Source organism: Paenirhodobacter populi (assembly GCF_004022215.1).
Lineage (GTDB): Bacteria > Pseudomonadota > Alphaproteobacteria > Rhodobacterales > Rhodobacteraceae > Rhodobacter > Rhodobacter populi.
This window is the reverse complement of the sequence record NZ_SAUZ01000008.1, coordinates 1-55,728: the sequence shown is the minus strand read 5'-3', so window position 1 is coordinate 55,728 and position 55,728 is coordinate 1. Positions and strand designations below refer to the sequence as shown.

The 55,728-nt window shown below is 67.4% G+C and carries 53 protein-coding genes and 1 tRNA gene (1 of these 54 only partly in view); 35 read left to right on the top strand and 19 right to left on the bottom strand.

Features of this window, described 5'->3' with window-relative positions; all coding sequences use genetic code 11:
• Positions 1–1,131 carry the 5' portion of a M20/M25/M40 family metallo-hydrolase gene (locus D2T30_RS08145; RefSeq protein WP_128208466.1) on the bottom strand. It extends 246 nt beyond the left edge of the window, so only the first 1,131 of its 1,377 coding nucleotides appear in the window; the start codon lies at positions 1,129–1,131; its stop codon lies off the left edge, out of view.
• Between the two features lie 215 nt (positions 1,132–1,346).
• Here D2T30_RS08145 and hemA point away from each other — a divergent pair, with 215 nt between their 5' ends.
• From hemA to ispG, 3 genes are all read left to right on the top strand, one after another.
• On the top strand, positions 1,347–2,576 hold the full coding sequence (gene hemA / locus D2T30_RS08140; RefSeq protein WP_128208465.1) for a 5-aminolevulinate synthase: 1,230 nt from the start codon (positions 1,347–1,349) through the stop codon (positions 2,574–2,576).
• A 111-nt stretch (positions 2,577–2,687) separates the two neighbouring features.
• On the top strand, positions 2,688–3,947 hold the full coding sequence (locus tag D2T30_RS08135) for a helix-turn-helix domain-containing protein (RefSeq protein ID WP_128208464.1): 1,260 nt from the start codon (positions 2,688–2,690) through the stop codon (positions 3,945–3,947).
• Positions 3,948–4,026: 79 nt separating this feature from the next.
• Positions 4,027–5,148: a flavodoxin-dependent (E)-4-hydroxy-3-methylbut-2-enyl-diphosphate synthase gene (gene ispG, locus D2T30_RS08130; protein WP_128208463.1), complete on the top strand. Its 1,122-nt coding sequence runs from the start codon at positions 4,027–4,029 to the stop codon at positions 5,146–5,148.
• 70 nt (positions 5,149–5,218) lie between these two features.
• Here ispG and D2T30_RS08125 read toward each other — a convergent pair.
• Positions 5,219–5,295 (bottom strand) — tRNA-Arg (locus tag D2T30_RS08125).
• Positions 5,296–5,510: 215 nt separating this feature from the next.
• Between D2T30_RS08125 and D2T30_RS08120 the strand changes: the two genes are divergently transcribed.
• Positions 5,511–5,969 (top strand): Lrp/AsnC family transcriptional regulator, encoded by a 459-nt coding sequence (locus tag D2T30_RS08120; protein ID WP_128181417.1) that lies wholly within the window; start codon positions 5,511–5,513, stop codon positions 5,967–5,969.
• A 114-nt stretch (positions 5,970–6,083) separates the two neighbouring features.
• Here D2T30_RS08120 and D2T30_RS08115 read toward each other — a convergent pair whose 3' ends face one another.
• Positions 6,084–7,532 (bottom strand): TrkH family potassium uptake protein, encoded by a 1,449-nt coding sequence (locus D2T30_RS08115; protein ID WP_128208462.1) that lies wholly within the window; start codon positions 7,530–7,532, stop codon positions 6,084–6,086.
• 121 nt (positions 7,533–7,653) lie between these two features.
• Positions 7,654–7,860, bottom strand: coding sequence for a 30S ribosomal protein S21 (rpsU, locus tag D2T30_RS08110; protein ID WP_128181413.1), 207 nt, complete (start codon positions 7,858–7,860; stop codon positions 7,654–7,656).
• A gap of 117 nt (positions 7,861–7,977) precedes the next feature.
• Here rpsU and D2T30_RS08105 point away from each other — a divergent pair, with 117 nt between their 5' ends.
• Genes D2T30_RS08105 through D2T30_RS08095 form a run of 3 tightly spaced genes read left to right on the top strand, consistent with a single transcriptional unit; the run spans position 7,978 to position 9,906 of the window.
• A complete protein-coding gene (locus D2T30_RS08105; RefSeq protein WP_128208461.1) occupies positions 7,978–8,661 on the top strand; it encodes a COQ9 family protein in 684 nt (227 codons plus the stop codon).
• A 17-nt stretch (positions 8,662–8,678) separates the two neighbouring features.
• On the top strand, positions 8,679–9,665 hold the full coding sequence (locus D2T30_RS08100) for an NAD(P)H-quinone oxidoreductase (protein WP_128208460.1): 987 nt from the start codon (positions 8,679–8,681) through the stop codon (positions 9,663–9,665).
• 52 nt (positions 9,666–9,717) lie between these two features.
• A complete protein-coding gene (locus tag D2T30_RS08095; protein ID WP_128181407.1) occupies positions 9,718–9,906 on the top strand; it encodes a DUF3008 family protein in 189 nt (62 codons plus the stop codon).
• 201 nt (positions 9,907–10,107) lie between these two features.
• Here the strand turns inward: D2T30_RS08095 and D2T30_RS08090 are convergent, their stop codons facing one another.
• Positions 10,108–10,761, bottom strand: coding sequence for a ribonuclease T2 family protein (locus D2T30_RS08090; protein WP_128208459.1), 654 nt, complete (start codon positions 10,759–10,761; stop codon positions 10,108–10,110).
• A 134-nt stretch (positions 10,762–10,895) separates the two neighbouring features.
• On the opposite strand from D2T30_RS08090, the gene D2T30_RS08085 reads away from it, so the two are divergent.
• Positions 10,896–11,657 (top strand): DUF1013 domain-containing protein, encoded by a 762-nt coding sequence (locus D2T30_RS08085; RefSeq protein ID WP_128208458.1) that lies wholly within the window; start codon positions 10,896–10,898, stop codon positions 11,655–11,657.
• Positions 11,658–11,882: 225 nt separating this feature from the next.
• Here D2T30_RS08085 and D2T30_RS08080 read toward each other — a convergent pair whose 3' ends face one another.
• The 5 genes from D2T30_RS08080 to tldD form a co-directional block, all read right to left on the bottom strand.
• Positions 11,883–12,872 carry a P1 family peptidase gene (locus tag D2T30_RS08080; protein ID WP_128208457.1) on the bottom strand — a complete coding sequence of 330 codons (990 nt, stop codon included), beginning with the start codon at positions 12,870–12,872 and terminating at the stop codon, positions 11,883–11,885.
• Positions 12,869–14,515 (bottom strand): dipeptide ABC transporter ATP-binding protein, encoded by a 1,647-nt coding sequence (locus D2T30_RS08075; protein ID WP_128208456.1) that lies wholly within the window; start codon positions 14,513–14,515, stop codon positions 12,869–12,871. The genes D2T30_RS08080 and D2T30_RS08075 overlap by 4 nt, the downstream gene beginning before the upstream one ends.
• A complete protein-coding gene (locus tag D2T30_RS08070; protein WP_128181397.1) occupies positions 14,512–15,327 on the bottom strand; it encodes an ABC transporter permease in 816 nt (271 codons plus the stop codon). Before D2T30_RS08070 ends, D2T30_RS08075 begins: the two co-directional genes overlap by 4 nt.
• Entirely contained in the window at positions 15,324–16,268 is a 945-nt protein-coding gene (locus D2T30_RS08065) for an ABC transporter permease (RefSeq protein ID WP_128208455.1), read from the bottom strand. The genes D2T30_RS08070 and D2T30_RS08065 overlap by 4 nt, the downstream gene beginning before the upstream one ends.
• A 492-nt stretch (positions 16,269–16,760) precedes the next feature.
• Entirely contained in the window at positions 16,761–18,182 is a 1,422-nt protein-coding gene (tldD, locus tag D2T30_RS08060) for a metalloprotease TldD (protein ID WP_128208454.1), read from the bottom strand.
• Between the two features lie 323 nt (positions 18,183–18,505).
• On the opposite strand from tldD, the gene cyoE reads away from it, so the two are divergent.
• The 5 genes from cyoE (at position 18,506) to D2T30_RS08035 (ending at position 24,491) form a co-directional block, all read left to right on the top strand.
• Positions 18,506–19,435 carry a heme o synthase gene (gene cyoE / locus D2T30_RS08055; protein WP_128208453.1) on the top strand — a complete coding sequence of 310 codons (930 nt, stop codon included), beginning with the start codon at positions 18,506–18,508 and terminating at the stop codon, positions 19,433–19,435.
• Between the two features lie 320 nt (positions 19,436–19,755).
• On the top strand, positions 19,756–21,153 hold the full coding sequence (thrC, locus tag D2T30_RS08050; protein ID WP_128208452.1) for a threonine synthase: 1,398 nt from the start codon (positions 19,756–19,758) through the stop codon (positions 21,151–21,153).
• Positions 21,150–22,409, top strand: a complete 1,260-nt coding sequence (locus D2T30_RS08045; protein ID WP_128181387.1) for a M16 family metallopeptidase — start codon at positions 21,150–21,152, stop codon at positions 22,407–22,409. Before thrC ends, D2T30_RS08045 begins: the two co-directional genes overlap by 4 nt.
• A gap of 2 nt (positions 22,410–22,411) precedes the next feature.
• Complete coding sequence (locus D2T30_RS08040; protein ID WP_128181762.1) at positions 22,412–22,996, top strand: GNAT family N-acetyltransferase; 585 nt, start codon at positions 22,412–22,414, stop codon at positions 22,994–22,996.
• 61 nt (positions 22,997–23,057) lie between these two features.
• Positions 23,058–24,491, top strand: coding sequence for an FAD-binding oxidoreductase (locus tag D2T30_RS08035; protein ID WP_380729876.1), 1,434 nt, complete (start codon positions 23,058–23,060; stop codon positions 24,489–24,491).
• On the opposite strand, the gene D2T30_RS08030 is transcribed toward D2T30_RS08035, so the two are convergent.
• From D2T30_RS08030 to D2T30_RS08020, 3 genes are all read right to left on the bottom strand, one after another.
• On the bottom strand, positions 24,455–24,985 hold the full coding sequence (locus tag D2T30_RS08030; protein ID WP_128208451.1) for an adenine phosphoribosyltransferase: 531 nt from the start codon (positions 24,983–24,985) through the stop codon (positions 24,455–24,457). The genes D2T30_RS08035 and D2T30_RS08030 overlap by 37 nt on opposite strands.
• Before the next feature lie 3 nt (positions 24,986–24,988).
• Entirely contained in the window at positions 24,989–25,855 is an 867-nt protein-coding gene (locus tag D2T30_RS08025) for an S-methyl-5'-thioadenosine phosphorylase (RefSeq protein WP_128208450.1), read from the bottom strand.
• Between the two features lie 128 nt (positions 25,856–25,983).
• Positions 25,984–26,577 carry a flavin reductase family protein gene (locus tag D2T30_RS08020; protein ID WP_128208449.1) on the bottom strand — a complete coding sequence of 198 codons (594 nt, stop codon included), beginning with the start codon at positions 26,575–26,577 and terminating at the stop codon, positions 25,984–25,986.
• 83 nt (positions 26,578–26,660) lie between these two features.
• Here D2T30_RS08020 and D2T30_RS08015 point away from each other — a divergent pair, with 83 nt between their 5' ends.
• The 3 genes from D2T30_RS08015 to D2T30_RS08005 all read left to right on the top strand — a co-directional run bounded on the left by D2T30_RS08015 (position 26,661) and on the right by D2T30_RS08005 (position 28,800).
• Positions 26,661–27,176: a GNAT family N-acetyltransferase gene (locus D2T30_RS08015; RefSeq protein WP_128181377.1), complete on the top strand. Its 516-nt coding sequence runs from the start codon at positions 26,661–26,663 to the stop codon at positions 27,174–27,176.
• 74 nt (positions 27,177–27,250) lie between these two features.
• Positions 27,251–28,009, top strand: coding sequence for an EcsC family protein (locus tag D2T30_RS08010; protein WP_128208448.1), 759 nt, complete (start codon positions 27,251–27,253; stop codon positions 28,007–28,009).
• Between the two features lie 230 nt (positions 28,010–28,239).
• Entirely contained in the window at positions 28,240–28,800 is a 561-nt protein-coding gene (locus D2T30_RS08005) for a manganese efflux pump MntP (RefSeq protein WP_128208447.1), read from the top strand.
• Between the two features lie 251 nt (positions 28,801–29,051).
• On the opposite strand, the gene ptsP is transcribed toward D2T30_RS08005, so the two are convergent.
• The 5 genes from ptsP to D2T30_RS07980 form a co-directional block, all read right to left on the bottom strand.
• Positions 29,052–31,289, bottom strand: a complete 2,238-nt coding sequence (gene ptsP, locus D2T30_RS08000; RefSeq protein WP_128181371.1) for a phosphoenolpyruvate--protein phosphotransferase — start codon at positions 31,287–31,289, stop codon at positions 29,052–29,054.
• Positions 31,290–31,339: 50 nt separating this feature from the next.
• The gene (locus D2T30_RS07995; protein WP_128181369.1) at positions 31,340–32,602 is read right to left on the bottom strand and encodes an aspartate kinase; all 1,263 of its coding nucleotides are present in this window, start codon (positions 32,600–32,602) and stop codon (positions 31,340–31,342) included.
• A gap of 88 nt (positions 32,603–32,690) precedes the next feature.
• Complete coding sequence (locus tag D2T30_RS07990; RefSeq protein WP_128181367.1) at positions 32,691–33,092, bottom strand: DUF1178 family protein; 402 nt, start codon at positions 33,090–33,092, stop codon at positions 32,691–32,693.
• Between the two features lie 88 nt (positions 33,093–33,180).
• The gene (locus tag D2T30_RS07985; protein WP_128181365.1) at positions 33,181–33,627 is read right to left on the bottom strand and encodes an NUDIX hydrolase; all 447 of its coding nucleotides are present in this window, start codon (positions 33,625–33,627) and stop codon (positions 33,181–33,183) included.
• 135 nt (positions 33,628–33,762) lie between these two features.
• Positions 33,763–34,998 carry a 3-deoxy-D-manno-octulosonic acid transferase gene (locus D2T30_RS07980; RefSeq protein WP_164884251.1) on the bottom strand — a complete coding sequence of 412 codons (1,236 nt, stop codon included), beginning with the start codon at positions 34,996–34,998 and terminating at the stop codon, positions 33,763–33,765.
• A 158-nt stretch (positions 34,999–35,156) separates the two neighbouring features.
• On the opposite strand from D2T30_RS07980, the gene D2T30_RS07975 reads away from it, so the two are divergent.
• The 7 genes from D2T30_RS07975 (at position 35,157) to D2T30_RS07945 (ending at position 41,359) form a co-directional block, all read left to right on the top strand.
• Positions 35,157–35,477, top strand: a complete 321-nt coding sequence (locus D2T30_RS07975; RefSeq protein ID WP_128208445.1) for a hypothetical protein — start codon at positions 35,157–35,159, stop codon at positions 35,475–35,477.
• Positions 35,478–35,897: 420 nt separating this feature from the next.
• Positions 35,898–36,215 carry a hypothetical protein gene (locus D2T30_RS07970; protein WP_128208444.1) on the top strand — a complete coding sequence of 106 codons (318 nt, stop codon included), beginning with the start codon at positions 35,898–35,900 and terminating at the stop codon, positions 36,213–36,215.
• Between the two features lie 84 nt (positions 36,216–36,299).
• Complete coding sequence (gene guaD / locus D2T30_RS07965; RefSeq protein WP_128208443.1) at positions 36,300–37,637, top strand: guanine deaminase; 1,338 nt, start codon at positions 36,300–36,302, stop codon at positions 37,635–37,637.
• A gap of 202 nt (positions 37,638–37,839) precedes the next feature.
• Positions 37,840–38,460: a 30S ribosomal protein S4 gene (gene rpsD / locus D2T30_RS07960; RefSeq protein WP_128181355.1), complete on the top strand. Its 621-nt coding sequence runs from the start codon at positions 37,840–37,842 to the stop codon at positions 38,458–38,460.
• A gap of 126 nt (positions 38,461–38,586) precedes the next feature.
• Complete coding sequence (gene hisC, locus D2T30_RS07955; RefSeq protein ID WP_128208442.1) at positions 38,587–39,678, top strand: histidinol-phosphate transaminase; 1,092 nt, start codon at positions 38,587–38,589, stop codon at positions 39,676–39,678.
• Complete coding sequence (locus D2T30_RS07950; RefSeq protein ID WP_128208441.1) at positions 39,675–40,610, top strand: prephenate/arogenate dehydrogenase family protein; 936 nt, start codon at positions 39,675–39,677, stop codon at positions 40,608–40,610. Before hisC ends, D2T30_RS07950 begins: the two co-directional genes overlap by 4 nt.
• Entirely contained in the window at positions 40,610–41,359 is a 750-nt protein-coding gene (locus D2T30_RS07945; RefSeq protein ID WP_241651222.1) for an extensin-like domain-containing protein, read from the top strand. The genes D2T30_RS07950 and D2T30_RS07945 overlap by 1 nt, the downstream gene beginning before the upstream one ends.
• Positions 41,360–41,362: 3 nt before the next feature.
• On the opposite strand, the gene D2T30_RS07940 is transcribed toward D2T30_RS07945, so the two are convergent.
• The gene (locus D2T30_RS07940; protein ID WP_164884250.1) at positions 41,363–42,337 is read right to left on the bottom strand and encodes a DUF2125 domain-containing protein; all 975 of its coding nucleotides are present in this window, start codon (positions 42,335–42,337) and stop codon (positions 41,363–41,365) included.
• A gap of 64 nt (positions 42,338–42,401) precedes the next feature.
• On the opposite strand from D2T30_RS07940, the gene D2T30_RS07935 reads away from it, so the two are divergent.
• The 12 genes from D2T30_RS07935 (at position 42,402) to D2T30_RS07880 (ending at position 55,630) form a co-directional block, all read left to right on the top strand.
• Positions 42,402–42,935: a gamma-glutamylcyclotransferase gene (locus D2T30_RS07935; protein ID WP_128208439.1), complete on the top strand. Its 534-nt coding sequence runs from the start codon at positions 42,402–42,404 to the stop codon at positions 42,933–42,935.
• A gap of 72 nt (positions 42,936–43,007) precedes the next feature.
• Positions 43,008–44,192 (top strand): biopolymer transporter ExbB, encoded by a 1,185-nt coding sequence (locus tag D2T30_RS07930; RefSeq protein ID WP_128181345.1) that lies wholly within the window; start codon positions 43,008–43,010, stop codon positions 44,190–44,192.
• Between the two features lie 3 nt (positions 44,193–44,195).
• The gene (locus D2T30_RS07925) at positions 44,196–45,566 is read left to right on the top strand and encodes a peptidoglycan -binding protein (RefSeq protein WP_128208438.1); all 1,371 of its coding nucleotides are present in this window, start codon (positions 44,196–44,198) and stop codon (positions 45,564–45,566) included.
• Between the two features lie 338 nt (positions 45,567–45,904).
• Positions 45,905–46,675 (top strand): RadC family protein, encoded by a 771-nt coding sequence (radC, locus tag D2T30_RS07920; protein ID WP_128208437.1) that lies wholly within the window; start codon positions 45,905–45,907, stop codon positions 46,673–46,675.
• A 53-nt stretch (positions 46,676–46,728) separates the two neighbouring features.
• The gene (locus D2T30_RS07915; protein ID WP_128208436.1) at positions 46,729–47,586 is read left to right on the top strand and encodes an asparaginase domain-containing protein; all 858 of its coding nucleotides are present in this window, start codon (positions 46,729–46,731) and stop codon (positions 47,584–47,586) included.
• Between the two features lie 34 nt (positions 47,587–47,620).
• The gene (gene serB, locus D2T30_RS07910) at positions 47,621–48,493 is read left to right on the top strand and encodes a phosphoserine phosphatase SerB (protein ID WP_128208435.1); all 873 of its coding nucleotides are present in this window, start codon (positions 47,621–47,623) and stop codon (positions 48,491–48,493) included.
• A 38-nt stretch (positions 48,494–48,531) separates the two neighbouring features.
• Complete coding sequence (locus D2T30_RS07905) at positions 48,532–49,215, top strand: hypothetical protein (RefSeq protein ID WP_128208434.1); 684 nt, start codon at positions 48,532–48,534, stop codon at positions 49,213–49,215.
• Positions 49,216–49,414: 199 nt separating this feature from the next.
• Positions 49,415–50,053 carry a DUF6478 family protein gene (locus D2T30_RS07900; RefSeq protein ID WP_128208433.1) on the top strand — a complete coding sequence of 213 codons (639 nt, stop codon included), beginning with the start codon at positions 49,415–49,417 and terminating at the stop codon, positions 50,051–50,053.
• Between the two features lie 226 nt (positions 50,054–50,279).
• On the top strand, positions 50,280–51,332 hold the full coding sequence (locus D2T30_RS07895; RefSeq protein ID WP_128208432.1) for a methionine ABC transporter ATP-binding protein: 1,053 nt from the start codon (positions 50,280–50,282) through the stop codon (positions 51,330–51,332).
• Positions 51,322–51,996 carry a methionine ABC transporter permease gene (locus D2T30_RS07890; protein ID WP_128208431.1) on the top strand — a complete coding sequence of 225 codons (675 nt, stop codon included), beginning with the start codon at positions 51,322–51,324 and terminating at the stop codon, positions 51,994–51,996. Before D2T30_RS07895 ends, D2T30_RS07890 begins: the two co-directional genes overlap by 11 nt.
• 37 nt (positions 51,997–52,033) lie before the next feature.
• The gene (locus D2T30_RS07885; protein ID WP_128208430.1) at positions 52,034–52,807 is read left to right on the top strand and encodes a MetQ/NlpA family ABC transporter substrate-binding protein; all 774 of its coding nucleotides are present in this window, start codon (positions 52,034–52,036) and stop codon (positions 52,805–52,807) included.
• 393 nt (positions 52,808–53,200) lie between these two features.
• Complete coding sequence (locus D2T30_RS07880) at positions 53,201–55,630, top strand: ATP-dependent helicase (RefSeq protein WP_128208429.1); 2,430 nt, start codon at positions 53,201–53,203, stop codon at positions 55,628–55,630.
• Positions 55,631–55,728 lie beyond the last annotated feature (98 nt).

The following is a 55,728-nucleotide window of genomic DNA, read 5'->3' as shown; positions in this document are numbered from 1 at the left end:
GCGCGAGGTGTTCATCACCGCCGCCGGCGCGCCGTCGAGGTCGCTGTCCCAGGTGACGGTCGCATCGACGGGCAGGCGCGCCTCGACATGGGCGCGCAGCTTGCGGCGCACGGCGGCCGGATCCATGTCGCCGACCAGACGGCAGGTGATCTTCACATGCGCATCCGCCGGGATGACGGTCTTCGACCCCGCGCCCTGATAGCCGCCCCAGAGCCCGTTGATCTCCAGCGTCGGCCGCGCCCATTGCTGTTCCAGCGCCGAATAGCCCTTTTCGCCATGGGCGATGGTCATGCCGGCATGTTCCAGATAGGCCTTTTCGTCGAAACCGCAGTTTTCCCACTGCCGCTTCAGATCCTCGGGCACCTCATGCACGCCTTCATAGAACCCCTCGACCGCGACGCGGCCGGTTTCGTCATGGAACGAGGCGATGATTTTCGAAAGTTCGCGCAGCGGGTTCAGCGCCGGGCCGCCGTAATGGCCGGAATGCAGGTCGATGCGCGGCCCGTGCAGGGTGAATTCCTCTTTCAGCATGCCGCGCAACTGCCCGGCGATCGAGGGCACGCCCGGCGACACCATCGACGTGTCGCAGATCAGCGCGAGGTCGCAGCTCAGCTCGTCCTTGTGCGCCTTCATGAACGGGATCAGCGAGGGCGAGCCCGATTCCTCCTCGCCCTCGAAGAAGATCGTCAGATTGCCGGGCAGGGTGCCGTTGACCTCCTTGTAGGCGCGGCAGGCCTCGATGAAGGTCATCAGCTGGCCCTTGTCGTCCGATGAACCGCGGCCGCGGATCACCGGGCCGTTCGCGGTCTCCTCGATGGCCGGGTCGAAAGGCGCGCGGGTCCACAGGTTCAGCGGATCGACCGGCTGCACGTCATAATGTCCGTAGAACAGCAGATGCGGGCCGGGGCCTTCGTGCCGGGCGACGACGAACGGGTGGCCGGGCGCGGGCCGCTTTTCGGCCTTGAAGCCGAGCGTGTTCAGTTCCGCCACCAGCCAGTCGGCGGCTTCGTCGCAATGCGCCTTGTAGGCCGGATCGGTCGAGACCGACTGGATGCGCAACAGCTCCATCAGGCGGTCGATCGCCTGCGGCAGGCCGTCGTCGATGCGGGTGAGAATGGCGTCAAGGGTCATGGATGCCTCCTGTTTCCGGCAGACCCTACCACCCGGGGCGGCGCTGTCCAGACGTCCGGATTGCACAGTGAACAGGGCGGATATCCCGAAATGCGCCATCCTGCGTCGATTTTTCTCTCCCATCCTGTGGAATTGACCTTTATCAAGGCCCCCGCGCGACCGATCTATAGGGAAGATCCGTTGGCGCACCCCGCTATTGGCAAGGGACATGGGAAATGAACTACGATAACGCACTCGATCACGCGCTGGCACAGTTGCATGACGAGGGCCGGTATCGGACCTTCATCGACATCACGCGCGAGAAGGGCGCCTTCCCGAGGGCGGTCTGGACCCGGCCCGACGGGTCGCGGAAGGATATCACCGTCTGGTGCGGCAACGACTATCTGGGCATGGGACAGAACCCCCAAGTTCTGGCGGCGATGCATGCGGCGATGGACGCTGTCGGCGCCGGGTCGGGCGGGACGCGCAACATTTCCGGCACGACGGGCTATCACAAGGCGCTCGAGGCCGAACTGGCCGACCTGCACCACAAAGAGGCGGCGCTGGTCTTCGGCTCCGCCTATGTGGCGAATGACACCACGCTCAGCACCTTGCGGCGGCTGTTCCCGGGGCTGATCATCTATTCGGACGAACTCAACCACGCCTCGATGATCGAGGGGATCCGGCGCGGCGTGGGCGAAAAGCGGATCTTCCGCCACAACGACACCGCCCATCTGCGCGCGCTGCTGGCGGCCGACGATCCGGCGGCGCCGAAGCTGATCGCCTTCGAGTCCGTCTATTCGATGGACGGCGATTTCGGCAAGGTGACCGAGATCTGCGATCTCGCGGCGGAATTCAACGCGCTGACCTATCTGGACGAGGTCCATGCCGTCGGCATGTATGGCCCGCGCGGCGGCGGCTATGCCGAACAGATCGGCGAGACGGCGCGGATCGACCTGTTCAACGGCACGCTCGGCAAGGCCTTCGGGGTTTATGGGGGCTATATCGCGGCCTCGGCCCGGATGATCGACGCGCTGCGGTCCTATGCGCCGGGGTTCATCTTCACCACCTCGCTGCCGCCCGCCGTGGCGGCGGGGGCGGCGGCCTCGATCGCCTTTCTCAAGACCGCCGAGGGGCAGAAGCTGCGCGACGCGCAACAGCTTCATGCGCGCATCCTGAAGATGCGGCTGCGGGGGCTGGGCATGCCCTTCATCGACCACGGCAGCCATATCGTCCCGGTCATCATCGGCGACCCCGTGCACACCAAGATGCTGTCCGACATGCTGCTGGACGAATTCGGCATTTACGTGCAGCCGATCAACTTCCCGACCGTGCCGCGCGGGACGGAACGGCTGCGCTTCACCCCTTCGCCGGTGCATGACGCGCGGGAGATCGACCATCTCGTGCGGGCCCTTGATGCATTGTGGTCGCGCTGCGCGCTAAATCGCGCCGAAGCCAGCGCCTGAGTCACGTTCTCCGGATGCGCGGCTCAACGGGTTGTGATAGGAAATTGTCAACGGTTTCGGGAATAACCTTCCGATTCGTGAACCTCTGATACGTGAAGGCAGGGCAGGCATATGATCGGGCGGAGGAGCGTTCCTTCGACGCAGGAAGCGGAGAGGCCGAAAGGCTTCGACGACTTTGAGCTGAAGCTTGGCGACATCATGCGCGGCGAGCGGGCGACGCTTGCCAAGTCGCTGCTGGATGTTCAGCGCGAATTGCGCATCAAGGCGTCCTATATCGCCGCGATCGAAAGCGCGGATCTGTCGACCTTCGACACGCCCTCCTTCGTGGCGGGCTATGTGCGGTCCTATGCCCGTTATCTGGGGCTGGACCCGGATTGGGCCTTTGAACGCTTCTGCGAGGAGACGGGCTTTCAGCCGGTGCATGGCATGGCGCCCGCGGCTTCGGGGGTGAAGACGATGTCGGGCGTCAAGACCGCCCGGCATTCCCCCGATCTGGCCGAGGCGCTGGCCAATCCCAACGCCACCTTCATCCCCAAACAGGAACCCTTCTGGTCGCGGATCGATCTGCGCGCGGTCGGCTCGTTGGTGGTTCTGGCGGTTCTGGCCGGCGGGATCGGATATGGCGGCTGGACCGTGCTGAAAGAGGTGCAGCGCGTGCAGCTTGCCCCCGTCGATCAGGCGCCCGGCGTGGTGGCGGAGATCGACCCGATCGACGCGGCGGCGGCGCGGATGCAGATGGCGGACAACGACACGCTGCCCGACGCCCCGGCGACCGAGGCGCTGGATCGTCTTTACCGTCCGCAGGCGCTGGATACGCCGGTGCTGATCGCGCGGGACGGGCCGATCGCCTCGATCGATCCGAACCAGACCGGGCTGCTGGCGCGGAGCGGTTCGGCGGACCAGCATCTGGTGGTGCAGAACGCGCTGATGCAGGGGCCGATGCCCGCGGGGGAACAGCTTGCCGCGGCCGCGCCCGCCCCGGGCGAAGGCATCGTGCGGACCATGGGCGAGGATGCGCCCGAGGTCGAGGTGCTGGCCGTGCGCCCCGCCTGGGTCCGGATCAAGGCCGCCGACGGCAGCGTCCTTCTGGAAAAGATCATGGATGCGGGCGAACGTTTCGCGGTGCCGAAGCTCGAACAACCGCCGGTCATGCGGATCGGGGAATCGGGCGCGATCTATTTCGCGGTCAACGGCGTCGCCCACGGCCCGGCCGGCCGGCGTGGCGTGGTGACGAAGAATGTCGTGCTGACCCCCGAATCGCTGGATGAGAAATTCTCCGTCGCCGATCTGTCTTCGGATGGCGATCTGGCGAAGATGGTGGCCGTCGCCGATGCCGGGGCCGTCGTTCCGGCGCAGTCGCTCGGCGAATGACGCATCGCTGATATTCGCGCCAGCCGTTGCCCTTGGGCGGCGGCTGTCCTATGTCTGGCGGTGAAACCGGAGGACTGACATGTCGCTCAATTCCGTTCGCCCGTGGCGCACCATCGAACGCCGCAAGTCGCGTCAGATCATGGTGGGGAACGTGCCCGTGGGCGGGGATGCGCCGATCTCGGTGCAGACGATGACCAACACGCTGACCACCGACATCCGGGCGACGCTGGATCAGGTGATCCGCGCCGCCGATGTGGGGGCCGATATCGTGCGCGTTTCCACGCCGGATCAGGAATCGACCCGCGCGCTGAAGGAAATCGTGCGCGAAAGCCCTGTACCGATCGTCGCCGACATCCATTTCCACTACAAACGCGCGATCGAGGCGGCCGAGGCCGGCGCCGCCTGCCTGCGGATCAACCCGGGCAATATCGGTGACGAGAAACGGGTGAAGGAAGTGATCCGCGCGGCAAGGGACCACGGCTGTTCCATCCGCATCGGCGTCAACGCCGGGTCGCTGGAAAAGCACCTGCTGGAGAAATACGGTGAACCCTGCCCCGAGGCGATGGTGGAATCCGGTCTCGACCATATCCGCATCCTCGAGGACAACGATTTCCACGAATTCAAGATCTCGGTGAAGGCGTCGGATGTGTTCCTTGCAGCCGCCGCCTATCAGGCACTGGCCGAGGCGACGGATGCCCCCATCCACCTCGGCATCACCGAGGCGGGCGGGATGATGTCCGGCACGGTGAAATCGGCGATCGGGCTGGGCAATCTGTTGTGGATGGGAATCGGCGACACGATCCGCGTCAGCCTCTCGGCCGATCCGGTGGAAGAGGTGAAGGTCGGCTTCGAGATCCTGAAATCCCTCGGCCTGCGGACGCGCGGGGTGCAGATCATCTCCTGTCCCTCCTGCGCGCGGCAGGGCTTCAACGTCATCAAGACGGTCGAGATTCTGGAAAAGCGGCTGGAACACATCAAGACCCCGATGAGCCTGAGCATCATCGGCTGCGTCGTGAACGGCCCGGGCGAGGCGCTGATGACCGATATCGGCTTCACCGGCGGCGGCGCGGGGTCGGGCATGGTCTACATGGCGGGCAAGCAGAGCCACAAGATGACCAATGACCAGATGGTCGATGAAATCGTCCGTCTGGTCGAGGAACGTGCCGAACGGATCGAGGCGGCAAGCAAGGCGGCGGAATAACCGCCGTCCTTCATGCGAATGCGCCGCTTCCGCCCGGAAGCGGCATTTTCATGTCTAAGGGGGAAATGGCTGGCGGTCCCAACACGATTCGAACGTGTGGCCTCTACCTTCGGAGGGTAGCGCTCTATCCAGCTGAGCTATGGGACCGCATCAGCGCGATTGCTATCGCCCATTTCGCGGGGGAACGCAACCGTTTTCGAGGCCTGTTCCGATGGGCTCCCGCATCTCTGGCGGGCGGGGCCGCCGTGTTACTGGGCGACAACGGCCGATCCGGCGAAAACGTCGAAAAATGTTTGCCTTTCGCGGCCCGCGCGCTCATATCTTCGACACTGTTGCCCCGAGTGCGAGAAACGTTGCAGACAATGTCCCTGGATCCCACCGACCGCCGTATCCTGACCGTGTTGCAAAATCAGGGGCGCATATCGAACGCGGAATTGTCGGAACGGGTGAACCTGTCGGCATCGGCCTGCCACCGGCGCGTGCAGCGGCTGGAAGAGGACGGCTACATCCGCGATTACGTCGCGCTGCTCGATTCCCGCAAACTGGGCCGCCCGACCACGGTTTTCGTGGAGATCACCCTGTCGGGTCAGGCGGATGAGGTGCTCGAGGCCTTCGAGCGCGAGGTGAAGAAGATCCCCGACGTGCTGGAATGTCATCTGATGGCGGGGTCCGCGGATTACCTGCTGAAGGTCGTGGCCGAGGATACCGAGGATTTCGCCCGCATCCACCGCGCCAAGCTCGCCCGCTTGCCGGGCGTGCAGGGGATGCAAAGCTCCTTCGCCCTGCGCACCGTGTTCAAGACCACGGCGCTGCCCGTCTAGGGCGCCGCGCCCCTCTTCCTGCCTTCGTGTTTCCGTAAATATCCCGGGGGTGAATTTGCGCTTTAGCGCAAAGAGGGGGCTGGCCCCCTGCGCCGCCGGGGCCGGGAGCTGCCCTCAATCCCGCCAGAACCGCGGCAGGAACAGCACGAAGAACGCCATCAGCCCAAGCCGGCCCAGCAGCATCGCCGCCGTCATGATCCATGTGGCGCTGGTGCCGAAGCCCACCATCGTGCCGGTCGGCCCGCCGATCGGGCCGATCGCATAGCCGATATTGCCAAGCGCCCCCCAGGCCGCGAACAGCGCTGAGGTCATGTCCGCCCCGTCGAGCGAGATCAGCACCGCGCAGATGCCCAGTGTCATGATATAGGCGGTGACATATTGCATCAGCGATCCGATGGTGTTCTCGTCCAGCGGCTTGCCGCCGTAGCGCGGCTGCACCACCCGGTGTGGCGCATACATCTGCTGGATCGCCGATTTCATCACCGACAGGACCACCTGCACCCGGAACACCGACAGCGCCGCCGAGGTGGATCCCGTGCAGCCGCCGATCATGCCGACGATGAAGGCGACGACCATGACGAAGCTGCCCCAGGGCTCGATCGGGGCGACGGCCAGCCCCGTCCCCGTCATCATCGAGGCGATGTTGAACGCGGTTTCGCGGATGATCTGCTCGCTCGACCCGGTGTCGCGCCAAAGCCGGTAGATGATGACCAGAACCACCGCGCAGGCATACCAGCGCAGCATGGCGCGGACCTGCACGTCGAACCACAGCGCCTTGCCCTGTCCGCGCGCAAGCTGGATGAACCGCACGAAGGGCATCGCTGACAGCAGCATGAACACCGTCCCCGCATATTGCGCGGCGGGCGGGAAGACCGCGAAGCTCGCATCATGCGAGGCGAAGCCGCCCATCGAGATCGTCGACATCGCATGGACGACGGCATCGTAGAAGGACAGGCCGCACAGCAGATAGGCCATCATGCAGGCCAGCGACAGGATCGAATAGACCTCCAGCAGCGACCGGGCGATGTCTTTCGCGCGGGGCATGATCTTGCCGAAGGTGTCGAACCCCTCGATCTGGAAATAGCGCATGCCCCCGATGCGCATCACCGGCAGGAACACCATGGCGACGAAGGCGATGCCCAGCCCGCCGATCCAGTTCAGCATCGAGCGCCACAGCACCACCGAACGGGGCAGCGATTCGACCTTGGCGAACACCGAAAAGCCGGTGCCGGTGATGCCCGACACGGCCTCGAAATAGGCGTCGGTGAAGCGCGCATGCGGCGCACCCTGCATGAAGGGCAGCGCGCCGAAGGCCGGGATGCAGATCCAGATCGAGACGGTCAGCACATAGGCCTGCCGCAGTGTCAGGGCGCGCGGTCCGCCGGAGCGCCCGGCCAGCGCCAGAAGCCCGCCGAACAGCATGGTTTCCAGCATCACCTGCGCGAAATTCGCCGCATTGGGCGAGCCATCGTAGAAATCCAGCGCGACCGGCCCGATCATCGTGATCCCCAGAAACAGCAGGATCACGCCAAGCAGGTGAAAGACGGGGCCGAAGTCGGGCATCGGGTTCTCGGAGGAGGCGCTGATGGCTGGGCGCCGCGGGGGAGGGAGGGAACCAAAAACCCCCGAGGCAAGCCACGGGGGTCATCGGCGCGAGGGTGACCTCGCCAGCGATTCCAGGTGCTTAGAGAGCGCCTTCACGCTGGAGCTTCTTCCGTGCCAGTTTACGGGCACGGCGAACGGCTTCAGCTTTCTCGCGCGCTTTCTTGACCGAAGGCTTTTCGAAATGCTGCTTGAGCTTCATTTCACGGAAAACCCCCTCGCGCTGAAGTTTTTTCTTCAGAGCACGAAGCGCCTGTTCGACGTTGTTGTCGCGAACGCTGACCTGCATGTGGTGTCACCACCTTCCTAAGTTAGAGTTGCATCAGATTGCAGGAAGCGGCCATATAGCAGGGACGCGGACTTTTGTCCACTCCTGCCAACCGAGGCCCGAAACCAAGGAAACGCGATGAAGAACGACCATCTGGATGTGGATCGGATGCGGGAGGAACTGCTGGAGGCGATCAGCCCGCATGTGCCTTTCGACGGCTGGTCGGAGCCTGCGTTCCGGCAGGCGGTGGCGGATCTGGGGGTCGATCCGGGGCTGGCGCGGATCGTCTGCCCGCGCGGCGCGATCGACTTGGCGGTCGAGTATCACCGGGCGGCGGATCGCGCGCTGGCGCGGGCGCTGACCACGACCGTCTGGCCCGAGGGGATGCGGTTCCGCGACAAGGTGGCGGCGGCGGTGGCGATGCGGCTCGATCTGGTGGACCCCGAACTGGTGCGGCGGGCGGCCTCGGTCTTCGCGCTGCCGCAGAACACGGCGACGGGGGCGAAGCTCGTCTGGGAAACGGCGGATGTGATCTGGCGCGCCCTTGGAGACACCGCGCAGGACTTCGGCTGGTATACCAAGCGGCTGACGCTGTCGGGGGTGATTTCAGGCTCCGTGCTATACTGGCTGGGCGATGAAAGCGAGGGCAAGGCCGACACCCGCGCCTTCATCGAGAACCGCATCGATGAGGTGACGCGGTTGGAAAACATCAAGGGCCGGATCACCGGCCTGCCGGGGATCAAAGGCCTTCTAGGCGCGATCCGCGCGCCGGGTGACCGCCCGATGCCCGGCAAGACCACACGTTCGGCCGAGGGGCTCTGACAGGAATGGCGATCAGGATGCCTGTGCCGGTCCAGATGACGGCGATGGAGATTTCTGCCCCCGGCGCGCCCGAGGTGCTGCGCCCCGTGACGCGCGCCGTGCCCCTGCCCACGCAGGGCGAGGTGCTGATCCGCGTCGTCTATGCCGGGGTCAACCGTCCCGACGCGCTGCAACGGGCGGGGTCCTACAATCCGCCCGCCGGGGCGTCGGACCTGCCGGGGCTGGAATGTTCGGGCTATATCGCGGCGCTTGGCCCCGGGGTCAGCGAATGGGCCGTGGGGGATCCGGTCTGCGCGCTGCTGCCCGGCGGCGGCTATGCCGAATATGCGGTCTGTCCGGCGGCGCATGTGATCCGCGTGCCGAAATGGCTGGATCTCAAGACGGCAGGCTGCCTGCCGGAAACCTGCTTCACCGTCTGGTCGAACGTGGTGATGCGCGGCGGGCTGAAGGCGGGGGAAAGGTTCCTTGTCCACGGCGGCTCCTCGGGCATCGGCACGACGGCGATCCAGATCGCCCGGGCGCTTGGCGCGCGGGTCTTCGCCACCGCCGGCAGCGCCGAGAAATGCGCGGCGATCGAGGCGCTCGGCGCTACCGCGATCAACTACCGCCTCGGCGATTTCGTCAAGGTCCTGCAGGCCGAGGGCGGGGCGGACCTGATCCTCGACATGGTGGGCGGCAGCTATGTCGCGCGCAACATCAAGGCGCTGGCCGATGACGGACGGCTGGTCTTCATCGCCTTTCTGGAAGGCGCGAAGGCCGAGATCAACTTTGCCCAGGTGATGATGCGGCGGCTGACGGTCACCGGCTCGACCCTGCGGCCGCAGTCGGATGCGGCGAAGGCCGCGATCGCGCGGCAATTGCGCGATCATGTCTGGCCGATGCTGGAATCGGGCAGGCTGCGGGTGATCCATGACAGCGAATTCCCCCTGACCGAGGCGGCCCGGGCGCATGCGCGGATGGAAAGCTCGGCCCATATCGGCAAGATCGTTTTGCGGGTGGGGTGAACCGGGGACGGAACGATCCGGGCCGATCCCGGAAAGACGCAAGGAGGATGCGATGCCCGCGAAATCGAAAGCACAGCAAAGGGCGGCCGGCGCCGCCCTGTCGGCCAAACGCGGCGAGACCTCTCCCGACGCCTTGTGGGGTGCCGCGCGCGAGATGTTCGACAGCATGACCGAGGCGGAACTCGAAGATTTCGCCGCCACGCCGCTCAAGGGCCTGCCCGACAAGCTGGAAGACGACTGAGGCGGAAACCGCCTTCCGTCCGTGCCGGTGGCGAGGCAAGAAGGGGGCCAGCCCCCTCTTTGCCTGACGGCAAATTCACCCCCGGGATATTTATGGAAGAATGAAGGGCTGAATGGGAGTTTGCCTTCATTCTTCCATAAATATCCCGGGGTGCAGGGCAGCGCCCCGCGGCGTTCCCACGGAAAGCATCGGTTTCTCGTCCTACCGCACCCTCTCCATCAGCGCATCCTGTCTCCGGCAGTCGCGGATCACGTCGGCGCCGCAGCGGCGCGGGGCAAGGTCCTTGGTCAGGCAGATCCGCACCTCGTCGATCCGGCCTTGATCGCAGGTGATCGTCACCATGTCGCGCATCAGGCCGGGGTTCGCCTCGATGAACGCCTCTTCGACCACCGAGGCCGGCAGCTTCACGTCCCGGTCCAGATTGCGGAACACCTCGGGGATGCGGGTGCCGGCATAGGCGCGCCGCGCCGTGGCGTAGTAATCCGCGGCGGAAAGCCCGGCGCAGCGGCCATGCTTCTTCCACTGATACCAGGCGGCGCCGGAGGAGCCCATGATATCATCCATCGCCGCCGATTGCGCGCGCGTCGGGTCGCGCTGCGGCGTGCGGCAATCGCTCGGATAGCCCAGCTCGTTCTGCGGCCAGAGCCCGTGCAGCACGAAGGACGCGCCCGAGCCCCGCGCGCATTGCGCGGCATCGCGGCCCCTGCCGTCCGTCGCACACCAGCCGGGCGACCACGACAGCGCCATCACGTAATAATCGAATTGTCCGGCCCGCTCTCCTTCCGCTTTCGCAGACAGGGCGCCGGCCAGCAGGGCCGCGCCCGTCAACAAGGCTGTGAGTGACGCGAATCGCATTTTTGCTTCCCCTTTTGCGCTTTCGGCCCTATATAGCTGGGCAATTCCCCACCAGAAATGGACCGCGGCACGGGGGGAACCGCGCCGCAGCCGGTTTCTCGGCCCGGGAGAGATTTGTGCAAAAGGATCGCGCTATGACGACGAACAAGCCCCTGATGGCCAAGGCCACCGCCGTGTGGCTCGTGGACAATACGACCCTTACCTTCAAGCAGATTGCCGAATTTTGCGGGATGCACGAGCTGGAAGTCCAGGGGATCGCGGATGGCGATGTGGCCGTCGGCGTGAAGGGCTTCGATCCGATCGTGCACAACCAGCTCGACCAGAAGGAAATCGACAAGGGCGAGAAGGACCCGCTCTACCGGCTGAAGCTCAAGTTCAACGCCGCCGCCGTGGGCGAGGACAAGCGCCGCGGCCCGCGCTACACGCCGCTGTCGAAGCGGCAGGACCGGCCGAATTCGATCCTGTGGCTGGTGAAGTTCCACCCCGAGCTTGCCGATGCGCAGATCGCCCGGCTGATCGGCACGACGAAGCCGACGATCGCCTCGATCCGCGACAAGACGCACTGGAACATCCAGAACATGACGGCGGTGGATCCCGTGGCGCTCGGCCTGTGCCGGCAGTCGGAGCTGGATGCCGAGGTGCAGAAAGCCGCCAAGAAGCATGCGACCGATGTGATGTCGGACGACGAGCGGCGCAAGCTGGTGTCGACGGAACAGTCGCTCGGCATGCCGACCGAGCCGCGCCTGCCGTCTTCGATCGCCGGGCTCGAGGGCTTCACCCTCGGCGCGGGCAAAGAAGAAGCCGCTTCGCCGAAGGATTTCTCGGATGCGGACAGCTTCTTCAACCTGCCGCATGCCGATGACGACGACGAGGAAGAAGAAGATCACCGCCGCTGATGCCTGCCTGACGGGCAGCGCTGCAAGGGCCGTCCGAAGGGGCGGCCCTTTGGTTTTCCGGAGTTTCCATTGGCGAGGGAGGCAGGGGGCCAGCCCCCTCTTGCCCGTGCCGGGCAATTCACCCCCGGGATATTTATGGAAAAACGACGGGCTGAAAGCGGGTTTGCCGTCGTTTTTCCATAAATATCCCGGGGTGCGGGGCGGCGCCCCGCCGCAACGCCGGGATCAGCCGAAGCGGGTGAACCAGCAGGGCTGGCGGTCGCCCGGTTGCGGGCGCGCGGCATGGACGCCGCGGGCGATGGCGCGGGCAAGGCAGACCGAGGCCGCGTGGCACAGCGCGAAGCCGTCGCCCACGGGATCCGCGAGCGGGCGCAGCCCCGTCGCGGCGGCAAAGACCAGATCTCCGTCGAGCGGCGTATGCGACGGCACCAGCGCGCGCGCCATGCCGTCATGCGCCGCCGTTGCCATCCGCTGCGCCTGCGCCTTGGTCAGGGCGGCGTCGGTCGCGACGATGGCGATGGTCGTGGCCTCGCCCAGACGTTTCGCGGGCGGGGGCTCGGCGGCGGCGGGATAGTCGCGCGCCGCGCCGTGCCCGCCGAATTCGGAGTCCAGCTCCCACGGCGCCGCCCAGAACTCCGGGCCATCGCCGACCGTGGCGGAGCCGAGCGCATTGACCACCACCAGCGCGCCGACGGTGAGGCCGTTTTGCAGCACCGCCGAGGCGGAGCCGAGCCCGCCCTTCCACGTGCCCGTCATCGCGCCCAGACCGGCCCCCGCCGATCCGAGGACGAAATCCGCCCCGGCGGCGTCCAGCGCCGCCCGGCCGAGCGCGCGATAGGGGTTGTCGGTCCAGTCCTTCGCCCCGCCGTTCAGCAGGTCGAAGACGATCGCTGAGGGCACGATCGGCACCCGCATGCCCCCCACCTTGAAGCCGCGCCCCATTGCGCGCAATCCGTCGGACACGCCCGAGGCCGCGTCGAGCCCGAAGGCCGAGCCGCCCGACAGCACCAGCGCATCCACCTTTTCGACCAGCTTGTCGGGGGCGAGCAGGTCGGTTTCGCGCGTGCCGGGCGCGCCGCCCATCACATGCACCGCCGCGGTGAAGGGATGGTCCGCCGTCAGCACCGTCACGCCCGACAGGAGCCGCCCATCCTGCGCATTGCCGACCAGCAGCCCCGCGACATCGGTGATCAGGTTGCGCGGTCCGGGTTTCATCGGCGGTTCTCCTCGGGTGTCAGCCAGCCGGGCGGGATCTTCGGCGTGGCGGCGACCAGCCTTTGCGTCGCGGGGTGGCGGGGCGCGGTCAGGATCCGGGCAGTCGGGCCGTCCTCGACGATGCGGCCCGCATCCATCACCAGACAGCGCGAGGTCAGCGCCCCCACCACCGAAAGATCATGCGAGATGAACAGATAGGCAAGCCCGTGCCGCTCCTGCAACCGTTCGAGGAGGTCGAGCACCTGCGCCCGCACCCGCACGTCGAGCGCCGAGACCGCCTCGTCTAGCACGATCAGCCTTGGCCGGGTGATCAGCGCGCGGGCGATGGCGATGCGCTGGCGCTGCCCGCCGGAGAATTCGTGGATGAAGCGCCGCCCGTCGCCGGGGGAAAGACCGACATCGGTGAGCGCCTCGCCCACCCGGTCGCGCCAGCCGGCGGGGCGGCCGGTCAGGTGGAAGGGTTCGGCGATCAGCGTATCCACCCGCTGGCGCGGGTCGAAGGAGCCGTAGGGATCCTGAAATACGATCTGCATCGCGGCGCGGGCCGGGGCGGGCATGTCCGGCCCCACCGCCGTGCCGGCAAGCGTGATGCCGCCGCTGTCCAGCCGGTCGAGCCCGACGATCGCCCGCGCGAGCGTGGATTTGCCGCAGCCTGAAGGTCCGACGAGGCCGAGCGATTCCCCCGCTTCGAGCCGGAACGACACATCGTCCACCGCGGCGCGCAGCGGCCGGGGGGCGAAGGGGCGGGGGCGCGGCAGGCGGTAGCTGCGGCAGGCGTGCTCGACCCGCAGGAGCGCGCCGGCGGCATCCGTCGCGGGGGCGCTGCCCCCGTCGCCTGCGGCGACTCCCGGGGGATATTTCGGGAAAGCCGAAGGCGCGCGCGGCAGCGAGGCGTGCAGCAGCGCGCGGGTATAGCCTTCGGCGGGGGCGCGGAACAGCGCCTCGGTCGGGCGGTCCTCGACCACGATGCCGTCCTTCATCACCGCGACGCGGTCGGCCATGGCCGCCGTGACGGCGAGGTCGTGGGTGATGAGGATCAGGGCCATGTCCTCGCTGCGGGCCAGATCGCGCAGCAGCGCAAGCACCCCGGCCTGCGTGGTCACGTCCAGCGCCGTCGTCGGTTCGTCCGCGATCAGCAGGCGGGGGCGCAGGGCGATGGCCATGGCGATGGCGACCCGCTGGCGTTGCCCGCCCGACAGTTCGTGGGGGTAAAGGGTCAGCGGAAACCGATCCCCCGTCAGCCCGACCCGGTCGAGCCGGTCGCGCGCGATCCGCAGCGCCTCGCCCCGGCGCATCCTGCGGTGGACCATCAGCGTTTCCGCCACCTGATCGCCGATGGTCATCAGCGGGTTCAGCGCGGTCATCGGTTCCTGAAAGATCATCCCGATCCCGTCGCCGCGCAGGTCGCACAGGTCGGATTCCTCCATCGACAGGATCTGTCGGCCGTCGAATTCGATGGCGCCTTCGGCGCACGCGCCCTCGGGCAGCAGGCCGATGATGGCCAGCGCGGTCATCGACTTGCCCGAGCCGGATTCGCCGACGATGCCGAGGATCTCGCCCGGGGCGAGGGAGAACGAGACGTTTTCCACCACCGGCTGCGATCCGATCGTGACCTTCAGCGCCTCGACGGTCAGCAGGTTCATGCGAGCCGCCCCTTGAGCCGGGGGTCGAGCGCATCGCGCAGCCCGTCGCCCAGCAGGTTCAGCCCCAGCACCGTCAGCACGATGGCAAAGCCCGGAAACAGCGCGACATGCGGCGCGAGGGTGACGAAGGTCTGCGCATCGGCCAGCATCCGGCCCCAGCTGGGCGTCGGCGGCTGCGCGCCGAGGCCGACATAGCTCAGCCCCGCCTCGGCGAGGATGCCGAGCGAAAACTGGATCGTCGCCTGCACGATCAGCAGGCTGGCGATATTGGGCAGCACATGTTCGGCCGAGATGCGCGTCGCCCCCTTGCCCGCCACCCGCGCGGCGCGGATGTAGTCGAGCGTCCAGAGGCTGAGCGCCCCGGCCCGCGCGACCCGCGCAAAGACCGGGATGTTGAAGATCCCGATCGCCAGCACGGCATTCATCGCCGAGGGGCCGAGGCTCGCGGTGAACAGGATCGCCGTCACCAGCGCCGGGAAAGCGAAGATCAGGTCGTTGAGCCGCGCGATCACCCCATCCACCACGCCGCCGCGCCGCGCCGCCGCCGCAAGGCCGAGCGGCACCCCGATCCCGGCGCCGATCCCCACCGCGACCAGCGCGACTGATAGCGAGGTCCGCGCCCCCGTCATCAGCATCGACAGGATATCGCGGCCCAGATGATCGGTGCCGAACCAATGCGCCGCCGAGGGCGGCTGCAGCTTTTGCGTCACCGCCAGCGCGCCCGGATCCCATGGTGTCCAGACGAAGGACAGAAGCGCCGCGCCAAGCGCCACCGCCGTCAGGATCAAGCCGGGGAGGAGGGTGGGCCTCATCCCCGCCTCCGCAGCCGGGGATCGACCAGCGCATAGGCGAGGTCGGTCACGAAGCTGACGAGGATCACCGTCACGACCAGCAGCATGACGCCCGATTCGACGACGATCAGGTCGCGCTGCGTGATCGCCTGAAAGATCAGCCGGCCGAGGCCGGGCAGGTAGAACACGTTCTCGATGATAATCGCTCCGGCGATGAGGAAGGCGCATTGCATGCCGAGGATGGTCAGCACCGGGATCAGCGCGTTCCTGAGCGCATGGCGGGTCAGCGCCTGACTGCGGCTGAGCCCCTTGGCGCGGGCAGTGCGGATATAGTCCTGATCCATCGTCTCGATCAGCGCCGAGCGCAGCACGCGGGCGAGGATCGCCGCCTGCGGCAAGGCCAGCGCCACCGCGGGCAGGATCAGCGACCGCAGCGCCGCGACGGGATCGGACCAGCCCGGAAAGCCGCCCGCCGGCAGCATCTGCCAGCGCAGCGCGAAGAGCAGCACGAGCAGCATGGCGAACCAGAAATTCGGCAGCGCGATGCCGATCTGCGCGACGCCCATGACCGCCGCATCCGCGGCCTTGCCCCGCCGCGCCGCCGCGATCAGCCCGAGCGGCAGCGCCAGCGCGGCCGACAGCGCCAGCGCCAGCCCCGCAAGCGGCAGCGACAGCGCCAGACGGTCGGCGATCAGCCCGGCGACCGGCACCTTGTAGGTATAGCTCACCCCGAAATCGCCGCGCATCATGCCGAAGACCCAATGCAGATAGCGCCATGCCAGCGGCTCATCGAGGCCAAGCTGGTCGCGCAGCGCCGCCACCGTATCCGGCGCGGCGTTCATGCCGAGCATGTAGCTGGCCGGATCGCCCGGCACCACCTCGATCGCCAGAAAGACGACAAGGCTCGCAGCCAGAAGGCTGAGACACAGCATGAGCGATCGGGTCAGCAGGTAACGGGCCATCGCGCGAAGGTCGCGCGGGACGGGCGGGCGGTCAAGGGGGATCGTTGGGGGGATCGTTGGGCGCTGATCCGGGGATGGGTTTCGCGATTCCCGTCGTGGCGCGCGCGGATGGGGGGCAGGGGGCCAGCCCCCTCTTTGCGCATGCGCGCAAATTCACCCCCGGGATATTTATGGAAACACGAAAGGGAGAAGGCGGGGGCAGGGACGGCGATTTGAACGGGCTGCTGACGGATCGCGGGAGAGCCGTCGCTTGGGGCCGGAAACGGGGAGGCCGAGCGAAAACGGTCGCCAACATGCGGTTTTCAGGCTGGGTCGCGATGGGTTTCGTCTGGCTTTGGCGGTGATCCTGTCGGGGAGCCCTTTTCAGGGTCATGATGTCGGCAGGGCGAGGCTGCCGGTGGAAAGCGTCGCCGCAAGTACGGGCCAGCCATGAGGGCCGGGCGGGGCGCCGGGCGTTCTGCGGGCCGCCCGGCCGTCAGGGGGCGGACGGACTCAGGTCGCCGAGCCGCCGACCGTCAGCCCGCCGATCATCAGCGTCGGCATGCCGACGCCGACCGGCACCCATTGCCCGGCCTTGCCGCAGTTGCCGATGCCGGGGTCCAGCGCCAGATCGTTGCCGATCGCCCGGATCTGGCGCATCGCCGTCGGCCCGTCGCCGATCAGCGTGGCGCCTTTCACCGGCGCGCCGACCACGCCGTTCTTCACGCGGTAAGCCTCGGTGCAGTTGAAGACGAACTTGCCGTTGGTGATGTCCACCTGACCGCCGCCGAAGCCCACCGCATAGATCCCGTCCTTGAGATCCGCGAGGATCGCCTTTGGATCCGCGCTGCCGCCGAGCATGTAGGTGTTGGTCATCCGCGGCATCGGCGCATGGGCATAGCTTTCGCGCCGGCCGTTGCCGGTGGGCGTCACGCCCATCAGGCGGGCGTTCTGCCGGTCCTGCATGTAGCCGACGAGGATCCCGTCCTCGATCAGCACGTTCTTGCCCGAGGGTGTGCCCTCGTCGTCGACGGTGATCGAGCCGCGCCGGTCGGGGATGGTGCCGTCGTCGAGCACCGTCACCCCCTTCGCCGCCACCTGTTGCCCCATCAGCCCGGCAAAGGCCGAGGTTTTCTTGCGGTTGAAATCGCCTTCGAGCCCGTGGCCCACTGCCTCATGCAGCAGCACCCCCGGCCAGCCGGGGCCGAGCACCACGTCGAACTGCCCCGCGGGCGCCGGCTCGGCGTCGAGGTTGACCAGTGCGATGCGCAGGGCCTCGCGCGCGACGGGCTGCCAGTGATGGGGATCGATCAGTCCCGACAGGCCGAACCGCCCGCCGCCGCCGTGGCCGCCCGATTCGCGCCGGCCCCTGTCCTCGACGATGACCGAGATGTTCAGCCGCGCCATCGGGCGGATGTCGGTGACGAGCCCGCCCTCGGGGCGCAGGATCGTGACCTCCTGCAGGGACGCCGCCATCGAGGCGGAGACCTGCACCACACGGGGGTCGAGCGCGCGGGTATAGGCGTCGATCTCGCCCAGAATGTCGATCTTGGCGCCGAAACCGGCATCGGCCATCGGATCGGCATCGGTATAGAGGCGCTGGTTGGTGCCCGCGGGCGGGGACGCCATCGTGCCGCCGCCGTCCCCCACGGCAAGGCGGGCGGTTTCGGCGGCGCGTTTCAGCGCGGCCTCGGAAATCTCGGTCGAATGGGCGTAGCCCGCGACCTCGCCCTTCACCGCGCGCAGCCCGAACCCCTCGGAAGCGTCATAGGAGGCGTTCCGCACCCGCCCGTCGTCGAAGACGAGCGATTCCGACCGGCGCCGTTCGAGGAACAGTTCGCCATCCTCGGCGCCTTGCGTGGCATCGCGCAGGGTGGCGAGCGCGGCGGCTTCGTCGATCAGGGTTTCAAAGGGCGCGAAACGGTCGTCGTTCATCGGCTTCTCCTTGCTCGCTCGCAGATCGGGGGTGGCGTGGCGGGCGGTGTCGGCCCTTGCGGGCGTGTGTCTTTCCCCTACATATATGTCCGATCGGGGAATGAAAGCGGTGCCGTGTGTCTTTCGCGCGCGCCGCCGCGCACGAGCCGGTGCGCATCCGCGACGGAAAGGGCAAGCTTGGCTGGACGATCGCGCCTTTCGCGGGTAAGCAGGGCGAAATGCCGGGGTCCGAAGGGGCGCCCGCGCCGCCGGGCTGGACAGGCGGGGGATCCCGCAGCCGGCCTCCCGGGATGAAAGAGTGCGAGCCAAGCCGAGGTCTGCAGATGAGCGACATTTCCTTGACCCAGCGGGACAGCCAGGGGGAAGCGCGGGTGGGCGATTTCTTCGCCCTGCTCAAGCCCCGCGTGATGTCGCTTGTGGTGTTCACCGCGCTCGTCGGCCTTGTCGTCGCGCCGGGAGAGATGCATCCGCTGACCGCGCTGGCCTCGATCTTCTTCATCGCACTAGGCGGCGGGGCCTCGGGCGCGCTGAACATGTGGTATGACGCCGATATCGACAAGGTGATGCGCCGCACCGCCACCCGCCCGATCCCGATGGGCCGGGTGACCGAGGGCGACGCGCTCGGCTTCGGGTTGCTGCTGTCGGTGCTGTCGGTGGTGATGCTGACGCTGACGGCCAATCTGTTCGCGGGGCTGTTCCTTGCCTTCACCATCTTCTTCTACGTGGCGGTCTACACCATCTGGCTGAAACGCCGCACGCCGCAGAACATCGTGATCGGCGGGGCGGCGGGGGCCTTTCCGCCGATGATCGGCTGGGCCTGCGCGACGGGGGGCGTCAGCGTCGAATCGATCGCCATGTTCCTGCTGATCTTCCTGTGGACGCCGCCGCATTTCTGGTCGCTCGCGCTGTTCATGAAGGATGACTATTCCCGCGCCGGGGTGCCGATGCTGACGGTGACGCATGGCCGCAAGGCGACGCGGCGGCATATCTTCGGCTATGCGCTGGCGCTGGCGCCGGTTGCGGTGGGGCTTGGCTTCACGCCGATCGGCGGGCCGGTCTATCTGGTGACCGCGATCGTGCTGAACGCGCTGTTCATCCTCGGCGCCTGGCGGCTGATGCGCCGCAGCGAGGAAACGGCGCAGGCGGACGGCTACGGCGCGGAACGGAAGTTCTTCTGGTTCTCGCTGCTCTATCTCTTCCTGCATTTCGCCGCGCTCCTTGCGGAGCGGGGGCTTCTCGCGCTCGGTTTCTGAGCGGCGCGCGGCTTGGCCGGGGGCGGAGCGGGGCGCTGCCCCGCACCCCGGGATATTTATGGAAAGCCGACGGCAGGGTTCGGCTCCCTACGGAGCGCGCGGAGGGCGCCGATATTGGCGCTGATGTCCCGTCGCCGTGCATTCCTCCGGGATCGCGCCTCGGGAACTTGTGCCTTTCATCTTTCCCCAAATATCCCGGGGGTGAATTTGCCGTTAGGCAAAGAGGGGGCTGGCCCCCTTTTCTTCGCTTACCCCACCGGCAGGCGTGACAGCCCCGTCCTTCTGGCGTATCAGGCTCAGACAGATCTGAAGGGTGACGGATGCGCTATGTTTCTACCCGGGGGCAGGCCCCGGTCCTGAGCTTCGGCGAAGCGATGCTGACGGGGCTCGCCCGTGACGGTGGGTTGTATGTGCCGGAAACGGTGCCGGTCTTCACGGCGGCCGAGATCGCGGCGCTGGCGGGGCTGAGCTATGAGGAGGTCGCCTTCCGGGTGATGAAGCCCTTCACCGGCGAGACCTTCACCGATGCGGAACTGAAGGGCGCGATCGCGCGCGCCTATGCGGGCTTCGGCCATGTCGCGCGGGCGCCGCTGGTGCAGCTTGCGCCGAATCATTTCCTGCTGGAACTGTTCCACGGGCCGACGCTGGCGTTCAAGGATTTCGCCATGCAGGTGATCGGGCAGCTGTTCCAGATCGAACTGGCGAAGCAGAACCGCAAGGTGACCATCGTCGGCGCCACCTCGGGCGATACCGGCTCGGCGGCGATCGAGGCGTTCCGCGGGCTCGACAACGTGGATGTGTTCATCCTCTTCCCGCATGGAAGGGTGAGCGAGGTGCAGCGCCGCCAGATGACCACGCCGGTCGAGGCGAATGTCCACGCGCTCGCCATGGATGGCGATTTCGACGATTGTCAGGGCAAGCTCAAGGACATGTTCAACGACTTCGCCTTCCGCGACGAGGTCGGGCTGGCGGGTGTGAACTCGATCAACTTCGCCCGGGTGCTGGCGCAGATCGTGTATTACTTCACCTCTGCGGTGGCGCTTGGCGCGCCGCACCGCAAGGTCAGCTTCACCGTGCCCACCGGCAATTTCGGCGACATCTTCGCCGGGTTCCTCGCGAAGGAAATGGGCTTGCCGGTGGAGCGTCTGGTGATCGCGACGAACCAGAACGACATTCTCGACCGCTGCATGAAGGCGGGCGATTATACCAAGCGGGGGGTGAAGCCCTCGATCAGCCCGTCGATGGATATCGAGGTGTCGTCGAACTTCGAGCGCGCGCTGTTCTGGGCCTATGGGCGCGACGGCAAGGCGATCGCGGCGCTGATGGACGAGCTGAAGACCACCGGCACCTTTTCGATTTCCGAGAACGCCATGACGCATCTGCGTGCGCAATATGACAGCGGTTCGGTGGACGAGGCGGGCACGCTTGCGGTGATCGGCGAGACGCTGAAGACGACGGGCGAGCTGATCTGCCCGCATACCGCGGTGGCGGTGGGTGTGGCGCAGGCGGCGATCGCGCGCGATCCGGCGACGCCCATGGTGACGCTGGCGACGGCGCATCCGGCGAAATTCCCCGATGCGGTCGAAAAGGCCACCGGCATCCGTCCGGCCCTGCCGCCGCGCATGGCCGATCTGTTCGAGAGGCCCGAGCGGGTGACGCGGGTGGCGAACGACCTTGCCGCGCTGGAAACCCTGATCCGCAAGGAGCGCCGCCAATGATCCGCACCACGACGCTGCCGAACGGGCTTCGGATCATCACCGAGCCGATGCCGGGGCTTGCCTCGGCCTCGGTCGGGATCTGGGTGATGGCGGGCGGGCGGCACGAACGGCCCGAACAGAACGGCATCGCGCATTTTCTGGAACACATGGCCTTCAAGGGCACGACCACCCGCTCCGCCCTGCAGATCGCCGAGGCGATCGAGGATGTGGGCGGCTACATCAACGCCTATACCTCGCGCGAGATGACGGCCTATTACGCCCGGGTGCTGGGCGGGGATGTGCCGCTGGCGCTTGATGTCGTGTCGGACATCGTGCTGAACCCGATCTTCGACCAGCGCGAGCTGGAGGTCGAGCGCAACGTGATCTTGCAGGAAATCGGGCAGGCGCTGGACACGCCCGACGACATCATCTTCGACTGGTTGCAGGAGGCGGCCTATCCGGATCAGGCGATCGGGCGCACGATCCTCGGCCCGGCGGAGAAGGTGGCCCGGTTCGGCCGGGAGGATCTGGCGGGATTTGTGCGCGAACATTACGGGCCGGATCAGATGATCCTGGCCGCGGCGGGGGCGGTGGATCACGACGCCATCGTCAGACAGGCCGAGCAGATCTTTGGCAGGCTCTCCGCTGTCCGCCAGCCGGCCCCGCAACTGGCGACATGGGCCGGGAGCGAGCGGCGCGAGCTGAAGACCCTCGAACAGGTGCATTTCGCGCTGGCCTTCGAGGGGCCGTCCTACACCGATGACGATCTTTACGCCGCGCAGGTCTATGCGACGGCGATGGGCGGCGGCATGTCTTCGCGCCTGTTCCAGAAGATCCGCGAGGAACATGGCCTGTGCTATTCGATCTTCGCGCAGGCGGGGGCCTATGACGACACCGGCATGATCACCATCTATGCCGGCACCTCCGAGGAAGAGGTGGCGCGGCTTGGCCTGCTGACGGTCGATGAGCTGAAACGTTCGGTCGACGACATGTCGGATGCCGAGGTGGCCCGCGCCCGCGCGCAGATGAAGGCGGGCATGCTGATGGGGCTTGAAAGCGCGTCGAGCCGGGCCGAGCGTCTGGCGCGCAACCTGTCGATCTGGGGCCGGGTGCCGGATCTTGACGAAGTATCGGCGATGATCGACGCGGTGAGCACCGCCGATGTGCGCGCCTATGCCGAACGGATGATCGCGCGGGACCGGCCGGCGCTGGCGCTGTATGGCCCGGCGGGCGATGCGCCCGGTCTGGAGGGGCTGCGGCGGAGGCTTGCCGCCTGATGCTGCTCGGCCGCAGACGGAAGCCGCATGTCGAAACCGAGCGGATGACGCTGCGGCTGCCGACGCATGGGGATTTCCGGGACTGGGCGCTCCTGCGCGCCGAAAGCCGGGAATTCCTGACGCCGTGGGAGCCGGCATGGTCCTCGGACCATCTGACGAAGAAGTCCTTCACCAACCGCGTCTACTGGGCCACCCGGGCGGAAATCTCGGGGACGGCGGTGCCGTTCTTCATGGTCCGGCGCGAGGATGGCCGGGTGCTGGGGGCGATCACGCTGGACAATATCCGGCGGGGACCGGCGCAGGCGGGAACTCTGGGCTACTGGATCGGCGCGCGCTATGCCCGGCAGGGCTACATGCGCGAGGCGATCGAGGGCGTGGTGCATTACGCCTTCCACCTTCTGGACCTGAGCCGGATCGAGGCGGCCTGCCTGCCTGAGAACGTCGCCTCGCGCGGGGCGCTGGAGAAATGCGGCTTCAAATACGAAGGCGTGGCGCAGGCCTATCTGCAGATCAACGGGCGCTGGCGCAATCATGTGCTTTACTCCAATCTGAGGGCGGATCGCCGGGGGCGGACGGACGCGGGGTAGGGGGCAGCCCCCTCTTTGCGCTGACGCGCAAATTCACCCCCGGGATATTTATGGAAACACGATGGGGGAAAAGATGCGCGCGGGGATGGATGAGGCATTTCTGGCCGGGCTGCGGGACGCGGGGGTGGAGGTTGTCGCGCCCGAGCCGCGCTATCTGGAAGAGCCGCGCGGGCGCTGGCCCGGGCAGGCGGCGGCGGTGCTGAAGCCGCGATCGACCGTCGAGGTGGCGCGGATCCTGCGGGCGGCGGATGCGGCCGGGGTTGGGGTGATCCCCTATGGCGGCGGCACCGGGCTTGTCGGCGGGCAGGTGAAGGGCGACGGCGCGGGTTGCGTGCTGCTGTCGCTCGAACGGATGGATGCGGTGCGCGCGGTGGACAGCCAGAGCCTGATGATCGAGGCGGGCGCGACGCTGGAGGCGGTGCACCGGGCGGCGGAGACGGTCGGGCGGCGGTTTCCCCTGACGCTCGGCTCGCAGGGGACGGCGCAGATCGGCGGCTGTCTTGCGACCAATGCGGGCGGGGTGAACGTGATCCGCTACGGCAACGCGCGGGCCCTGTGTCTGGGGATCGAGGCGGTGCTGCCCGACGGCACCATCTGGAACGGGCTGACGCGGCTCAGGAAGGACAACACCGGCTATGATCTGCGCGACCTGCTGATCGGCTCCGAGGGGACGCTTGGCGTGATCACCGCGGCGGCCCTGCGGCTGTTCGAGCCGCCCGCCGTCGAGGGGCTGGCGATGTTCGCGCTGCCTTCGCCGCAGGCGGCGGTGGCGCTGCTGGGCATCGCGCAGCACCGTTTCGCGGGCTGCGTTTCCGCCTTCGAGCTGATCTCCCGTCAGGGGCTGATGTTCCAGCGCGAGGTGGGGATGGACCTGCACTATCCCTTTGCCGAGGACCCGCCGTGGATGGTTCTGGTCGAACTGGGCCTGCCCGAGGGGATGGATGTCGATGAGGCCTTCGCCGGGCTTTACGAGGCGGCGGAGGATCTGATCCTCGATGCCGTCATCGCGCAATCCGGCGCGCAGGCGCAGCAGATGTGGGAGCTGCGGGAAAACCTGCCGGTGGCGAATCGGCGGATCGGCGCGATCTGCAGCCATGACATTTCAGTGCCGGTCGCCGATCTGCCGCGCTTCATCGTCGAGGCCGATGCGATGCTGGCGGGGATGGGCGATTACCGGATCAACTGCTTTGGCCATGTGGGCGACGGCAACCTGCACTACAACGTCTTTCCGGCGGCCGGGCGGGCGCGCGCGGATTACGACCCGGATCCGGTGAAACATGCGGTGCATGATCTGGTGGTCGCGGGGTTCAACGGATCCATGTCCGCCGAACACGGGATCGGCCGCTACAAGGTCGAGGATCTGGAACGCTATGCCGATCCGGCGAAACTGCGGATGATGCGGGCGGTGAAGGCGGCGCTCGACCCGCGCGGGATCATGAACCCCGGCGCCGTGCTGCGTCAGCCGCCATCGAAGGAACAGAGCACCGAGACCTGAAGCCCGAGCGAGTCCAGCAGCCGGTGACCGCCAAGGTCGGGCAGGTCGATGATGAAGGAACAGCCGGCGATCTGCCCGCCAAGGCGTTGCACAAGCTGCACCCCCGCATGGCAGGTGCCGCCCGTCGCAAGCAGGTCGTCGACGATCAGGATACGCTCGCCGGGGCGGATGGCGTCTTGGTGGATCTCCATCACCGCTTCGCCATATTCCAGATGGTAGCTTTGTGACAGCCTCGGGCCGGGCAGCTTGCCCTGCTTGCGGACCGGGACGAAGCCCGTGGACAGCTCATGCGCGATGGCGCCGCCGAGGATGAAGCCGCGCGCCTCCAGCCCGACGACCTTGTCGATCGGCACGTCCCGCCAGGGGCGGAGCATCCCGTCGATCGCGAGGCGGAAGCCATGCGCATCGGCGAAAAGCGTGGTCACGTCGCGAAACAGGATTCCCTCATGCGGGAAATCGGGGATGGTGCGGATGTAGTCCCTGACGGTCTTCATGGCTCAGCCCTTCAGCACGCGGCCGAGGATGGGGGACAGGCGCGCGACCATCCCGGGATCGCGGCGGGAGGGGGCGGTCATGATCGCCCCGTCGAGCGCGCGGCCGCAGGCGCAGCCTTTGGCCTCCGCGGCGATCAGCCCCGGCAGGGCGGCGATCAGCGCCCGGGCGCGCCCGGCATTCGCCTGCGCCGTCGCCATGACCTGCGCCACATGCACGGCATCGTGATCCGGGTGCCAGCAGTCGTAATCGGTGATCATCGCGACGCAGGCGTAGCAAAGCTCCGCCTCGCGTGCGAGCTTCGCCTCCGGCATCGCGGTCATGCCGATCACATCGGCGTCCCAGCTGCGATACAGGCGGCTTTCGGCGAGGGTGGAGAATTGCGGCCCCTCCATCGCGACATAGGTGCCGCCGTGGTGGATCCGGGCGCCGCCCAGCATCGCCGCCCCCGCGCAAAGGGCGGACAGCTCCGGGCAGACCGGATGGGCGAAGGGCACATGGCCGACCAACCCGGCGCCGAAGAAGCTCTTCTCGCGGGCGAAGGTGCGGTCGATGAACTGATCGACGATCAGGAAATCGCCCGGCGCATAGGCTTCCTTCAGCGATCCGACCGCCGAGACGGCGACGACATCGGTGACGCCGAGCGCCCTCAGCGCAAAGATGTTGGCGCGATAGGGGACGGAGGTCGGCGTATGCACATGCCCCCGACCATGGCGCGGCAGAAAGGCCATTTCCACGCCCTCAAGCCGCCCGGTCAGGATCTCGTCCGAAGGCGGCCCGAAAGGCGTCTCCACCCGCTGCCAGCGCGGATCCTCGAGCCCGGCGATCTCGTAAAGGCCCGAGCCGCCGATCACGCCGATCATCCTGTCCATCGCCATCTCCGTTCCGTGCAGGGCGAGATTAGGCACTTGCCGCGGCAGAGGAAAGGCCGGATCGCTGCCCTTCATTCTTCCATAAATATCCCGGGGTGCGGGGCGGCGCCCCGCTCCGGACCGGGACATCAGCCCGGACGGTCGAGTTCGAACGTGTCACGCACCACGGCGTAATCCTTGTAGCCAAGCCGCACCATCCGGTCAGGCGGCAGATAACGGCCGTCGCGCAGGCAATCGGGGCGGATATGGACGCCGGTGACCTCGCCCAGAACCAGAAAATTCGACTTCCCCAGAAGCGTCTCGATCCGCGTCACCCGGCATTCGAGCGATGCCGTCGCCTCCGCCACGCGGGGACAGTCGATCGTCTCGCATTCGGCCTTGGCGATGCCGGCGCGCAGGAATTCATCCTCCCCCGCCGGGAAGGGGGCGGAGCTCTGGTTCATCTGGTCGAGCAGCGCCAGCGACACCATGTTGACGCAGAAGACGCCGGTTTCGCGGATCTGCGCCACGCTGTCCTTGGTGTCGCCACGGTCGGGTTTCGCGGCGGTCGAGGCGAACATCACCTGCGGCGGCACGTAGGCCACGGCGTTGAAGAAGGAATAGGGGGCGAGGTTGTCGCCCATCGTCCCCCGCGTCGAGATCCAGCCGATCGGCCGCGGCGCCGCGATGGCGTTGAACGGATTGTGCGGCAGGCCATGCCCCTCGGCGGGTTTGTAGAACATCTCCGGCTCCCCTGAATTGCACCCGACATTTACGCGTGTTAGGCGCGATGCGCGAGGGATTCGGCAGCGCGTTTGGGGTCCGCATGTATCAGCTTGAGGAAGAGACCGAGGCCGACTGGTGGGAAGTCGAGGCGCTGTATGACCTGTGTTTCGCACCGGGGCGGACGGCTTTGTCCTCCTACCGGCTGCGCGACGGGGTGGACAAGATCCATCCCCTGTGCCTGACCCTGCGCGAGGATGGCGTTCTGGCGGCGGTGATCCGCTACTGGCCGGTGCGGGTCGGCGGGCGGCGGGTGCTGCTGCTTGGCCCCGTCGCGGTCCACCCGACCCGGCAGGGGGAGGGGCTTGGCGGCCTTCTGATGCTCGAAAGTCTGGCCGAGGCGCGGCGTCTGGGCTGGGAACGGGTGCTGCTGGTCGGCGACTATCCCTATTACCGCCGCTTCGGCTTCTGGAAGATCGACGGCGTGATCATGCCGCCGCCGACGAACCCGGACCGGGTGCTGGCGTTGGAACTCGTGCCGGGCGCATGGGAGGGCGTGCGCGGCCCGGTCGAAAAGGCCGTGCCGGAAAAGACGCCGCCCGCCGGAAATCCCCTCTGACGAGGCGCAGAAATCCGCCTGAGCATTGGCGAAGCCGCCCGCCTGCCCCATATTCGGGGAAACGGAGGTTTTTGATGCCGCAAGAAATTCTTCTGCCCGTGACCGATCCCCGCATCGTCACCGAACTCGACGCTCTGGCGAAACGCTACCGCGGCGCGGCGGGGCCGGTGATGCAGGTGCTGGGCTTCGTTGGAGGTTCGGCCGAGACATTGCTCAACAGGCTGCCCGCGCCGGTGCGCTCGGGTCTGGAAGGCGCCACGGAACGGGCGCTGACGACGGCGCTCGGCGCGGCCTCGCGGTCGCGTCATGTGGTGGGGGACCGGCCCGACTGGGTGAACCGGGCGCTGACCACGGCGATGGGGGCTGCGGGCGGTTTCGGCGGGCTTGCCGGATCGGCGGCGGAACTGCCCTTCACCGTGACGATGCTCCTGCGCGCGATTCAGGGGATCGCGGCGGAACACGGTTTCGATCCCGATTCCGAGGAGGTGCGGATCGAATGCCTGCGGGTCTTCGCCTCGGCCGGCCCGCTGGAAAAGGACGATGGCACCGACATGGGCTTCTTCGCCGCGAAAATGACGGTGACGGGGCAGGGGCTGAACCGGCTGGTCGCCAAGGTGGCGCCGAAGCTGGCGGCGGTGCTGGGGCAGAAGCTCGCCGCGCAGACGGCGCCGGTTCTGGGCGCGGTGGCGGGGGCCGCGGTGAATTACGCCTTCACCAGCTATTATCAGGAAGTGGCCCATGTGCATTTCGGGCTGAAGCGGCTGGCCGTCGACAGCCGCGAGGACGAAGGCCTGCTGCGCGAGGAACTGGTCGCCCGCATGACCCGGCGTTGACGGCTCCCCATTCTCGTCCGAATGGTCTAACATCGCGGCAAATCACGATAAATTAGCCCCGGCTACGTGGCTTGACGGAAAAATGCCGCTCCCCTAGGAAGCCCCTGTCGGCGCGTCATGACCGCTGTCGGACGGGTGTGGGCATCCGGCCGGCGGGTTGTGCGGGACCGTGGCGCCGGAACCTTGCGGGCGGGGTTCCTTTCCGCCGGTTCAGCCCATGGGATGCTGCCATGTCTCCGGTCACCATCGGCGTTCTTGCCGTATCCATGTCGATCGACGCCTTCATCGCGGCGCTTGGCCGGGGTGCGACGATGCACCGTCCTGACATGGCGACAGCGCTGCGCACAGGCATGGTCTTCGGCACGATCGAGGCGATCACGCCGCTGATCGGCTGGGTTCTGGGGGTCGCCGCCAGCCGCTATGTCGAGGCGGTCGATCACTGGATCGCCTTCGCCCTGCTGGGCGGCGTCGGGCTGCACATGATGACGCAGGCGCTGCGACGCCAGAGGGGCGAGGTCGCGCCGCCCGCCTCGCCCTGGCGGCTGATCGCCACGGCGATCGGCACCTCGATCGACGCGATGGCGGTGGGGGTGTCGCTGGCCTTTCTGGACGTGAACATCTTTGTCATCGCCGCCGCGATCGGCGTCGCGACGATGACGATGAGTTCGATGGGCATGATGACGGGGCGCTTCCTCGGCCACCGTTTCGGCAAGGTGATCGAGGTGATCGGCGGCGTCGCGCTGATCGGCCTTGGCGCGACGATCCTGTTCGAACATCTGACGGCGGCCTGACGGGACTGTCGCAGGGGGGGCCGCCCCCTCTTGGCCTGCGGCCAATTCACCCCCGGGATATTTATGGAAGAATGAAGGGCGAAAGAGCGCTTCGGTGGTCGTGGACCACTCTTGGCGTGCAGGTGCAACCTGCGCGCGGGGACTGTCTCCCCTTCATTCTTCCATAAATATCCCGGGGTGCGGGGCAGCGCCCCGCTCCGCCCCTTGCCGGACCGCGCGACCTTGACGGTCGGGCGCGAGAATTTTTCCGGTCACAGGCTCGCCAGATATTCCGTCACCGCGGGGCGCAGGTTCTGCGCGCCGGTGTTGCGGGCGCGCTGGATCACCTGCCGCAGTTCCACCAGATCGGCGCGGCGGATCAGATGTTTCACCGGCCCGATCGAGGCCGGCCGCATCGACAGGTTGCGGATGCCGAGCGCGGCGAAGGTCAGCGCCTCGATCGGGCGGCCGGCATCCTCGCCGCAGAAGCTGAGCGTGGTGTCGCTGTGCTGGCAGCGCACGATGATCCGCTCGATGAAGGTCAGGAAGGCGTTGTCGAGCGTGTCGTAGCGCCGCCGCACCCGTTCGTTTTCCCGGTCCGCGGCGAAGAAGAACTGCTTGAGGTCGTTGCCGCCGATCGAGATGAAGTCGCAGGCGGCATAGAAGCTGTCCTGCGCGAAGGCGAGCGAAGGCGTTTCCAGCATCGCGCCGATGCGCAGATCCTCGGGCACGATGCGGCCAAGCGCGGCCTCGCGGTCGCGTTCATGCAGGAGCGCGTTGCGCGCGGCGTGGAATTCGTCGGGCGTGGCGACGAAGGGGAACATCACCGACAGGGGCCGCCCGCCGGCCGCGCGCAGCAGCGCCTGAAGCTGCATCCGCAGCACGCCGGGCTTGTCCAGCCCCACGCGGATCGCGCGCCATCCCATCGCGGGATTGGGCTCGTCCTGCGGTTTCATGTAGGGCAGCACCTTGTCCGAACCGATGTCGAGCGTGCGGAACTGCACCCTCTTGTCGCCCGCCGCATCCATGACCCGCTTGTAGAGCGCCGCGAGTTCCCCCCGGCGCGGCACGCGCGAGCGGGTGAGGAACTGCAATTCGGTGCGGAACAGCCCGACGCCATCCGCCCCGGACCCGTTGAGCGACGGCAGATCCGCCATCAGCCCGGCGTTCATCATCAGCGACACCACCTGGCCCGATCGGTCCTCGGCCGGTAGATCGCGCAGGTCGGCGTAGCGTTTCTGCGCCTCGTTCGCCATGGCGATCTTGTCGCGGAAGGCGGCGACGATGCTGTCCTCGGGGCGCAGGTGGACGATGCCCTGATCGCCGTCCACAAGGATCGTGTCGCCGTTCAGCGCCTCGGTCGTGATGCGTTCGGCATGGATGACCAGCGGAATGGCCAGCGCGCGGGCGACGATCGCGGCGTGGGATCCGACGGAACCTTCCTCCAGCACCACGCCCTTCAGCTTGCGCCCGTAGTCGAGCAGCTCCGCCGGGCCGATGTTGCGCGCGACCAGCACCGGGTTTTCCGGCAGCGCCGCGCCGGTGTCCTGCCCCTGTCCGGTCAGCAGCCGCAACAGCCGGTTGGAGATGTCGGCAAGGTCGTTCAGCCGCTCGCGCATATAGGGGTCGGGCGACTGTTCCAGCCGAGCCCGCGCCATCGACTGTTCCTTTTCCACCGCCGCCTCGGCCGAAAGGCCGGCGCCGATATCCTCGACCATGCGCGCCATCCAGCCGCGCGACCGGGCCAGCATCTTGTAGGCCTCAAGGACCTGCCGCTGTTCCTTGTCCATGCCGGTGGCGTTTTCCAGCATCCCGTCGATCTGGGCGCGCAGCGCGTCGATCGCCTCCTGCAACCGCTGGCGTTCCACCTCGGGGTCGTCGCCGACGGGATTGGTGACGACGACGCGCGGTTCGTGCAGCCAGACCCGCCCCTCGGCCGCGCCCTCCTGCCCGGTGGCGCCGCGGAACAGAACCGGGAAACGATGCGTGGCGCCGATGCCGTGATCGGCGCTGAAGGCGCCCAGCTCGGTCATCTCGGCCAGCACCATCGCCACGACTTCTAGCCCGTAGACCTCATCCTCAAGGAACTGGCGCGCCTGTTTCGACTGCACCACCAGCACGCCGAGCTTTTCGCCCACGCGCTGGATCGGCACGCCAAGGAAGCTTGAATAGATCTCTTCGCCGGTCTCGGGCATGTAGCGGAATCCCGGCGCAGAGGGGGCATCGCCCGTGTTGATCGGAACACCCGTGCGCGCGACGCGGCCGACGAGCCCCTCGCCAAGGCGCATCCGGGTGTGATGGACCGAGGCGGGGTTCAGCCCCTCGGTCGCACAAAGTTCAAGCGTTTCGGGATCGCGGAACAGATAGATCGAGCAGACCTCCGTTCCCATCGAATCGGCGATCAGGCTGGTGATCCGGTCCAGGCGGAGCTGACCGCCCCCGGGCACCGCCAGCGTATCCCGCAGGCGGCGCAGCAGCGTGCGGCTATCGCCCTTGCTGCGATCTGGCATTTCCGTTCCGCGCCCCCGTTACCGTGCGTCCAAGGGCCTGGGCAATCAACTCAGGCCGCATTCTCCAGTCCGAAGGCATCATGGAGCGCCTGCACCGCCAGTTCCATATATTTCCTGTCGATCAACACCGAAATCTTGATCTCGGACGTGGTGATGACCTTTATGTTGATGCCTTCCGCCGCGAGCGCGTCGAACATCTTCGCCGCGACCCCGGCGTGCGAGCGCATGCCGATGCCGACGACAGAGACTTTCGCCACATCCGTGTCGATGATCAGTTCGTCGTATTTGATCTTGCCTTCGGTCTTGGCGTCTTCGAGCGCCTTGGTCGCGCGGGCGACCTGATTGATCGGGCAGGAAAAGGTCATGTCGGTGACGGCGCCGGAATGATGCTCGTCATAGTCCTTTTCCGAGATGTTCTGCACGATCATGTCGACGTTCACGCCGGCCTCGGCCAGCGGCCCGAAGATCGCCGAGGCGACGCCCGGTCGGTCCTCGATGGTGAACAGCGTGATCTTCGCCTCTTCGCGGGAGAAGGCGATACCGGAGACGGCTTTCGATTCCATGATTTCTTCCTCGGCGCAGACAAGGGTTCCAGAATTCTCGTCGGTTTCCTCGAAGGAGGACAGCACCCGCAGGCGCACGTTGTAGCGCATCGCCAGTTCGACCGAACGGGTCTGCAGCACCTTCGCCCCGAGCGAGGCGAGTTCGAGCATTTCCTCGAACGCGATCCGATCGAGCTTGCGCGCCTTGTTGGAAACGCGCGGATCGGTGGTGTAGACGCCGTCGACATCGGTGTAGATGTCGCAGCGTTCCGCGTCGAAGGCGGCGGCGAAGGCGACGGCGGTGGTGTCCGATCCGCCGCGGCCGAGCGTGGTGATCCGCCCCTCGGCCGACAGGCCCTGAAAGCCCGCGACCACGGCGACCTTCATGCCCTCGTCGAATTTCTGGTCGATATTGGTGCGGGGGATGTCCACGAACCGCGCCGAGCCATGCTGCGAGGTGGTGTTGATCGGCACCTGCCAGCCCTGCCAGCTGCGCGCGGGGATGCCCATTTCCTGCAACCGCAGCGCCATCAGCCCGGCGGTGACATTCTCGCCGCTGGCGACGACGGCGTCATATTCGCGCGCGTCGTAGAAGCTCGAGGTCTTTTCCACCCAGCCGACCAGCTCGTTGGTCCTGCCGGACATGGCCGAGACGATGACGATGACATTGTAACCGCGCTCGACCTCCCGCTGGACCTTGGCCGCCGCATTCGCGATACGGTCGAGATCCGCCACCGAGGTGCCGCCGAATTTCATCACGAGAAGCGGCATCATACTCCCCCAAGGACACCGCCGGACCCTCTGCCCGGACAATCGCGCCCCTGCTAACGGAACCGACGCGCGGGTGCAATAGGATGAGTCAGTTGACCTTGCGCGGGCCGGTGAAGGGCAGGGGGGCGACGGGGATGCCGTCCTCGATCAGGGCGCGGGCCTCGTCGGGGCGGGCCTCGCCCCAGATGGCGCGCTCGGGGGCGTCGCCGTCATGGATCGCGCGCGCCTCGGCGGCGAAGTTCATGCCGACGTAATCGGAATTCTCCTCGACCGCGCGGCGCAGCGCGGCCAGCGCCTCTTCCCGCGCGGTCGGGGCCAGCGGCCGTTCCGCGCGCAGGGCGGGGGCCATCAGCATCTTTTCCACATGGGTCGATCCGCAGACCGTGCAGGCGACCATCCCCGCGGCTTTCGACGTGTCGAAGGCTTCGGCGGAGGCGAACCAGCCGTCGAAGCGGTGGTCCTTGTCGCATCTGAGGTCGTAACGGATCATGGATCTGTCTGCGCGGGTTGAGGAAACCGGGCCTGCCGGTTCCCGAACAGATATGCGTTCGGCAGGCGAATGCAAGGCCCGTCCGGGCTCAGCGCAGGCCGCGCAGGATATCGGCCAGCTCGGGTTCCGAGACCAGCTTCGCCGCCTTCTTCGCGGAAATCCACTTGCGCCGCCGCTGGCCCTTTTCGGGGTAGCGCGCGGCGAGCTTGTCGACATGGATCGGATGCACCTCGACCCGGCAGGGCATCGGCTGGTTTTCCAGCAGCATCTTCTGCGAGGCGTAGCTGCCGATCGGCGGGCCCGCCACCTTGCCGATCACGCCGGCTTCCTCCCACGCCTCGGTCAGCGCGGTTTCCCCCTCGGAGCGATCGTCCATCCGCCAGCCCTTCGGCAGGATCCAGCGGCCGGTATCGCGCGAGGTGATCATCAGCACCTCGTTGCGGCCGGCCTTGCGGCGCAGACACAGCGCCGCGAACTGGATGGGCTCGACCCCGCGGGAATCGCGGAGGAGCTCGAGTTTCCTTTCGAATTTCATGGGCCTCGCCTGCATCGGATCGGGATCGCTTCGGATCGTGTTGTTGGGGTCAAGCTAGGGCGTGGTCGAGGGGATTTCCATGATCTGTCGCCGAATTAACCGGCAAATGTGCGCCAAACAGGCATTTTTTATTGACTAGGCAGTCAAGCGATCAAGGATTAGGCGGGCGAGGGCCTGGTTTCCGCTTCCGGCCGCCATTTCGGCGGTCACGCGGGCGGCTGCGGCGGCGATCCGCGCCTGTTCCGCGGCAGGAAGCGCGAATCCCCCGGAGAGCGTTTCGGCATCCGTCACCCGGATCGCGCCGCCTGCGGTATCCAGCGCCTCGAATGCCGCGCGGTGATTGTCGATCGAAGGGCCGTGCAGGATGGCGCAGCCATGGGCGGCGGGCTCAAAGGGTGTGTGCCCGCCCTTCGGCACCAGCGATCCGCCGACGAAGCAGATCCCCGCGGCGGCATACCAGTTCGCCATCTCGCCCATCGTATCGGCCAGCAGCACCGGCGCCAGCGGCGGTTCGCCCCTCGATCGGGTGGCGAAGGGCAGGTCGCGGGCGGCGATCATCCGGGCGATCTCGGCCGCGCGGCGGGGATGGCGCGGCGCAAGGATCAGGTGCAGCGCCGGATCGGCGGCATGGGCCTGCGCGAAGGCATCCAGAACGATCTCCTCCTCCCCCTCATGGGTCGAGGCGGCCAGCACGGTGCTTTCGCGCGGCCAGGGCAGGGTTTCCGTGGCGGGGGGCGTGGCGACGGCGGTTTTCAGGTTGACCCGCGGCAGCAGCCGGTCGGCGGGCAGCCCGAGGTCGCGGAAGGCCGCCTCGCTCGCCGGATCCTGCGCCGAGAGCGCGGTGACGGCCCCCATCAGCCGCGCGCCGATCCCCGCCTTGCGCCAGCGCCGGGCCGAGCGCGCCGACATCCGCGCGCCCACGACGATCACCGGGATGCCGCGGGTGCGGCAGATCTCGAAACGGTTCGGCCAAAGCTCGTTCTCCACGCTCAGCAGCGCGGCGGGGCGGAGCCGGTCGAGGAAGCGGTTCAGCACGATCCGGCTGTCGAGTGGCGCGGCCGAGGCGGACATTCGCCCCGCGCCCCAGTCTGCCGCCCAGTCCAGCGCCAACGCCCGGGCCGTCACGGTATTGGTGGTGATATGCAGCCGCAGCCGGGGGCGGGCGTCGAACAGCGCCTCGATCAGCGGGCGGGCGGAAACCAGTTCGCCGTTCGAGGCCGCATGCAGCCAGATCGCGCCCCGCGCGGCCCGGACCTGCCCGAGCCTTTCGCACAGCGCGGCGCGCGGCTCGGACCCGCGCAGCACCCGCAGGGCGAGGCGCAGGAACAGGATCGGCAGGATCAGGGCGGCAAGAAGACGATAAAGCGGCACGGCATGTCCGGGGCAGGGGATCGGCAGGCCATCAAACCCGTGCCTTGCGGGGGATGCAAGGCCGGGATGCGAGGCAAGGTGGCTCTTTCCGCGGCGCAGCAAAGGCGTCATAAGGGGCCGTGCGGCCGATATGGCCCTTGGTTTTCAGCAGGTATGCCATGTTCTTCGATCCCTTCGCGCCGATGATGCTGACGTTTCAGGCGACGAGGATCGGGATGGAGGCTCAGGCCGTCGTGGCGATGCGCCTGGCCGGCATGGCGGGTCTCTGGGCCACCCCGCCGTCCGAGATGACCCGGATGGTGATCGAAAAGGCCGAAGCCGTGATCGAGGCGATGCAGGCCTCGACCCATGCGGCGATGAAGGGCGCGGCCCCCGATCAGGTGCTGCGCGCGGGAATGACGCAGATCGGCCGTCACACGGCGGGCAACCTGACGCGGCTGAGCCGGATGGGTCCGGCGCGGGCGCCCTTCTTCTGGTGATCCGTCGTTGATCCACGGCGGATGCGCTTCGGTGCCGGGGGGACCGCTGCCCCGTATTCGGCGGGGAACTTCGGGCCTGTTGCGAAACCGGAACCGCGATCCCGTGCGGAGAGGGCGCAAGGGGGCCAGCCCCCTCTTTGCGCTGACGCGCAAATTCACCCCCGGGATATTTAAGGAAAGATGAAAGGAATTAGGTCCGCTCTGGTGGTCCTGAAGTGTGCTTCAAGACGCGGCGGCGTTTCTGCTGTCGTTTTTCCATAAATATCCCGGGGGAGCCCGGAACGGGCGGGGGCAGCGCCCCCTTTTTCCTTTGCGCGGAAACGCATTCCCGTGGAAATCCGGGGCCGGAAGGCCATCCCGGATCTGTAAACACACTCTTAACCACTCCGCGCGAGACTGCCTCCGGACGATGGAGGCGGGATGCGGGGGATTGGTCTGGTCTGGGGGGTATTGCTGGCGGGATGCGGCGCCTCGCCCGCGCCGCAGTTCTTTGGCGCGGAGCGGCATGAGGTCACGCTCGACGGCTATCGCTTTGTCGTGTTCCACAAGGAAGACATGGCCGAGGTGGTGCGTCTGGGCTATCTGACCCCGCGCCAGCGCGATCCGGTGCCGGCGCTGATGGTCGTGGCGGCGGAGCGGGCGACGGGTTGCCGGGTGCTTGGCCCGCTGCGGGGGCTGGCGCGGTCGCCCTCACTGCCCGGCGACACCGGGGAGGCGCGGTTCGAGCTGAAATGCTGACAGCGGAAAGGGCTTGCGGCGCGGGATCAGGTCGTGAAACCTGAGGCGACCGGGCGCGTCGCGCGCCCTGACCGGAGGTTTGCCATGTCCGTTTCCTCTTCCGTCAAGGCCCCCGTCAAGGCGCTGCGCGGGCAGATCGTCTCGCTGCGGGGCAATCCGTTCCTGCATCCTTCGGCGGAATGCCTGACGCATCACCCGGACGGGCTGGTCATCATCGCGGACGGCCATATCACCGCCACCGGCCCGTGGGAGACGACGGCCCCCCTGCTGCCCGCGGGCGTGACGCCGGTCCATTATCCCGACCATCTGATCATGCCGGGTTTCATCGACACCCATGTGCATTACCCGCAGATCCAGATGATCGGCGCCTATGGGGAACAGCTTCTGGAATGGCTGAACACCTATACCTTCGTGACCGAGCAGCAGTTCGCCGACCGCGCCCATGCCGACCGCGTCGCCAAGGTCTTCCTGCGCGAGCTGCTGCGCGCCGGGACGACGACGGCGGTGGTCTATTGCACGGTGCATCCGCAATCGGTCGAGGCGTTCTTTGCGGAATCGGCGCGGCTGAACACGCGGATGATCGCGGGCAAGGTGCTGATGGACCGGAACGCGCCCGCGCCGCTGCTGGACACCGCGCAGCGGGGCTATGACGAAAGCGCCGCGCTGATCGCGCGCTGGCACGGACAGGGGCGGCAGCTTTACTGCGTGACGCCACGCTTCGCCCCCACCTCGACCGAGGCGCAGCTCGATGCCGCCGGGGCGCTGCTGCGTGACCATCCGGGGGTCTATCTGCAGACCCATCTGTGCGAGAACAAGGGCGAGATCGAGTGGGTGCGGGAGCTGTTCCCCGAACGGCAGAGCTATCTGGACGTCTACGATCACGCCGGGCTCGTCGGGCCGCGTTCCGTCTTCGGCCATGCGATCCACATGCATGAGGGGGATTTCTGCACCTGCCACGCGCGGGGGGCGGCGCTGGCCTTTTGTCCGACATCGAACCTGTTCCTCGGCTCGGGGCTGTTCCGGCTCGATGCGGCGACGGATCCGGCGCGGCCGGTGCGCGTGGGGCTGGGGACCGATGTGGGGGGCGGAACCTCGCTGAGCCAGTTGCAGTCGCTGAACGAGGCCTACAAGGTCGTGGCGCTGTCGGGCGGGCGGCTGGACGCGGTGCGGGCGTTCTGGCTGGCGACGCTCGGCGGGGCCGAGGCGCTGTATCTGGACGACCGGCTGGGCAAGGTGGCGCCGGGCTACGAGGCCGATCTGGTGGTGATCGATCCGAAGGCCACGCCCTTCATGGCGTTCCGTTCGGAGTATTGCACGAGCCTTGAGGAACAGCTTTTCACCCTGATGACCCTGGGCGACGACCGGGCGGTGCGGGCGACCTGGGTGGCGGGCGAATGCGTCCACGACCGGGACGCTGCATGATGTTGACACCGGCCCCGCACCCTGTATAAGCCCGCCATTCCCGGATCGAGAGATCGCGGGGGATATTGGTGTTGGTGGACCCCGCAAGGGGAACCCTGTCGCCCGCAGCCCGGCCTTGCCGGGTGGGGGAGAGGACAACGCCCTTCGCCGGGCTTTTGCCCGAACAACAGCGGCACCTGCCGCGCAACGAAGGAGATCAGCCGTGACCAAACGCACGTCTGCCAAGTACAAAATCGATCGCCGCATGGGCGAAAACATCTGGGGCCGCGCCAAGTCGCCGCTGAACAAGCGTGACTACGGCCCGGGTCAGCACGGCCAGCGCCGCAAGAACAAGCTGTCGGACTTCGGCACGCAGCTGCGCGCGAAGCAGAAGCTCAAGGGCTACTACGGCGACCTGACCGAAAAGCAGTTCCGCCGCATCTATGCGGAAGCCGAACGGGTGAAGGGCGACACCGGCGAAAACCTCGTCGGTCTGCTGGAGCGCCGTCTGGACGCGGTCATCTACCGCGCCAAGTTCGTGCCGACCGTCTTTGCCGCGCGCCAGTTCGTCAACCACGGCCACGTGACCGTCAACGGCAGCCGCGTCAACATCGCGTCCTACCGCGTCAAGGAAGGCGACGTGATCGCCATCCGCGACAAGTCGAAGCAACTGGCGATCGTTCTGGAATCCGTGCAGCTCGCCGAACGTGACGTGCCGGACTATCTGGAAGTCGACCACAACAAGATGACCGCGACCTTCGTGCGGACCCCGGCTCTGTCGGACATCCCCTACGCGGTTCAGATGGAACCGAACCTGGTCGTCGAATTCTACGCCAAGAACTGATCCTCGGATCACACGATTTGCGAAAGGGCCGGGATTTCCCGGCCCTTTTTTGTTCGCGCACAAGTTGATGCTGGCGTTGCGGCGGGGGCTTGGCTAGAACCGGCGCGATATCGTGAGGAAACCGTCATGAACGACTTCATTCGCCCGCAGCCCGGCATTCTGGAAATCGCGCTTTACGAAGGCGGCCAGTCGCATGTGGCGGGGGTGACCGATGCGATCAAGCTCAGCTCGAACGAAAATCCGTTCGGCCCCTCCGACAAGGCGAAAGAGGCCTTCACCCGCGCGGCGCACAGGCTGCACCGTTATCCCTCGACCGATCACGCCGCGCTGCGTCAGGCCATCGGCGAGGTGCACGGCCTCGACCCCGACCGCATCATCTGCGGCGTCGGCTCGGACGAGATCATCAATTTCCTCTGTCAGGCCTATGCGGGGCCGAAGGACGAGGTGGTCTTCACCGAACACGGCTTCCTGATGTATCGCATCTACACCCATGCGGCGGGGGCGACCCCGGTGCAGGTGCCGGAACGCGAACGCACCACCGATGTCGATGCGATCCTCAAGGCCTGCAACAAGAAGACGAAGCTGGTCTTCCTTGCCAATCCGAACAACCCGACGGGCACGATGATTGGCCTGTCCGAGCTGGAACGTCTGGCGGCGGGCCTGCCGAAACAGGCGCTGCTGGTGATCGACGGCGCCTATGCGGAATATGTCGAGGGGTATGACGGCGGGGCGGAACTGGCGACGCGGCTGCCCAACGTGTTCATGACCCGGACGTTTTCCAAGATCTACGGGCTTGGCGGGCTGCGGATCGGCTGGGGCTACGGCCCGAAGGCGATCGTCGACGTGCTGAACCGCATCCGCGGCCCCTTCAACCTGTCCACCGCACAGCAGGACGCGGCCGAGGCCGCCGTGCGCGATCAGGACTGGGTCACGCGCTGCCGCACCGACAATGCCCGGCTGCGGAGCTGGCTTGCCGATGCGCTGGCGGAAAAGGGCGTTCCTTCGGATGTCTCCACGGCGAATTTCATCCTCGCCCGGTTCGGGTCCGAGGCCGAGGCCAGCGCCTGCGACGATTTCCTGAAGAAAGAGGGCCTGATCGTGCGGCGCGTGGCGGGTTACGGCCTGCCGAACTGCCTGCGCATCACCGTGGGCGACGAACCGGCCTGCCGGCGCGTCGCGCATCTGATCGGGCTGTTCAAGGCGGGTCGGGGGCAATGACGGTCTACAACCGCGTGGCGCTGATCGGGCTGGGGCTGATCGCCTCGTCCATCGCCCATGCGATGCGGCAGCACGGCCTTGCGGGCGAGATCACCGGCCATGACGTCCTGCCGGAAACCCGGCAGGTGGCGCTGGACATCGGCCTTGTGGACAAGGTTTTCGACAGCGCGGCCGGGGCGGTGGAGGGCGCGGATCTGGTGATCCTCTGCGCGCCGGTCGGCGCGATGGGCGACATCGCGGCCGAGATCGGCCCGCATCTGGCGCCGGGGGCGACGGTCACCGATGTCGGCTCGGTCAAGCAGGCGGTGATCGAGGCGGTCGGGCCACACCTGCCGGCGCATGTGCATTTCATCCCGGGCCACCCGCTGGCGGGGACGGAGCATTCCGGCCCGCGGTCCGGCTTCGCCACGCTGTTCATCAACCGCTGGTGGCTGCTGACGCCTTTGGACGGCACCGATCCGGCGGCGCTGGCGCGGCTGCGCGGCTTCCTCGAAACCCTCGGCGCGAATGTCGAGGAGATGGACCCCCACCGGCATGACCTCGTGCTGGCGGTGGTGTCGCATACGCCGCACCTGATCGCCTATACGATGGTCGGCGTCGCGGACCATCTGCGCCGCGTCACGCATGAGGAAGTCATCAAATATTCCGCCTCGGGCTTTCGCGATTTCACCCGGATCGCGGCTTCGGACCCGACGATGTGGCGCGATGTCTTCCTGACCAACAAGGAAGCGACGCTCGACATCCTCGGCCGCTTCACCGAGGAGCTGTTCATCCTGCAACGCGCGATCCGCATGGGGGATGGCGACCAGTTGTTCGACTATTTCACCCGCACCCGGGCGATCCGCCGCGGCATCATCGAGGCCGGGCAGGACACCGCCGCCCCGGATTTCGGCCGCGCCGTGCAGCCGCCCGAAAAGCAGGGCAAGGGCTGATGCGGCGGGGCGGGCGGATTCTGGCGCTGCTGGCGGGCCTGAGCCTGCCGGGAACCGCCATCGCCGCGCCCGAGACCTCCCCCCTTCCGATGGCGCGGCCCGCCGTGCCGGAACGGATCACGGCGGCGCCGGACGGTTCATTGCAGCGGCCTGCACCGCGTCCCGAGGCGTTGCGGGGCGCCACCCTCGCCTCGGCCGTGCTGGTGATGCCCCGGGTTGTGGGGAAGGATGCGTCCAGCGAATTGTGCGGGGTTCCCGGGCTGACGGGCAAGCGGATCGCGCCGATCACCTCGCGGGTCGAGGGCTGCGGCCTGACGGATGGGGTCGAGGTCACGCAGGTCTCGGGCATTCCGCTGTCGATGCCGGCGCAGGTCGATTGCACCACGGCGGCGCGGCTGAAGGAATGGGTCGATCGCGGCATCGTCCCGGCGGTCGGCAATCGCGGCGGCGGGGTGGCGCGGCTGGAAATCGCCGGCTCCTACACCTGCCGTCCGCGCAACAACCAAAGCGGCGCCAAGGTTTCGGAACACGGGCGCGGCCGGGCCGTCGATCTGCGCGGCATCCGGCTGAAATCCGGCGAAATCCTGACGGTCGAGGCCGACTGGCGCGACAAGGACCGGCTGTTTCAGCGGGTCCATGCGGCGGCCTGCGGGCCGTTCGGCACCGTGCTCGGGCCGGAATCGGACCCGTATCACAACGACCATATCCACGTGGATACCGCGACCCGCAACAGCGCCTATTGCCGCTGAGGATCAGCGCAGCAGCGGCGCGGGGCCAAGCGGCACCGGGCCAAGCGCCATTTCCCCGTTGCGGAAGCTCAGCGGCGCCACGATAGATCCGTCCCCCGTGCCCTGCGACAGGGTGGTGCCAAGGATCGTCAGCACCGGCATCGCCCGCCGGTCGATGTTGAACGCGCCCTGCGCGAATTCGAGCCAGTCTTCCCAGTCGTGCAGGCGCAGGTTCAGCGTGCCTTCGGGCCGTCCGTCCGGGGCGACGGTCAGGCTGCCCGACAGGCCGATCTCATGCCCGTCCCAGACCAGCCGCAGCGTGTCGATGGTCAAGGCGGTGATCTCGGGCGCGGCGGGCTGCGGGGACAGGGTGAACGGGGTGGAGAAGGTCACGAGGCCCTGCGCCGTGATCGTTTCGATCGTGTCCGAGAATTTCGCGTTGGGCGTCAGGCTGGCGGCAAGGCCGGGCGGCAGCGTCAGGGCATCGACGCCCGCGTCGATCCGGTAGGCGCCGGCGCCTTCCTGCGCGGCGGCAAGGCGCAGGTCGCGGGCGGCGAGCGAAGGGATCTCGGCCGCCTCATAGGTGGCGGCGGGATCGCTGATCGCGATCCGCGCGGCGCGCACCGGCCAGCCCGACGCATAGCCTGCGCGCAGCCCGCCGCCCGCCTGCGTGCCGGTCACGTTGAAGCGCATCCCGTTCAGCGTCACCGCCATCGGCAGGCTCACATCGCCCGACCAGTCGAGCGGATTCCACAAAGGCGCCGTCGCCACCAGCCGCGGCGTTTCGACCTGCGGCCCGTCGAACAGCGCCAGATCGCGGAAATCGACACCGACCCGCAGGGGAAAGCCCGCCGCACTGACCGAGCCCACCCGCGCGCGGTCCATCTGCGCCATTTCGGCCAGCGCCGCCTGCGCGCGGCGGGCGATTTCCTGCCCGCCGAACCAGCTTGCCGCCAGCGCCAGCACGACGATCGCCGCAATCCATCCCGCAAATCTCATCCCGGCCCCCTTTACCAAACCCGGTGCCAAGATGTATCTGGACCCTATCGCAAGAGCCAGAGCCATGACCCGACCTCTGTGGATATTCGGCTACGGATCGCTGATCTGGGACCCGGGCTTCGCCCCGGCCGAGACGCGGCGTGCCCGGCTTCCGGGCTGGCGGCGGTCGTTCTGCATGCGCTCGATCTGCTTTCGCGGCACGCCCGAGGCGCCCGGTCTGGTGCTGGCGCTGGATCACGATCCGGCGGCGGAATGTTCGGGGCTGGTCTTTCGCGTCCACGACGACGAGGCCGAGCCCGTGCTGCGCGAGTTGCGCGCGCGCGAACTGGTGACCAACGCCTATCTGGAACGCCGTCTGCCCGTCCTGTGCGAGGATGGCGAGACGGTCGCCGCGATCACCTATGTGATCGACCCCGAGGGGCCGCAATATTGCGCGCTGCCGGATGAGGAACAGGCCCGGATCATCGCCGGGGCCACCGGATCGCGCGGACCGAACCGGGATTATCTGTGGAATACGGCGCTGCATCTGCGCGGCCACGGCCTGCCGGACCCGTGGCTGGAAACCCTTGCGGGGCGTGTCGAAGAACTCTGCCGATAGGGCTTGGCACCCGCTGCGTCGCCGCATATCGTGGCGCCAGTCACGAGCCCGACACAACTCATGAGGCAGTCCATGCGCGCGCCGGTCCGGCATTCGGAACCGCATTTTTCCCAGCCCGTGCGTCAGATCCTGCTGATGCTGATCGTTCTTGGTCTGGTGATCGCCGGGGGGGTGCTGGCCTATGGGCGGATCTTCTCGATCTTCTTCATCAACCCGTGGCTGAACGGCACGATCTTCGCGGTCTTCCTGCTGGGCGTGCTGGCCTGTTTCTGGCAGGTCGCGCAGCTGATCGCCGCCGTCGTCTGGATCGAGAATTTTGCCGCCGACCGGCCGGGCCGACCGCAATACCGCGCGCCGATCCTGCTGGCGCCTTTGGCGGCGCTGCTGGGGTCGCGGGGCGGCAGGCGGACGATCGCCACCTCGGCCGGGCGCTCGATCCTGGAATCGGTGGGCACCCGGCTGGACGAGGGGCGCGACATCACGCGCTACCTGACCAGCCTGTTGATCTTCCTTGGCCTTCTGGGCACGTTCTACGGCCTTGCGATCACGGTGCCGGGCATCGTCGACACGATCCGCGCGCTGGCGCCGCAGGATGGCGAAAGCGCGGCGGAGGTGTTTTCGCACCTGATGAGCGGGCTTGAGACGCAGCTCGGCGGGATGGGAACGGCGTTTTCCTCGTCGCTGATCGGTCTGGCCGGGTCGCTGGTCGTCGGGCTGCTGGAACTCTTTGTCACCCACGGGCAGAACCGATTTTACCGGGAGCTCGAGGAATGGATTTCCTCGTTCTCGCGGCTCAGCTTTGCCGGGGGGGGCGATGGCGAAAGCTCGGCGATGACCGAGGTGCTCGACCAGATGGCCGAGCAGATGGACGATCTGCAGGCGCTGTTCGTGCGCTCCGAGACCGGGCGCGAACAGACGGAGCTGCGGCTCGACCGGCTTGCGGAGGCGTTCACCGGGCTCGCGCATCAACTGGCCGAGGAACAGGAGGACCGGTCCCGCCAGACAGCCGCGCTGGTGCAGATGGCGCAGGGGCAGGGGCGGCTGATCGAGGCGCTGGAAAGCCTGAGCCAGCGGACCGAGGCCGCGACGAACAGCGAGGCGGGGGCCGAGGTGCGCATGCGCCTGCGCTCGATCGACAGCCAGTTGCCGCGCCTGCTTGAGGAAATCTCCGCCGGGCGGCAGGAAAGCATGGCCGAGATGCGCACCGGGCTGGCGGCGCTGGCCCGCGCCATCCTGACCCCGCGACAGGAGGGCTGAGCCATGGCCTTCGCGCGCCGCGGCAGCCAGAGGTTCACGGCCAATGTCTGGCCCGGCTTCGTCGATGCGATGGGCGCGCTTTTGATGGTGCTGATCTTCGTGCTGTCGATCTTCATGATCCTGCAATCGGTGATGCGCGACACGATTTCCTCCAAGGATCAGGAACTGACCGATCTGAACACGCAGCTTTCGGGGCTGGCGCAGTCGCTGGCGCTGGAACGGGCGCGGACGACGGAGCTGGGCGGGCAGCTCGATGCCGCGAAGGCGCAGGCGGCAAGTCAGGAAACGCTGATCGCCACGCTGTCCTCGCAGGTGGCGGAACGCAACGCGGCGCTGGATGCGGCGGGGCAGCGGATCACCGCGTTCGAGGCGCAGGTGGCCTCGCTGATCTCGGACCGCGATGCGACGGCGGAGGCGATCCGGCTCGACAAGGCGACGATCGAGGAATTGCGCGACAGGCTGAAGGGCTCGGGCGATGAACTGGCGGCGATGACCCTGCAGCTTGAGGATGCGCGCCGCCGGGCCGAGGAGACGCTGACGCTGCTGGCGGCGGCGGATGCGGCGAAGGAGGAGCTTCAGTCGCGGCTGAACGAGAACCTGACCGAGGCGGAAAGGGCCGCGGCGCTGCGGGCGACGGCGGAAAAGGCGTTGCAGGATCAGCGGCAGACCTCGGACCGGAATGCGGAACGGGTGACGCTGCTGAACGCGCAGGTGGCGGCGCTGCGCACGCAGCTGAACGAATTGCAGGGGATCCTCGACGCCGCGCAGGCGAAGGATGCGGCGGCGGATGTGCAGATGGAAAATCTCGGCTCGCAGCTGAACGCCGCGCTGGCGCAGGTCGCCGCCGAACAGCGCCGCCGCGCCGCGCTGGAGGAAGCCGCCCGGATCAAGGCGGAGGAAGAGGCCAAGGATCTGGCGAAATACCGCTCCGAGTTCTTTGGCCGGATGTCCGATCTGATGCAGGGCCGCGAGGGCGTGCGGGTCGTGGGCGACCGCTTCGTGTTTTCCTCCGAGGTGCTGTTCCAGCCGGGCAATGCCGATCTGTCGGAGGAAGGCCGCGCCCAGATCGCCCGCGTCGCCCAGACCTTCCGCGAACTGTCCGCCGAAATCCCGCCCGAGATCGACTGGGTGCTGGAGGTCGACGGCTTCACCGACAACACCCCGCTGTCCGGGCAGGGCCAGTTCCGCGACAACTGGGAACTCAGTCAGGCGCGGGCCTTGTCGGTGGTGCGCTATCTGATCTCGGCGCTCGGCTTTCCGCCGCACCGGCTGGCGGCGGCTGGATTCGGCGAGTTCAGCCCGGTGGCCGAAGGCAACAGTCCCGAGGCCCGCGCCGCCAACCGCCGGATCGAGCTGAAGCTGACCGAACGCTGATCCGGGCGGCGGGGGACCTCGCTTTGAGAGAGCGTTTCAAGGCTGTCTGAAGCCGTTCGCGGCTTTATCGGAACGGGGTTTAAATCCGGAGAGGGAGAAAGGGGGCCAGCCCCCTCGCGCGTGCCGCGCTCACCCCCGGGATATTTTCGGAAAGATGAAAGGGAGGGGATCGCGGGGTGGTTGTGGGCTGCCCCCTGAATGTTTCGGGATAGACCGGGAAGTTTCAGTGAGGGGCGGCGCGGCCCGTGGCGGCTGAAAGGGACGGGCGCGCGCGGCGGATTCCGCGTCCGAGGTGCGATTTTAACGAAATATTCACCAGGCAGCGGGATCGTGCGGATATGAAGCGTCCCTCTCCCCCCGGCCTTGCGGAGGCACCCCTGCCGCTCTTCGGTGATCCCGACGAGGCGGAGCCCGTCCTTGTGGATGCCGCGCGGCTGCCTTCTTATATCGCCGATCACCGCAAGCGGCTGCGGCTGCGCTTTCTTGACGGCGGAGCGGCGGCGATGCCGGATTACGAACTGCTGGAACTGGTGCTGTTCCGCGCCCTGCCGCGGATCGATGTCAAGCCGCTGGCGCGGCGCCTGCTGGATGTCTTTGGCGATTTCGGCCGGGTTCTGGCCGCGCCGCCCGCCCGCCTGCGCGAGGTGGAGGGGGTCGGCGATGCGGTGGTGCAGGAGCTGAAGATCATCGAGGCGGCGGCGCAGCGGCTGGCCCGTTCGCGGGTGATGCACCGACCGGTGCTGTCGTCCTGGGCGGCGTTGCTGGACTATTGCCATACGGCGATGGCGCATCGGGAAACGGAACAGTTTCGGGTGCTGTATCTGGACCGCAAGAACGTGCTGATCGCGGATGAGGCGCAGGCGCAGGGCACGGTGGACCATGTGCCGGTCTACCCGCGCGAGGTGGCGAAACGGGCGCTGGAACTGAATGCCTCGGCGCTGATTCTGGTGCACAACCATCCCTCGGGCGATCCGACGCCGTCGCAGGCCGATATCGCGGTGACGGAACAGATCCGCCGCGCGGGCGAGGTGCTGGGCATCACGCTGCACGACCATCTGGTGATCGGCAAGGACCGGGAACTGAGCTTTCGCACCGAAGGCTACCTCTAGGTTTGCAGGCGCCGCGTCCTCGGCTAGACAGGGCCGACAGCGGAGTGACGGGCATGAAACTTCTGATCCATACGGGCGGCACGATCGGCATGGCGCCGGGGGGGAACGGGCTCGCCCCCGCGCCCGGCGTGGTCGAGGCGGCGGTGCGGGGCCGGGCGCGGGTGACCGCCTTCGACCCGCTGCTCGACAGCGCCGATCTGAACCACGGTCACTGGAACCGCCTGCTGGATCTGATCGAGGCTGAAAACGGCCCGGTGATCGTCACCCACGGCACCGACACGCTCAGCTTCACCGGCGCGGCGCTGTCGCAGGCACTGGTTGGCTGGCCGCATCCGGTGGTGCTGACGGCGGCGATGCAGCCCCTTGGCATGGGCGGCGATGCCGAGGGGAATCTGGACCTCGCGCTTGCGGCCGAACCCGGACCGGGGGTGTGGCTGGCCTTCGCCGGACGGCTGGTCCCGGCGGGCGGGCTGGTGAAGGCGCAGAGCCATGCGGCCGATGCCTTCCGCGCGATCCCGCTGTCGCCCGGGCTCGGCCCCTGGCGGCGGCGGCGTTTCGCCGGGCTGCGGCTGGCGATCCTGACCGTTTCGCCGGGGTTGCCGGTGGCGATGCTGCGCGCGGCGCTGGCCGAGCTGGATGGCGCGGTGCTGCGGGTGTTTGGCGCGGGAACGATCCCCTCGGACCCCGCGCTGGAAACCGCGCTGCGCGAGGCCGTCGCCCGCGGCTGCCGCCTGCGCGCCGTCAGCATCTGCGAAAACGGCGGCCTCAGTCCCGGGGCCTATGCGGCGGGGGCGGCGCTCTGGCGGGCGGGCGTCGAAAACGGAGCGGCCGACACCGCCGAGGCGGCGCTGATCCGGCTGTGGCTTGAACTGTCCGAGACGGCACTGGCCGATCCCGCCCGGATGCGCTAACCGGGGAATGCGCAATCACCAGCCGGAAAAGCCCATGTTCATCGTCACCCTTCTGTCCGATCCGAAATCGCCCGTCCTGAACGCCACCACCGCCGAGGCGCTGCGCGACGCCTGGGGCGGGGGAGAGATCCGCTGGCTGAACCCCGGCATCGCGGCGGAATTCCCGGTGCCGGCGATCCCGGAGAACCGCTGGGACGTGTGGGAAGGGTTGCAGGGGCTGGGCGTCGATCTGGTCGTGCAGCCCGCCGGGGACCGGCGCAAGAGGATGCTGCTCGCCGATATGGACAGCACGATGATCCAGCAGGAATGCATCGACGAACTGGCCGATGTGGCGGGCGTCGGCGCGCGGGTGAAGGACATCACCGCCCGCGCAATGAACGGCGAGCTGGATTTCGAGGGCGCGCTGACCGAACGGGTGGGCCTGCTGAAGGGCCTGCCCGAAGGCGTGATCCGCAAGGTGATCGACGAGCGCATCACCTTCATGCCGGGCGGGGCCGAACTGATCCGCACGATGAAGACGCATGGAGCCTATTGCGCGCTGGTCTCGGGTGGGTTCACCGCCTTCACCGGCCATGTGGCGCAGGCGCTCGGCTTTGACGAGAACCGCGCCAACACCCTGCTGATCGAGGACGGCCACCTGACCGGCGTTCCCGCCCGCCCGATCCTTGGCCGCGAGGCGAAGGTGCAGGCGTTCCACGAGATTTCCGCGCGCCTCGGCCTGCGCCCGGAACAGGTGATGGCGGTGGGCGACGGGGCGAACGACCTTGGCATGCTCAAGCTTGCCGGGGCGGGGGTGGCGCTGCATGCGAAACCCTCGGTCGCGGCGCAATGCGACATCCGCATCAACCACGGCGATCTGACGGCGCTGCTGTATATCCAGGGCTATGCGGCGGAGGATTTCGCCTGATCCGCTCACGCGGTGTTGCGCCGACGCGAAGGGGCACGATGCACAGCGGTCTTGCCCGGCGGGGCGCGGCTGTCTATGCCGGTGCGATGATGAACATTCCGGCCCTTTCCCTTCTCCGCCGCCGCTCCGTGCGCATCCTGATCCTGATCGCCGCGCTTGCGGGTTGCACCGTGCCGGGGGCAGGGGGCAAGGACCGCGTGACCGTTCTGGGCGGCCGCTACGTGGTCGCCGCCCCGCCCGGCTTCTGCGTCGATCCGGGATCGCGGCGCGACGAACGCGACGGCAGCTTCGTTCTGTTCGGCGACTGCTCCGCCCTGTCGGGCCGGGTGGGCGATCAGCGCCCCGCCCATCCCGCGGTGCTCAGCGCGACCATCGGACCGCGCACCCCCGGCCCGATCGAGACGACCTTCCCGGGATTCGAGCGGTTCTTCCATTCGCCCGCCGGACGGGCGGCGCTGGCGCGCTCGGGCTCGGCCGGGGATGTGCAGATATTGCAGGTACGCAAGACCGGCCCGGTCATGCTGCTGAAGATCCGCGACCGTTCGGGCGCGCAGGGCACACCGGTCGGCCAGACCTACTGGCGCGCCATCGTCGATCTGGGCGGGCGGATCACCGCGCTGTCGGTGCTGCCGCTGAAATCCGCGCCGATGTCGGACGCGGCGCAGATCCGCCTGCTGGAAGATTTCATCGCTGCGATCCGCGCCGCGAACGGCTGGAACTGACCCCACCACGACAGCCCGCTTTTCCCATCATCTTTCCGAAAATATCCCGGGGGTGAGCGCGCATGCGCGAGGGGGCTGGCCCTCTGCCGCCCCCGCCACCCGCACGCGGGCCGATTTTCAGGCACGCTCTTAACCACCTGATACATCCAGTGTATCCTGTATCACACGGCGGATTCGCGACACTCCGGGGGGTGGAGAGATGGCGAAGGATGGCTCTTTCCTTGCCCGGCTGCTGCACGGGCCACGGCGCGAGGCCCCCATCGCGCCGGATGCGGCGGATCGCCCCTGGGGCTGCGACTGGGCCTGGCGGCCCGAAACATGGGACACGCCGGTGACCTCGCCCACCCCGTTCAGGGTGGAGGGCCGGACGGATATCGGTGACGGGGTGACGCTGTTCCATGATTGCGCGCGGCCGCATGTCACCGTCGCGCAACTCGACAATGGCGGCGCTTTCGGCGCGGCGCTCCGCGGCCTGTCGCTGGAGGTCGAAGGCTTCGACGGATCCTTCCTGTCGCTGGTCACCGATCTGCCGGGCGCGGCGCTGGAAGGGCTGCGCCATGACCATCTGTTCCGCGTGACGGCCCGGGTCGAGGTGCGCCGCCCGATGCCGGTCTATTTCCGTCTCAACCTGATGCACGGCGGGCATACCGAACAACTGCTGCGGCAGATGGATATCGGCGACGGCACCCATGTGGTGGATTTCGATCTGGTGCTGACCCGGATGGACGAAGGCCGGCTGGAACGCGGCTGGGTCGATGTGATCTTTCCCTATCCCGCGATGAACCGGGTGGTGCTGCGCGACCTTACCTTCCTGCGGCATCCGCGCGCCGAGATATGACCGGTGCCGGAGCGGGGCGGATGAAATAAGGAAATTTTCCAGCCCGTGCGGCGCTGGCGGAACGCCCGTTCCCTCCGCGCGCCTTTGGGTGATCGTCATTCGCGCCCGCCGCCCGGGGCGTGATGAACCGCCCGCCGTGCGGCGCGGGCAAAGCGCCCGCAGCCCTTGCGTTCCGGCCCGGATCTGCGCTAGGCGGCATATCCGTTCCAAGACCAGAGGCTCGGCCATGACCGCAGATACATCCGGCGCCGCGATCACCTTCGACAAGATCGGCAAATCCTTCCCGAAAAAGGACGGCGGGTTGGTCATGGCGCTCGAAGATGTCAGCCTTTCGGTTCCGCCGGGCACGGTGACGGGAATCATCGGCCGCTCGGGCGCGGGGAAATCGACGCTGCTGCGGATGGTGAACGGGCTGGAGCGGCCGACCTCGGGCCGGGTTCTGGTCGGCGGGCGCGATGTCGGCGCGGCGCGCGGGGCGGAGCTGCGCGAAATCCGCCGCGACGTCGGCATGATCTTCCAGCATTTCAACTTGCTGTCCTCGCGCACCGTTCATGAAAACATCGCCCTGCCGCTGGAAATCGCCGGGGCGCGCGATATCGCGCCTCGGGTGGCGGAGCTGATCCACCGGGTCGGGCTGACGGAGCTGCGCGACCGCTATCCGGCCGAGCTTTCGGGCGGGCAGAAGCAGCGCGTCGGCATCGCCCGCGCGCTGGCGACGAGTCCCAAGGTGCTGCTGTCGGACGAGGCGACCTCGGCGCTCGATCCGGAAACCACGCAGACGGTGCTGGCGCTGCTGGCGGAAATCAACCGCGACCTCGGGCTGACGATCCTGCTGATCACCCATGAAATGGCGGTGGTGCGCGATATCGCCAGCCATATGGCGGTGATCGACGGCGGCCGGATCGTCGAGGCGGGCGCGACCTACGACATCTTCACCCATCCGCAGAACCCGGTGACGCGCTCCTTCCTGTCCGGGGTGACGGGGCTGGTGCTGCCCGCCTTCATCGCCGGCAAGATCGTGGCGGAGCGTCCGCCCGTACCGTCGCAGGAGGTGATCCGGATCACCTTCGCCGGGCAATATGCGACGGATCCGATGCTATCGCTGCTGACCTCGCAGCTTGGCATTCCGGTCAACATCCTTGCCGGCGCGATCGAGGAGGTGGGACCGCATCCCTTCGGCAATCTGATCGTCTCGCTCAATGCCGAACGGGGCGAGGAGGCGCGCACCTATCTGGAACGCCACGGGCTGACGACGGAGGTTCTGGGCTATGTCGGCTAATCTGATCAACCTGCTGATCTCCTCGACCGGGCAGACGCTTTACATGGTGGCGATCTCGGCGCTGCTGGGCACGCTGTTCGGGCTGCCGCTCGGCGTGTTCCTGGCGACCTCGCAGCGGGGCGAGCTGCTGAGCGCGCCCTGGGTCAACAAGGTGTTGGGGCTGGTGGTGAACGCCACGCGCTCGGTGCCGTTCATCATTCTGGTGGTGGCGATCATCCCGTTCACCCGCGCGATCGCCGGCACCTCGATCGGCACCACGGCGGCGGTCGTGCCGCTGACCATCGCGGCCATCCCGTTCATCGCGCGGCTGGTGGAAAACGCCATCCGCGAGGTCGAAAGCGGGCTGATCGAGGCCGCCCGCGCGATGGGCGCCACCCCCTTCCAGATCATCCGCAAGGTGCTGGTGCCCGAGGCCCTGCCCGGCATCACCCTTGGCCTGACGCTCGCCGTGGTCAGCCTGATCGGCTATTCGGCGATGGTCGGCGCCGTGGGCGGCGAGGGGCTGGGCGATCTTGGCATCCGCTACGGCTATCAGCGCTTCATGCCCGAGGTGATGCTGGCCGTGGTGGTCATCCTCGTCGTTCTGGTGCAGGTGGTCCAGTCCATCGGCGAATGGATCGCCGCCCGCGTCGACAAACGTGCGCCGCGCAACCGCGGCCACTGAGTTTCCCCGGATTTCCCAACGCAAAAGGAGTATTCCCATGCTGCGTATGACTCTTGCCTCCGTCCTCGCGCTGATCGCCGGGACCGCGATGGCCGAAGACATCAAGGTCGGCGTTTCCCCCGGTGAGCACGCCGAGATCATGGAAGAGGTGGCCAAGGTCGCCGCGCCGAAGGGGCTGAACATCCGGGTCGTCGAATTCTCGGATTACGTCGTGCCGAACCAGGCGCTGGCGGATGGCGACATTCAGGCCAATTCGTTCCAGCACGTGCCCTATCTGGACAACCAGATGAAGGACCGCGGCTTTGACCTGAAGGTCGTCGGCACCACGATCACCACGCCGATGGGCGTCTATTCGGACAAGATCAAGGCGCTGGCCGATCTGAAGGACGGCGCCACCGTCGGCATCCCGAACGATCCGACGAATGGCGGCCGCGCGCTTCTGGTGCTGCAGCAACTGGGCGAGATCAAGGTCTCCCCGGATGCCGGGCTGAAGCCGACGATCCTCGACATCACCGAGAACCCGAAGAAGCTGAAGTTCCAGGAACTGGATGCGGCGCAGCTGCCGCGCTCGCTCGCCGATCTGGACGCGGCGCTGATCAACACCAATTACGCGATCGCCTCGGGCCTGAACCCGAAGACCGACGCGATCGCCATGGAAAGCGCCGACAACCCCTATGTGAATGTCATCGTCGTGCGCAACGGCGATGAGGATCAGCCGTGGGTGAAGACGCTGGTGGACAGCTATCACAGCGACGACGTGAAGAAATTCATCGAGGACAAGTATCACGGCACGGTCCTGACCTCCTGGTGAGATCGCCGGAAACCGATACGGCCGCGTCCGGGCACCCCGGGCGCGGCATTTCCATGTGGTGAGGAAGCTGGGGGCGCTGCCCCCGCCTCTTTCAGAGGCTCCCCCGGGATATTTATGGAAACACGAAAGCCCGTTCGGGAGGGGCCGGGGACCCACTCCGGATGAAATTCCCGGTTCTGCTTTCGTGTTTCCATGAATATCCCGGGGAATGAGGCGGATCAGGCAGCCTTCCAGTGGAAGGATGTCCCGCCGAATGCGGAACGGGCGAGGGAGGCAGGGCCCCTTTCTCGCTAACCGCATGCCTTGACGCTTCCGTTTTCATGAACCCGCTATGATCGGAACATTGAAGGAACATGCCTTGGCCTTTGGCGCGGGGGCCGATAGGATGGCGTAATGAGCGATTTCGACGAATCCGATCCGTTTGAAGGTGCGCTGAGCCTGTCTCAGCGCGCGGCCGTTGCCATGCGCCCGGGCGTGGCGCCCTATCTGGACGGGCTGAACGCGGCGCAGCGCGCGGCGGTCGAGACGCTCGACGGGCCGGTGCTGATGCTGGCAGGGGCGGGGACGGGCAAGACCCGGGCGCTGACGGCGCGGATCGCGCATCTGATCCATACCGGCCGGGCGCGCCCGAATGAAATCCTTGCCGTGACCTTCACCAACAAGGCCGCGCGGGAGATGAAAGACCGCGTGGGCCGTCTGCTGGGCGGCGCGATCGAGGGGATGCAGTGGCTCGGCACCTTCCACTCGGTCTGCGTCAAGCTGCTGCGCCGCCATGCGGAGCTGATTTCCCGCGATGTGGGCGGACGGGCCGATGATCTGGTCGAGAACGGTCATACCGTCAGCCTGCGGCCGAATTTCACCATTCTGGACACCGATGACCAGATCCGGCTGATGAAGCAGCTGATCGTCGCGGCGAACATGGACGAAAAGCGCTGGCCCGCGCGGCAACTGGCCGGGATCATCGACGGCTGGAAGAACCGCGCGCTGACGCCGGAAAAGGTGCCGTCGAGCGAGGCCGGCGCCTTCAATCATCGCGGAACGGAGCTTTATGCCGCCTATCAGGATCGGCTGATCACGCTCAACGCCGTCGATTTCGGCGATCTGCTGCTGCATATGGTGACGATCTTCCAGCGGCACCCGGATGTGCTGGCGCAGTATCAGCGCTGGTTCCGCTATATTCTGGTGGACGAGTATCAGGACACCAACATCGCACAATATCTGTGGCTGCGTCTTCTGGCGCAGGGGCATCACAACATCTGCTGCGTGGGCGACGACGATCAGTCGATCTACGGCTGGCGTGGCGCCGAGGTGGGCAACATCCTGCGGTTCGAGAAGGATTTTCCGGGCGCGAAAGTGGTCCGGCTGGAACAGAATTACCGCTCGACCGAACATATCCTTGCGGCGGCGTCGCGGCTGATCTCGGCCAATCAGGGGCGGCTTGGCAAGACGCTCTGGACCGAGGCGAAGGGCGGCCAGAAGGTGCGCCTGATCGGCCATTGGGACGGCGAGGAAGAGGCGCGCTGGATCGGCGAGGAGATCGAGGCCCTGCGGGACGGCGCGCATGGCCTGCCGCCGATGCGGCTGAACGATCAGGCGATTCTGGTGCGCGCCTCGCATCAGATGCGGGCGTTCGAGGATCGTTTCCTGTCGATCGGGCTGCCCTATCGGGTGATCGGCGGACCGCGGTTCTATGAACGGCTGGAGATCCGCGATGCGATGGCCTATTTCCGGCTGGCCGTCAGCCCGGACGACGATCTGGCCTTTGAGCGGGTGGTGAACACGCCGAAGCGCGGTCTGGGCGAAAAGGCGCAGCAGACGATCCAGCGCGTCGCGCGCGAGGCCGGGGTGGGGCTGGTCCTTGGCGCGCGGGCGGCGTTGCAGCAGGGCGCGGTGACGGGCAAGGGGGCGGCGCAGCTTCGGGCCTTCATCGAGGGGATCGGGCGCTGGCATGCGGCGGTGCTGGACGGCGCCGACCACATCCGTCTGGCGGAGACGATCCTTGAAGAATCGGGCTACACGGAGATGTGGCTCAAGGACAAGACGCCCGAGGCGCCGGGGCGGCTGGAAAACCTCAAGGAACTGGTCAAGGCGCTGGAGCAGTTCGAGAATTTGCAGGGTTTCCTCGAACATGTCGCGCTGATCATGGACAATGACAGCGGCGAGGCGGAGGACAAGGTCTCGATCATGACGCTGCATGGGGCGAAGGGGCTGGAATTCCCCGCCGTCTTCCTGCCGGGGTGGGAGGACGGGCTGTTCCCGAGCCAGCGCGCGCTGGACGAAGGGGGGCTGAAGGCGTTGGAGGAGGAGCGGCGGCTGGCCTATGTGGGGATCACCCGGGCCGAGGTTCTGTGCACCATCTCCTTCGCCGGGAACCGGCGGGTCTATGGGCAATGGCAGTCGCAGATGCCCTCGCGCTTCATCGATGAACTGCCCGCGGCGGATGTCGATGTGCTGACGGCGCCGGGGTTGTATGGCGGCGGCGCGTCGGCCGCTGGGGCGGCGTTCGCGGGCCATTCGGGATATGGCGGCGTGGACGAGCGCGCGGCCCATGCGGATGTCTACAATTCGCCGGGGTGGAAGCGGATGCAGGCGGCGCGCAGCAGCCATGCCCCGCCCGCCGCGCATCGGAAGGTCGTCACCATCGATCTTGAGGCGATGCCCTTCGGGATCGGCGACCGGGTGTTCAATGTCAAATATGGCTATGGCGAGATCATCGATGCCGAGGGCGATACGATGGTCGTGGAATTCGACAAGGCCGGGTCGAAACGGGTGAAGGCGGGATTCCTGCAAGCCGCCGATCAGGCGGGCGACGTGCCGTTCTGAGGGGGGAAGGGGGGGGGGGGGGGGGGGGGGGGGGGGGGGGGGGGGGGGGGGGGGGGGCGCGGGGGGGGGGGGGGGGGGGGCCGGCCGCGCGGGGGGGC

Excerpts from the sequence above, each read along its gene's own strand:
- hemA (WP_128208465.1), top strand. The coding sequence starts at position 1,347 with ATGAACTACGATAACGCACTCGATCACGCGCTGGCACAGTTGCATGAC.
- D2T30_RS08135 (WP_128208464.1), top strand. The coding sequence starts at position 2,688 with ATGATCGGGCGGAGGAGCGTTCCTTCGACGCAGGAAGCGGAGAGGCCG.
- ispG (WP_128208463.1), top strand. The coding sequence starts at position 4,027 with ATGTCGCTCAATTCCGTTCGCCCGTGGCGCACCATCGAACGCCGCAAG.
- D2T30_RS08120 (WP_128181417.1), top strand. The coding sequence starts at position 5,511 with ATGTCCCTGGATCCCACCGACCGCCGTATCCTGACCGTGTTGCAAAAT.
- D2T30_RS08115 (WP_128208462.1), bottom strand. The coding sequence starts at position 7,532 with ATGCCCGACTTCGGCCCCGTCTTTCACCTGCTTGGCGTGATCCTGCTG.
- rpsU (WP_128181413.1), bottom strand. The coding sequence starts at position 7,860 with ATGCAGGTCAGCGTTCGCGACAACAACGTCGAACAGGCGCTTCGTGCT.
- D2T30_RS08105 (WP_128208461.1), top strand. The coding sequence starts at position 7,978 with ATGAAGAACGACCATCTGGATGTGGATCGGATGCGGGAGGAACTGCTG.
- D2T30_RS08100 (WP_128208460.1), top strand. The coding sequence starts at position 8,679 with ATGCCTGTGCCGGTCCAGATGACGGCGATGGAGATTTCTGCCCCCGGC.
- D2T30_RS08095 (WP_128181407.1), top strand. The coding sequence starts at position 9,718 with ATGCCCGCGAAATCGAAAGCACAGCAAAGGGCGGCCGGCGCCGCCCTG.
- D2T30_RS08090 (WP_128208459.1), bottom strand. The coding sequence starts at position 10,761 with ATGCGATTCGCGTCACTCACAGCCTTGTTGACGGGCGCGGCCCTGCTG.
- D2T30_RS08085 (WP_128208458.1), top strand. The coding sequence starts at position 10,896 with ATGACGACGAACAAGCCCCTGATGGCCAAGGCCACCGCCGTGTGGCTC.
- D2T30_RS08080 (WP_128208457.1), bottom strand. The coding sequence starts at position 12,872 with ATGAAACCCGGACCGCGCAACCTGATCACCGATGTCGCGGGGCTGCTG.
- D2T30_RS08075 (WP_128208456.1), bottom strand. The coding sequence starts at position 14,515 with ATGAACCTGCTGACCGTCGAGGCGCTGAAGGTCACGATCGGATCGCAG.
- D2T30_RS08070 (WP_128181397.1), bottom strand. The coding sequence starts at position 15,327 with ATGAGGCCCACCCTCCTCCCCGGCTTGATCCTGACGGCGGTGGCGCTT.
- D2T30_RS08065 (WP_128208455.1), bottom strand. The coding sequence starts at position 16,268 with ATGGCCCGTTACCTGCTGACCCGATCGCTCATGCTGTGTCTCAGCCTT.
- tldD (WP_128208454.1), bottom strand. The coding sequence starts at position 18,182 with ATGAACGACGACCGTTTCGCGCCCTTTGAAACCCTGATCGACGAAGCC.
- cyoE (WP_128208453.1), top strand. The coding sequence starts at position 18,506 with ATGAGCGACATTTCCTTGACCCAGCGGGACAGCCAGGGGGAAGCGCGG.
- thrC (WP_128208452.1), top strand. The coding sequence starts at position 19,756 with ATGCGCTATGTTTCTACCCGGGGGCAGGCCCCGGTCCTGAGCTTCGGC.
- D2T30_RS08045 (WP_128181387.1), top strand. The coding sequence starts at position 21,150 with ATGATCCGCACCACGACGCTGCCGAACGGGCTTCGGATCATCACCGAG.
- D2T30_RS08035 (WP_380729876.1), top strand. The coding sequence starts at position 23,058 with ATGGGGGAAAAGATGCGCGCGGGGATGGATGAGGCATTTCTGGCCGGG.
- D2T30_RS08030 (WP_128208451.1), bottom strand. The coding sequence starts at position 24,985 with ATGAAGACCGTCAGGGACTACATCCGCACCATCCCCGATTTCCCGCAT.
- D2T30_RS08025 (WP_128208450.1), bottom strand. The coding sequence starts at position 25,855 with ATGGACAGGATGATCGGCGTGATCGGCGGCTCGGGCCTTTACGAGATC.
- D2T30_RS08020 (WP_128208449.1), bottom strand. The coding sequence starts at position 26,577 with ATGTTCTACAAACCCGCCGAGGGGCATGGCCTGCCGCACAATCCGTTC.
- D2T30_RS08015 (WP_128181377.1), top strand. The coding sequence starts at position 26,661 with ATGTATCAGCTTGAGGAAGAGACCGAGGCCGACTGGTGGGAAGTCGAG.
- D2T30_RS08010 (WP_128208448.1), top strand. The coding sequence starts at position 27,251 with ATGCCGCAAGAAATTCTTCTGCCCGTGACCGATCCCCGCATCGTCACC.
- D2T30_RS08005 (WP_128208447.1), top strand. The coding sequence starts at position 28,240 with ATGTCTCCGGTCACCATCGGCGTTCTTGCCGTATCCATGTCGATCGAC.
- ptsP (WP_128181371.1), bottom strand. The coding sequence starts at position 31,289 with ATGCCAGATCGCAGCAAGGGCGATAGCCGCACGCTGCTGCGCCGCCTG.
- D2T30_RS07995 (WP_128181369.1), bottom strand. The coding sequence starts at position 32,602 with ATGCCGCTTCTCGTGATGAAATTCGGCGGCACCTCGGTGGCGGATCTC.
- D2T30_RS07990 (WP_128181367.1), bottom strand. The coding sequence starts at position 33,092 with ATGATCCGTTACGACCTCAGATGCGACAAGGACCACCGCTTCGACGGC.
- D2T30_RS07985 (WP_128181365.1), bottom strand. The coding sequence starts at position 33,627 with ATGAAATTCGAAAGGAAACTCGAGCTCCTCCGCGATTCCCGCGGGGTC.
- D2T30_RS07975 (WP_128208445.1), top strand. The coding sequence starts at position 35,157 with ATGTTCTTCGATCCCTTCGCGCCGATGATGCTGACGTTTCAGGCGACG.
- D2T30_RS07970 (WP_128208444.1), top strand. The coding sequence starts at position 35,898 with ATGCGGGGGATTGGTCTGGTCTGGGGGGTATTGCTGGCGGGATGCGGC.
- guaD (WP_128208443.1), top strand. The coding sequence starts at position 36,300 with ATGTCCGTTTCCTCTTCCGTCAAGGCCCCCGTCAAGGCGCTGCGCGGG.
- hisC (WP_128208442.1), top strand. The coding sequence starts at position 38,587 with ATGAACGACTTCATTCGCCCGCAGCCCGGCATTCTGGAAATCGCGCTT.
- D2T30_RS07950 (WP_128208441.1), top strand. The coding sequence starts at position 39,675 with ATGACGGTCTACAACCGCGTGGCGCTGATCGGGCTGGGGCTGATCGCC.
- D2T30_RS07945 (WP_241651222.1), top strand. The coding sequence starts at position 40,610 with ATGCGGCGGGGCGGGCGGATTCTGGCGCTGCTGGCGGGCCTGAGCCTG.
- D2T30_RS07940 (WP_164884250.1), bottom strand. The coding sequence starts at position 42,337 with ATGAGATTTGCGGGATGGATTGCGGCGATCGTCGTGCTGGCGCTGGCG.
- D2T30_RS07935 (WP_128208439.1), top strand. The coding sequence starts at position 42,402 with ATGACCCGACCTCTGTGGATATTCGGCTACGGATCGCTGATCTGGGAC.
- D2T30_RS07930 (WP_128181345.1), top strand. The coding sequence starts at position 43,008 with ATGCGCGCGCCGGTCCGGCATTCGGAACCGCATTTTTCCCAGCCCGTG.
- D2T30_RS07925 (WP_128208438.1), top strand. The coding sequence starts at position 44,196 with ATGGCCTTCGCGCGCCGCGGCAGCCAGAGGTTCACGGCCAATGTCTGG.
- radC (WP_128208437.1), top strand. The coding sequence starts at position 45,905 with ATGAAGCGTCCCTCTCCCCCCGGCCTTGCGGAGGCACCCCTGCCGCTC.
- D2T30_RS07915 (WP_128208436.1), top strand. The coding sequence starts at position 46,729 with ATGAAACTTCTGATCCATACGGGCGGCACGATCGGCATGGCGCCGGGG.
- serB (WP_128208435.1), top strand. The coding sequence starts at position 47,621 with ATGTTCATCGTCACCCTTCTGTCCGATCCGAAATCGCCCGTCCTGAAC.
- D2T30_RS07905 (WP_128208434.1), top strand. The coding sequence starts at position 48,532 with ATGCACAGCGGTCTTGCCCGGCGGGGCGCGGCTGTCTATGCCGGTGCG.
- D2T30_RS07900 (WP_128208433.1), top strand. The coding sequence starts at position 49,415 with ATGGCGAAGGATGGCTCTTTCCTTGCCCGGCTGCTGCACGGGCCACGG.
- D2T30_RS07895 (WP_128208432.1), top strand. The coding sequence starts at position 50,280 with ATGACCGCAGATACATCCGGCGCCGCGATCACCTTCGACAAGATCGGC.
- D2T30_RS07890 (WP_128208431.1), top strand. The coding sequence starts at position 51,322 with ATGTCGGCTAATCTGATCAACCTGCTGATCTCCTCGACCGGGCAGACG.
- D2T30_RS07885 (WP_128208430.1), top strand. The coding sequence starts at position 52,034 with ATGCTGCGTATGACTCTTGCCTCCGTCCTCGCGCTGATCGCCGGGACC.
- D2T30_RS07880 (WP_128208429.1), top strand. The coding sequence starts at position 53,201 with ATGAGCGATTTCGACGAATCCGATCCGTTTGAAGGTGCGCTGAGCCTG.